Source organism: Sphingomonas sp. CFBP 8760 (genome assembly GCF_014841615.1).
Lineage (GTDB): Bacteria > Pseudomonadota > Alphaproteobacteria > Sphingomonadales > Sphingomonadaceae > Sphingomonas.
The window spans coordinates 1-56,177 of the sequence record NZ_JACYUG010000012.1; the positions used below are offsets into that span (position 1 = coordinate 1).

Annotated in this window: 59 protein-coding genes (1 of these 59 running past the window's edge); 39 read left to right on the forward strand and 20 right to left on the reverse strand. The window is 66.6% G+C overall.

What is annotated here, in order from left to right:
• Positions 1-231 precede the first annotated feature (231 nt).
• From IFT82_RS20565 to IFT82_RS14320, 20 genes are all read left to right on the forward strand, one after another.
• Positions 232-522, forward strand: a complete 291-nt coding sequence (locus tag IFT82_RS20565; RefSeq protein WP_207105790.1) for a hypothetical protein — start codon at positions 232-234, stop codon at positions 520-522.
• Complete coding sequence (locus tag IFT82_RS14230) at positions 522-1,214, forward strand: hypothetical protein (protein WP_192127929.1); 693 nt, start codon at positions 522-524, stop codon at positions 1,212-1,214. The genes IFT82_RS20565 and IFT82_RS14230 overlap by 1 nt, the downstream gene beginning before the upstream one ends.
• On the forward strand, positions 1,211-1,852 hold the full coding sequence (locus tag IFT82_RS14235) for a hypothetical protein (protein WP_192127931.1): 642 nt from the start codon (positions 1,211-1,213) through the stop codon (positions 1,850-1,852). The genes IFT82_RS14230 and IFT82_RS14235 overlap by 4 nt, the downstream gene beginning before the upstream one ends.
• A gap of 1 nt (position 1,853) precedes the next feature.
• On the forward strand, positions 1,854-2,264 hold the full coding sequence (locus tag IFT82_RS14240; protein ID WP_192127933.1) for a DUF6950 family protein: 411 nt from the start codon (positions 1,854-1,856) through the stop codon (positions 2,262-2,264).
• Entirely contained in the window at positions 2,264-5,911 is a 3,648-nt protein-coding gene (locus tag IFT82_RS14245; RefSeq protein WP_192127935.1) for a hypothetical protein, read from the forward strand. The genes IFT82_RS14240 and IFT82_RS14245 overlap by 1 nt, the downstream gene beginning before the upstream one ends.
• A 9-nt stretch (positions 5,912-5,920) precedes the next feature.
• Positions 5,921-6,259 carry a hypothetical protein gene (locus IFT82_RS14250; protein ID WP_192127937.1) on the forward strand — a complete coding sequence of 113 codons (339 nt, stop codon included), beginning with the start codon at positions 5,921-5,923 and terminating at the stop codon, positions 6,257-6,259.
• Entirely contained in the window at positions 6,259-6,975 is a 717-nt protein-coding gene (locus IFT82_RS14255; RefSeq protein WP_192127939.1) for a hypothetical protein, read from the forward strand. Before IFT82_RS14250 ends, IFT82_RS14255 begins: the two co-directional genes overlap by 1 nt.
• Before the next feature lie 60 nt (positions 6,976-7,035).
• Positions 7,036-7,326, forward strand: a complete 291-nt coding sequence (locus IFT82_RS14260) for a hypothetical protein (protein WP_192127941.1) — start codon at positions 7,036-7,038, stop codon at positions 7,324-7,326.
• Positions 7,323-7,574 (forward strand): hypothetical protein, encoded by a 252-nt coding sequence (locus IFT82_RS14265; protein ID WP_192127943.1) that lies wholly within the window; start codon positions 7,323-7,325, stop codon positions 7,572-7,574. The genes IFT82_RS14260 and IFT82_RS14265 overlap by 4 nt, the downstream gene beginning before the upstream one ends.
• Positions 7,575-7,598: 24 nt before the next feature.
• Positions 7,599-8,450 (forward strand): glycoside hydrolase family 108 protein, encoded by an 852-nt coding sequence (locus IFT82_RS14270; RefSeq protein ID WP_244646772.1) that lies wholly within the window; start codon positions 7,599-7,601, stop codon positions 8,448-8,450.
• Positions 8,447-8,935 (forward strand): hypothetical protein, encoded by a 489-nt coding sequence (locus tag IFT82_RS14275; protein ID WP_192127945.1) that lies wholly within the window; start codon positions 8,447-8,449, stop codon positions 8,933-8,935. The genes IFT82_RS14270 and IFT82_RS14275 overlap by 4 nt, the downstream gene beginning before the upstream one ends.
• 25 nt (positions 8,936-8,960) lie before the next feature.
• A complete protein-coding gene (locus IFT82_RS14280; protein WP_192127947.1) occupies positions 8,961-9,263 on the forward strand; it encodes a hypothetical protein in 303 nt (100 codons plus the stop codon).
• Complete coding sequence (locus IFT82_RS14285; RefSeq protein WP_192127948.1) at positions 9,263-9,634, forward strand: hypothetical protein; 372 nt, start codon at positions 9,263-9,265, stop codon at positions 9,632-9,634. Before IFT82_RS14280 ends, IFT82_RS14285 begins: the two co-directional genes overlap by 1 nt.
• Positions 9,631-9,918 (forward strand): hypothetical protein, encoded by a 288-nt coding sequence (locus IFT82_RS14290; RefSeq protein ID WP_192127950.1) that lies wholly within the window; start codon positions 9,631-9,633, stop codon positions 9,916-9,918. Before IFT82_RS14285 ends, IFT82_RS14290 begins: the two co-directional genes overlap by 4 nt.
• Before the next feature lie 10 nt (positions 9,919-9,928).
• Entirely contained in the window at positions 9,929-10,144 is a 216-nt protein-coding gene (locus IFT82_RS14295; RefSeq protein ID WP_192127952.1) for a hypothetical protein, read from the forward strand.
• A complete protein-coding gene (locus tag IFT82_RS14300) occupies positions 10,144-10,725 on the forward strand; it encodes a hypothetical protein (protein WP_192127955.1) in 582 nt (193 codons plus the stop codon). The genes IFT82_RS14295 and IFT82_RS14300 overlap by 1 nt, the downstream gene beginning before the upstream one ends.
• A gap of 3 nt (positions 10,726-10,728) precedes the next feature.
• Positions 10,729-11,376 carry a hypothetical protein gene (locus tag IFT82_RS14305; RefSeq protein WP_192127957.1) on the forward strand — a complete coding sequence of 216 codons (648 nt, stop codon included), beginning with the start codon at positions 10,729-10,731 and terminating at the stop codon, positions 11,374-11,376.
• A 10-nt stretch (positions 11,377-11,386) separates the two neighbouring features.
• A complete protein-coding gene (locus IFT82_RS14310) occupies positions 11,387-12,946 on the forward strand; it encodes a hypothetical protein (protein WP_192127959.1) in 1,560 nt (519 codons plus the stop codon).
• 65 nt (positions 12,947-13,011) lie between these two features.
• Entirely contained in the window at positions 13,012-15,489 is a 2,478-nt protein-coding gene (locus IFT82_RS14315; protein WP_207105791.1) for a hypothetical protein, read from the forward strand.
• A 67-nt stretch (positions 15,490-15,556) separates the two neighbouring features.
• The gene (locus tag IFT82_RS14320) at positions 15,557-16,192 is read left to right on the forward strand and encodes a PEPxxWA-CTERM sorting domain-containing protein (protein ID WP_192127963.1); all 636 of its coding nucleotides are present in this window, start codon (positions 15,557-15,559) and stop codon (positions 16,190-16,192) included.
• Positions 16,193-16,433: 241 nt separating this feature from the next.
• Here the strand turns inward: IFT82_RS14320 and IFT82_RS14325 are convergent, their stop codons facing one another.
• Genes IFT82_RS14325 through IFT82_RS14335 form a run of 3 tightly spaced genes read right to left on the reverse strand, consistent with a single transcriptional unit; the run spans position 16,434 to position 17,914 of the window.
• The gene (locus tag IFT82_RS14325) at positions 16,434-17,411 is read right to left on the reverse strand and encodes a reverse transcriptase family protein (RefSeq protein WP_192127965.1); all 978 of its coding nucleotides are present in this window, start codon (positions 17,409-17,411) and stop codon (positions 16,434-16,436) included.
• Positions 17,368-17,697 carry a helix-turn-helix domain-containing protein gene (locus IFT82_RS14330; protein WP_192127967.1) on the reverse strand — a complete coding sequence of 110 codons (330 nt, stop codon included), beginning with the start codon at positions 17,695-17,697 and terminating at the stop codon, positions 17,368-17,370. Before IFT82_RS14330 ends, IFT82_RS14325 begins: the two co-directional genes overlap by 44 nt.
• 40 nt (positions 17,698-17,737) lie before the next feature.
• The gene (locus IFT82_RS14335; RefSeq protein WP_192127969.1) at positions 17,738-17,914 is read right to left on the reverse strand and encodes a hypothetical protein; all 177 of its coding nucleotides are present in this window, start codon (positions 17,912-17,914) and stop codon (positions 17,738-17,740) included.
• 705 nt (positions 17,915-18,619) lie between these two features.
• Here IFT82_RS14335 and IFT82_RS14340 point away from each other — a divergent pair.
• Positions 18,620-20,314, forward strand: coding sequence for a hypothetical protein (locus IFT82_RS14340; RefSeq protein WP_192127971.1), 1,695 nt, complete (start codon positions 18,620-18,622; stop codon positions 20,312-20,314).
• 602 nt (positions 20,315-20,916) lie between these two features.
• Positions 20,917-22,134, forward strand: a complete 1,218-nt coding sequence (locus IFT82_RS14345) for a tyrosine-type recombinase/integrase (protein ID WP_192127973.1) — start codon at positions 20,917-20,919, stop codon at positions 22,132-22,134.
• Positions 22,135-22,152: 18 nt separating this feature from the next.
• Here IFT82_RS14345 and IFT82_RS14350 read toward each other — a convergent pair whose 3' ends face one another.
• The 4 genes from IFT82_RS14350 to IFT82_RS14365 form a co-directional block, all read right to left on the reverse strand.
• Positions 22,153-22,392: a DUF6894 family protein gene (locus IFT82_RS14350; protein ID WP_192127975.1), complete on the reverse strand. Its 240-nt coding sequence runs from the start codon at positions 22,390-22,392 to the stop codon at positions 22,153-22,155.
• 307 nt (positions 22,393-22,699) lie between these two features.
• On the reverse strand, positions 22,700-23,581 hold the full coding sequence (locus IFT82_RS14355; protein ID WP_192127977.1) for a helix-turn-helix domain-containing protein: 882 nt from the start codon (positions 23,579-23,581) through the stop codon (positions 22,700-22,702).
• Positions 23,582-23,996: 415 nt separating this feature from the next.
• Complete coding sequence (locus IFT82_RS14360; RefSeq protein WP_192127979.1) at positions 23,997-24,653, reverse strand: TetR/AcrR family transcriptional regulator; 657 nt, start codon at positions 24,651-24,653, stop codon at positions 23,997-23,999.
• 7 nt (positions 24,654-24,660) lie between these two features.
• On the reverse strand, positions 24,661-25,467 hold the full coding sequence (locus tag IFT82_RS14365; RefSeq protein ID WP_192127981.1) for an inositol monophosphatase family protein: 807 nt from the start codon (positions 25,465-25,467) through the stop codon (positions 24,661-24,663).
• A 69-nt stretch (positions 25,468-25,536) separates the two neighbouring features.
• Between IFT82_RS14365 and IFT82_RS14370 the strand changes: the two genes are divergently transcribed.
• The 3 genes from IFT82_RS14370 to IFT82_RS21215 all read left to right on the forward strand — a co-directional run bounded on the left by IFT82_RS14370 (position 25,537) and on the right by IFT82_RS21215 (position 27,665).
• The gene (locus IFT82_RS14370) at positions 25,537-26,079 is read left to right on the forward strand and encodes a peroxiredoxin (RefSeq protein ID WP_192127983.1); all 543 of its coding nucleotides are present in this window, start codon (positions 25,537-25,539) and stop codon (positions 26,077-26,079) included.
• A gap of 144 nt (positions 26,080-26,223) precedes the next feature.
• Complete coding sequence (locus tag IFT82_RS14375; RefSeq protein WP_244646773.1) at positions 26,224-27,258, forward strand: GGDEF domain-containing protein; 1,035 nt, start codon at positions 26,224-26,226, stop codon at positions 27,256-27,258.
• 284 nt (positions 27,259-27,542) lie between these two features.
• Positions 27,543-27,665: a hypothetical protein gene (locus IFT82_RS21215; protein WP_274602245.1), complete on the forward strand. Its 123-nt coding sequence runs from the start codon at positions 27,543-27,545 to the stop codon at positions 27,663-27,665.
• A 41-nt stretch (positions 27,666-27,706) separates the two neighbouring features.
• On the opposite strand, the gene IFT82_RS14380 is transcribed toward IFT82_RS21215, so the two are convergent.
• Entirely contained in the window at positions 27,707-28,327 is a 621-nt protein-coding gene (locus IFT82_RS14380) for a YbhB/YbcL family Raf kinase inhibitor-like protein (RefSeq protein WP_192127984.1), read from the reverse strand.
• 66 nt (positions 28,328-28,393) lie between these two features.
• Positions 28,394-28,906, reverse strand: coding sequence for a hypothetical protein (locus tag IFT82_RS14385; RefSeq protein WP_244646774.1), 513 nt, complete (start codon positions 28,904-28,906; stop codon positions 28,394-28,396).
• An 80-nt stretch (positions 28,907-28,986) separates the two neighbouring features.
• On the opposite strand from IFT82_RS14385, the gene IFT82_RS14390 reads away from it, so the two are divergent.
• Positions 28,987-29,418 carry a DUF1810 domain-containing protein gene (locus IFT82_RS14390; protein WP_199860511.1) on the forward strand — a complete coding sequence of 144 codons (432 nt, stop codon included), beginning with the start codon at positions 28,987-28,989 and terminating at the stop codon, positions 29,416-29,418.
• A gap of 21 nt (positions 29,419-29,439) precedes the next feature.
• Here IFT82_RS14390 and IFT82_RS14395 read toward each other — a convergent pair whose 3' ends face one another.
• The gene (locus IFT82_RS14395; RefSeq protein ID WP_192127988.1) at positions 29,440-29,955 is read right to left on the reverse strand and encodes a YciE/YciF ferroxidase family protein; all 516 of its coding nucleotides are present in this window, start codon (positions 29,953-29,955) and stop codon (positions 29,440-29,442) included.
• Between the two features lie 333 nt (positions 29,956-30,288).
• On the opposite strand from IFT82_RS14395, the gene IFT82_RS21345 reads away from it, so the two are divergent.
• The 5 genes from IFT82_RS21345 (at position 30,289) to IFT82_RS14420 (ending at position 38,474) form a co-directional block, all read left to right on the forward strand.
• Entirely contained in the window at positions 30,289-31,293 is a 1,005-nt protein-coding gene (locus IFT82_RS21345) for a DUF11 domain-containing protein (protein ID WP_207105792.1), read from the forward strand.
• 26 nt (positions 31,294-31,319) lie between these two features.
• Positions 31,320-31,772: a hypothetical protein gene (locus tag IFT82_RS14405; protein ID WP_192127992.1), complete on the forward strand. Its 453-nt coding sequence runs from the start codon at positions 31,320-31,322 to the stop codon at positions 31,770-31,772.
• Between the two features lie 35 nt (positions 31,773-31,807).
• Positions 31,808-32,932, forward strand: coding sequence for a DUF11 domain-containing protein (locus IFT82_RS14410; protein WP_192127994.1), 1,125 nt, complete (start codon positions 31,808-31,810; stop codon positions 32,930-32,932).
• A gap of 71 nt (positions 32,933-33,003) precedes the next feature.
• Positions 33,004-37,959, forward strand: a complete 4,956-nt coding sequence (locus IFT82_RS14415) for a DUF11 domain-containing protein (RefSeq protein WP_192127996.1) — start codon at positions 33,004-33,006, stop codon at positions 37,957-37,959.
• Positions 37,956-38,474, forward strand: coding sequence for a hypothetical protein (locus tag IFT82_RS14420; protein WP_192127998.1), 519 nt, complete (start codon positions 37,956-37,958; stop codon positions 38,472-38,474). Before IFT82_RS14415 ends, IFT82_RS14420 begins: the two co-directional genes overlap by 4 nt.
• Positions 38,475-38,595: 121 nt before the next feature.
• Here the strand turns inward: IFT82_RS14420 and ppc are convergent, their stop codons facing one another.
• The 3 genes from ppc to IFT82_RS14435 form a co-directional block, all read right to left on the reverse strand.
• Positions 38,596-41,274, reverse strand: a complete 2,679-nt coding sequence (gene ppc, locus IFT82_RS14425; RefSeq protein ID WP_192128000.1) for a phosphoenolpyruvate carboxylase — start codon at positions 41,272-41,274, stop codon at positions 38,596-38,598.
• Positions 41,275-41,385: 111 nt separating this feature from the next.
• Positions 41,386-41,829 (reverse strand): hypothetical protein, encoded by a 444-nt coding sequence (locus IFT82_RS14430; protein ID WP_244646775.1) that lies wholly within the window; start codon positions 41,827-41,829, stop codon positions 41,386-41,388.
• 54 nt (positions 41,830-41,883) lie between these two features.
• Positions 41,884-42,450 (reverse strand): HNH endonuclease, encoded by a 567-nt coding sequence (locus tag IFT82_RS14435; RefSeq protein ID WP_192128002.1) that lies wholly within the window; start codon positions 42,448-42,450, stop codon positions 41,884-41,886.
• A 63-nt stretch (positions 42,451-42,513) separates the two neighbouring features.
• Here IFT82_RS14435 and gluQRS point away from each other — a divergent pair, with 63 nt between their 5' ends.
• Genes gluQRS through egtD form a run of 5 tightly spaced genes read left to right on the forward strand, consistent with a single transcriptional unit; the run spans position 42,514 to position 46,512 of the window.
• The gene (gene gluQRS / locus IFT82_RS14440) at positions 42,514-43,446 is read left to right on the forward strand and encodes a tRNA glutamyl-Q(34) synthetase GluQRS (protein WP_192128004.1); all 933 of its coding nucleotides are present in this window, start codon (positions 42,514-42,516) and stop codon (positions 43,444-43,446) included.
• Between the two features lie 9 nt (positions 43,447-43,455).
• Positions 43,456-43,683: a twin transmembrane helix small protein gene (locus IFT82_RS14445; RefSeq protein ID WP_192128006.1), complete on the forward strand. Its 228-nt coding sequence runs from the start codon at positions 43,456-43,458 to the stop codon at positions 43,681-43,683.
• Positions 43,684-43,690: 7 nt separating this feature from the next.
• Positions 43,691-44,239, forward strand: coding sequence for a cob(I)yrinic acid a,c-diamide adenosyltransferase (locus tag IFT82_RS14450; protein WP_192128008.1), 549 nt, complete (start codon positions 43,691-43,693; stop codon positions 44,237-44,239).
• 33 nt (positions 44,240-44,272) lie between these two features.
• Positions 44,273-45,541, forward strand: a complete 1,269-nt coding sequence (gene egtB / locus IFT82_RS14455) for an ergothioneine biosynthesis protein EgtB (protein WP_192128010.1) — start codon at positions 44,273-44,275, stop codon at positions 45,539-45,541.
• Positions 45,535-46,512 (forward strand): L-histidine N(alpha)-methyltransferase, encoded by a 978-nt coding sequence (gene egtD / locus IFT82_RS14460; protein ID WP_192128012.1) that lies wholly within the window; start codon positions 45,535-45,537, stop codon positions 46,510-46,512. The genes egtB and egtD overlap by 7 nt, the downstream gene beginning before the upstream one ends.
• Positions 46,513-46,518: 6 nt before the next feature.
• On the opposite strand, the gene IFT82_RS14465 is transcribed toward egtD, so the two are convergent.
• From IFT82_RS14465 to IFT82_RS14475, 3 genes are all read right to left on the reverse strand, one after another.
• Positions 46,519-48,153, reverse strand: coding sequence for an ATP-binding protein (locus IFT82_RS14465; RefSeq protein WP_192128021.1), 1,635 nt, complete (start codon positions 48,151-48,153; stop codon positions 46,519-46,521).
• Positions 48,154-48,236: 83 nt separating this feature from the next.
• Positions 48,237-48,974, reverse strand: a complete 738-nt coding sequence (locus IFT82_RS14470; RefSeq protein ID WP_192128160.1) for a TIGR02186 family protein — start codon at positions 48,972-48,974, stop codon at positions 48,237-48,239.
• A gap of 32 nt (positions 48,975-49,006) precedes the next feature.
• Positions 49,007-49,921 (reverse strand): TSUP family transporter, encoded by a 915-nt coding sequence (locus IFT82_RS14475; protein WP_192128023.1) that lies wholly within the window; start codon positions 49,919-49,921, stop codon positions 49,007-49,009.
• A gap of 113 nt (positions 49,922-50,034) precedes the next feature.
• Between IFT82_RS14475 and IFT82_RS21220 the strand changes: the two genes are divergently transcribed.
• Positions 50,035-50,943, forward strand: a complete 909-nt coding sequence (locus tag IFT82_RS21220; protein WP_192128025.1) for a LysM peptidoglycan-binding domain-containing protein — start codon at positions 50,035-50,037, stop codon at positions 50,941-50,943.
• A 53-nt stretch (positions 50,944-50,996) separates the two neighbouring features.
• Positions 50,997-51,407 carry a hypothetical protein gene (locus IFT82_RS14485; RefSeq protein WP_192128027.1) on the forward strand — a complete coding sequence of 137 codons (411 nt, stop codon included), beginning with the start codon at positions 50,997-50,999 and terminating at the stop codon, positions 51,405-51,407.
• Positions 51,408-51,983: 576 nt separating this feature from the next.
• Here the strand turns inward: IFT82_RS14485 and IFT82_RS14495 are convergent.
• Positions 51,984-53,723, reverse strand: a complete 1,740-nt coding sequence (locus IFT82_RS14495; RefSeq protein WP_192128031.1) for a hypothetical protein — start codon at positions 53,721-53,723, stop codon at positions 51,984-51,986.
• Positions 53,724-53,910: 187 nt separating this feature from the next.
• Entirely contained in the window at positions 53,911-54,087 is a 177-nt protein-coding gene (locus IFT82_RS14500; RefSeq protein WP_192128033.1) for a hypothetical protein, read from the reverse strand.
• A gap of 10 nt (positions 54,088-54,097) precedes the next feature.
• Here IFT82_RS14500 and IFT82_RS14505 point away from each other — a divergent pair, with 10 nt between their 5' ends.
• A complete protein-coding gene (locus tag IFT82_RS14505) occupies positions 54,098-54,400 on the forward strand; it encodes a hypothetical protein (RefSeq protein WP_192128035.1) in 303 nt (100 codons plus the stop codon).
• On the opposite strand, the gene IFT82_RS14510 is transcribed toward IFT82_RS14505, so the two are convergent.
• Together IFT82_RS14510 and IFT82_RS14515 are read right to left on the reverse strand one after the other, a co-directional pair.
• On the reverse strand, positions 54,397-55,368 hold the full coding sequence (locus IFT82_RS14510) for a hypothetical protein (protein WP_192128037.1): 972 nt from the start codon (positions 55,366-55,368) through the stop codon (positions 54,397-54,399). The two genes, IFT82_RS14505 and IFT82_RS14510, sit on opposite strands and share 4 nt — an antisense overlap.
• Positions 55,365-56,177 carry the 3' portion of a glycosyl transferase family protein gene (locus IFT82_RS14515; RefSeq protein ID WP_192128039.1) on the reverse strand. It continues 561 nt past the right edge of the window, so only the last 813 of its 1,374 coding nucleotides appear in the window; the start codon falls outside the window, past its right edge; its stop codon occupies positions 55,365-55,367. The genes IFT82_RS14510 and IFT82_RS14515 overlap by 4 nt, the downstream gene beginning before the upstream one ends.

Below are 56,177 nucleotides of genomic sequence, written 5' to 3' on the forward strand. Positions count from 1 at the left end.
CAACTACTTCAGCTCCTGCGGCTATGATCCGGACTGAATGGAATCCGCTCTAATCCGCTGAAGAACCTGATCAACGGCAACAGCGCGGCGCCGACGATCGGGGGGCTGTTCGGCACCATCGGCAAGATATTCGCCGGCACCCGTGGCGGCTGGTCGGGGGGCATAGACGCGTCGTCGTCGCTACCCGACTTCGACCCGATCAAGACCTTCGACCAGATCGCGCTGCCCCGCTTGGCCTCCGGTACCGAGCGCGCCAGCGGCGGTGCGGTGTGGGTGGGCGAACACGGACCAGAGATCGTCGACATGCCGGTCGGTGCGCGGGTGACGCCGGCGAGTGAATCGCGCCGGATGGCTGCCAATGATTCGATGCCCTCGATCAACATCCCGATCTCTATCGACGCCACCGGCGCCGACCCGGCCTCCGCAATGCGCGCCGAACAGGCGGTCGACCAGCTGCGTGGCGAATTGCCCGGCATCATCCTTTCGGTCCTGACCGAAGCCAAGGCGCGGAGAATCATCTGATGATCATCTATCCCCGCCCGATGCCGCTCACCGGCATGGCCCAGCAGCTGTTCGACATCCTGCGCGTCGATCAATCGGCACCGGAAGCCGGCGGCTATATGGGCGGCGTCCAGTCCGGGTTTCCGCTGTGGGTGGCGACCTGGACGACCGGCCGCAACAAGCGCGACGTGTCCGACGAGTGGATCGCCTGGCTGTCGACCATGCGGGGGCAGCAGCGGCGCTTCCTCGGCCGCGACTTTGCCCGCTCGTTTCCCCGCCGGTACCCGAATGGCTTCGGCGGCCTCCGGGTCGGCGAAGCCGCCTTCACGGGCACTGCGGCGACCTGGTCGGAGACGATGGACGCGGAGGCCAATGCGCAGCTCACCCTGACCGGCCTGCCGGTCGGCCTCGTGCTATCGTTAACGGACCTGATCGGGTTCCGCTGGGATGCCGGCGGCGCTGCGGCGGGCACCTTCGGCCGTCGCACCATCGCGCGCGTCACCGAGGCGGGCGTTGCAGATGCACAGGGCCGGGTCACCGTCGGGATCGAGCCGCCCCTGCCATATTTCATCCCGGCGACCGCTCAGGCGCACCTCGAATATCCCGCGTGCGTGATGTCGATCGTCACGTCGGACACGAAGGTCGCGCCGATCGACCGCCGCCTCGTCGCCACCGGCACCGTGATCGCCGGCGTCCAGGACCTGCGCCCATGAAGATATTCAGCCCGGCCGCGATGGCGGAAATCCGCAAGGGCTCGGCGATCGTCGCCGGCGCCGTCGAAATCCTGTGTCGCGATCCAATCCGCCTGTGGGGCGGCCATGGCGAGCTGCCGATCGAGGGCGAAGCGTACCAGCCGCTCGGCGATCGCGCGCTCGGGCAGGTGTCCGGCCAGTCAATCGGCGGGGCCGCGCAGAACATCGGGCTGACGCTGTCGGGCATCGAGCCCGAAGCGATCGAGCTGCTCGATGCCGAGGAGGTCCGCCGCGCGCCGGCGACGTTGCGCCGCCTGATCTTCAGCGGCGACGGCAAGCGCATGCTCGATCAGCACGTCTTCACCCGCGGCCGGCTCGATCCGCTGACGGTGCGTGACGTGATCGGCGGTACCGCGACGATCAACACTTCGATCGAGAGCGCCGCGCGCGGGCTCGGCCGACGTGGCGGCCGGATGCGAACAGATGCCGACCAGCGGCTGATCAAGGCCGACGACGGCTTCTTCAAGAACGTCAGCTTCGCGGCCGAGAAGAACCTGTACTGGGGCGGCCAGAAGCCCGCCACCGCTGCGCAGGCCACCGGCGCGATCCCCGCCTCTGGCTATGCCGGCGGCTACAACGCGCAGCTGCAGGCGGAATAGCATGGCCCAGCACCGGGATATCGACGCGCTGATTGCGTGGCTGGAGAGTGTTGCCCGCCGCCCGTTCTCGTGGCGATCGCTCCACTGCGCCGCCTATGCCGCGCAGGCGGTGAAGGCGCAGGGCGGGGGAAATCCCATGGCGGGCATCGTTTGCCGCTCCAAGGGCGCTGCCCATGCCACACTGGCGGCCGAGGGCGGCATGGAGGCGGCCGTCGATCGTCGCCTCGTCCGCATCCCGCCGGCGCTGGCGTCGCGCGGCGATATCGCCGGCGTGCCCGACGACGAGTTCGGTGTCCGCCTGCTGGTGGTGGAGGGCGCGACGCTCGTCGGGCCCGGCGTGACCGGCGCGCAGCGGCTGCCCCGCTCGATGATGACGATGGCCTGGTCAGCTATGCCCGGGGGGGATGCCTGATGTCCAAGACGGTTGGCAAAATCCTCGCCGTCGCCGCGGTCGTCGTCGGCGTCGTCGCCGCGATCCCGACGCTCGGCGGCAGTCTCGTCCTGACCGCGGGCGCGGCGTCGCTGATCAGCGCCGGCATCGCGGCCGCCACCTTCGTCAATTCGGCGATCCTGGCGTCGAAGGCGAAGAACCAGCTGCAGGCGCGTCAGGCGTCGGTGGTGGCGCTGCAATTCGGCGAGGTCGCGCGCGAGGGCCTGCTCGGTCAGATGCTGACCGGCGGGTCGTTGGTCGACGCCTTCAACTGGGGCGGTAAGGACGGCACCGATTGGGAATGCCGCGTGATCGCGCTCGTCGACCATTTCTGCGACGGCCTGGTCGGCTTCTTCGTCAACGACGTGTTCGTGACCTACACCGGCGATGGACCGGTGACCGGCTACAACGGCCAGCTCGAGGTCTACTGGCGCCCGGGTTCGATGAACCAAACGGTGCCGGCGGTGGTGCTGGCGAACGGCCCCGGCTGGCGGGCGTCCGACATCGGCGCCGGCGTCGCGTGGGTCGCGGTCTGCTACAAGGCGGACAAGGCCGATGCGAAAAAGCCGGTCTGGCCTGGCGGCCGTCCCGGGTTCACTTGGCTGGTGCGCGGTAAGCGCTGCTACCAGGCGCGCAAGGATTCGAGCGTCGGCGGATCGGGCTCGCACCGGTGGGACGATCCCTCCACCTGGGAGTGGACCGACAACCTGATCGACTGCCGGTACAACTGGGTGCGCGGCATCTATGCTGGCGACCGGGTCGACGATCCCGACATGCTGCTGGTCGGCCGCGGCCTGTCCGCGATTGAGGCGCCGCCCGCCAATGTCTTCGCGCCGGCCAACGTCTGCGACGAGTTGGTCGCGATCGACGCCGGCGGCAGCGAGAAGCGATACCGAATGAACGGCGTCGTGAAGGCCGACGAGGCGTACGTCGAGATCGAGGAGCATTTCGCGGCCGCGTGCGGTGGCGTGATCGTCCAGCCCGAGGGCGCCGTCGAGATCGAGCCCGGCCAGGCGAAGTCGCCCGTCTTCTTCTTCTCCGACGAGGACCTCCTCGTCGGCTCCACCGTCGAGTTTTCCGACACGCTGCCGGAATCGGACGAGGCATGGGTCAACACCGTCAGCCCGCGCTACGTCGAGCCCCAGCTGAAGTTCGCCGACCATGCCGCACCCGTGCGGCGCCTGGTGTCCGACATCATCATCGATGGCGGCCCGCGCGAGCAGTCGCTGTCGCTGGCGTTCATCACCTCCGGCACGCAGGCCGGCCGGGTCGGCGAGATCGCCCGACGCCTCGGCCGCCTGCCGGCGCGCGGCAAGGTCACGCTGCCCCCGCCCTTTGCCGAGGTCGAGGAGGGCGACTGGGGCGTCTGGACGTCGAAGCGGTACCTGAAGGGCAAGAGCGTGCTGTTCCGGGTCGAAGCCTATGCCCTCGATGGCAAGTGGCACAACACGCTGACGCTGCGCGAGGTCAGCCCGCTGGTCTACGCGCGCGACGCGGACAAGGAATCGACCTCGATCGCGCTGCAGGCCGGCGATATCGCGCCGATCGGGCAGCCCGGCGCCGGCGCGTGGATCGCCAAGCCGGTGTCGCTGACGCAGGGCGACACCGCCATCCCGGGGATCGAGATCTCGGGCGCGACCGACAACGACTATGCGGATTTGGTTCGCTTTGAATTCCTGCCGGCGGAAGGCGTCGTCGACGTCAACATCGCCGGCGGCTGGCGCGAGAGCGGCGTTGCCGGGCCGGACGTCCGCAGCCACCTGATCACCAGCGTGGCGCCGCGCACCTTCTACTATCTGGCGGTGTCCTACATGGTCGGCCGGCGCCCAGGGCCGCGCCGCATCCTGGGCCCGATATCGACCGATCCGACTGCAGCCGACTGGGAGACGGTGAAGGGGCCGAACAAGCCGGCCGACAACGCGACCAACAGCGGCGACGAAACCTCGCCCTTCGGCCCCGGCACCGTTGGCGGCACGATCAAGCGGATCACCGACAATGAGAAGGCGATCAAGGCGGTCGAGGGCGTCAACAAATACGCCGAGACCGTCACCATCCCGGGGATCAACAAGCGGATCGACGACGCCAATCGCGATATTGCCGCAGCCGATAAGAGGATCGACGACACCCGCGCCGAGGTGAACGCCCGTTTCGAAAGCACGGACGACAAGATCGCGACCGAATTCGAGCGCACCGATCGCGCGCTCGATGCCGCCGACGTCGCGCTGAAGAACGAGGTTGATCGCGCCAAGGGCGAAGAGGGTGCGATCCGGATCATCACCGGGCAACAGCAGACCGCTATCGAGGGCAACAAGACCGCGATCGAGAGCGAGACAACCATCCGCGCCCGTGAGGATGCGGCGATCGTCGAGAAGGTCGACACCGCCGTTACCGAATACAAGCGACTGGACGGTGCCACGAACACCCGGATTACCGAATCTGTCACCGGGCTGAGCAATGCCGACGTCGCGATCGGGCAGCGCATCGACGAGGTGCAGACCGATTACCAGGGGAAGGACACCGCCACCAACAACCGCATCACGACCTCGGTTACCGCCCTGAGCGACGCTGACCGGGCGCTGGGCGGGCGCATCGATAGCGTCATCACCGACTATCAGGGCCGGGACGGTGCCACCAACACCCGGATCACCCAGTCGGTCACCGCGCTCAGCGACGCGGACCAGGCGCTCGGTCAGCGCATCGACAGCGTCATCACCGACTATCGCGATAAGGACAGCGCGACCAACACTAGGATCACCAACTCGATCAAGGCGCTCAGCGATGCCGACGTTGCGATCGGGCAGCGCGTCGACGGGATCGTCACCGACTATCAGGGCCGCGACGGCGCAACCAACACCCGCATCACCGAGACGGTCACCGCCCAGGCGGGGGTGAACCGCGCGTTCGGCGAACGGGTGGACGCGATCGTCACCGACTATCAAGGCCGGGACGGCGCCACGAACACCAGGATCACCCAGTCGGTATCCGCCCTCAACGATGCCGACGCGGCGATCGGGCGGCGGATCGACTCGATCGTGACGGACTACCGGGACAAGGACACCGCGACCAACACGCGGATCACCACCTCGATCAATGCGCTCAGCGATGCGAACGCAGCAATCGGCCGGCGCGTGGACGAGGTCGTGACGGACTATCGGGGCCGGGACACCACTACGAACGCGCGGATCACGCGGGAGATCGCGGCTGTTTCGGACGCCACCGGGTCTGTCGCACGGGACGTCACGACGCTGTCTGGCAATGTCGGGGGCCTGCGAACCGAGGTGGCCGAGGCGAAAGGTCTGGTCGCCGGCATCGACGGCCGGACCGAAATCTATTGGGAAGTGATTGGCAGCACTCCCGACGGTCAGGCAGTCGTCCGCCTGTCGAAAAAAGATGGCACGCGCGGCGTCTTTTACATCGGCGCCGACCTGCTGGTCGACGGCAACGCGATCATCAACGGCACGATCTTCGGCAAGGCGATCGCCGGCTCGGCCGTCCAGAAGCTGCTGTTCCGCACCCTGCCTTACGACGTGCAAATCCCGAGGGGCGGCACGACCGTTCCCGGCGGCGGGGGCAGTGGCGGCGGTGGTGGTGGCGGTGGCTGGACCCCCGACATGCCGAACCAGAACTGAGGCGCAGACATGGCGACCACCATCTTCGACGAAAGCTTCGACAAGGACGATAATGACAGCGCATTGCGCGTGCTGGTCTATGCGACCCTGTATAGCCCCGACGATATCCAGTTCACCGGCTACATCCTGCTCGATGACGCCATCAAACAGGTCTGCCCGGCCAATATCATCCTGGTGGATCGTCAGGCGCAGATACCGCTGACCCCTTTCGCCTACCTGGAGGGTGTCAGCGCGGGGCGGCACAACATTAAGTTCGTGGTCGAAAATCAGGAAGCGGACAACGTCCTCCTGACGATCAAGGCGGGCGCTACGCTTGAAGTCGCCGAGATCAAGCGGGGAGCGCGCTGATGATCTATCTGATCTATGAGCGCGCCACCGGCATCGTGATCGGCAGCCGGGTCGGTGACAAGCCGCCTACCGTCCTGCGTCACCATGCCACGGTCCAGGTCGCCGAGCTGGTCGAATACGACACGGTCAGGGTGGTTGACGGTATTGTTCGGCCGCGCCCGCTGCTCGACTTCGACGCGCCGGCGGCTGACGCGATGATCTCGGTCAATGGCGGAGATCCAATACCAGCGGCGGGATGGAAGCTGCCGACGACGCCCGGCACCTATCGGGCGATGGCGGTCGGCGCCTACCGCGGCGAGCGGGTCTCGATCGTCCGGACGCTGGCCGACGAGCAGGACTATCTGATTGGGCAGGTGAAGACGCTGGCGGCGTCGAAGAAGATGACCGCGATATCCCCGGGCACAGCCAAGCCGGAAGAATACCGGCTGAAAGCGCCGGAGATCGCCGCCAGCGCCAATGTCGTCGCCGGCGTCCTCAACGCCCTGACCGTAGCGCAGGCCGCTGCACAATATCCGACGGCCGCCAGTGAGGCGCGGTGCAGCGGTGCGCCGCTGGCCACCATACTGGCTGAATATCGAGCCGGTTCCGCAGGCTCCGACGCCGAGGTCCGCCGGCTGTCCTCGATCGAGCATACGGCCGTGAAGCGGATCAAGGCGGCGAAGACGATCGCCGATAAGCGCGCGGCTTATGCCGCGATCAACTGGAATTGGGCGTAGCCGCCCACCCTGCCCAGGTACCTGAAACACGGTGCTGCGGCCTCCATTGAGGTACCTGACATGATCGAAAGCCCCACAGGCGCGACGCAGATCGTCGCCGTCGCCCCACCCGCACGTCCGGGCATCAAGGAATGGGTGCCCGCCGTTTCGACGTTGGCAGTGCTGGCCGGGATGCTGCTCACTGGCGGCAGCTTGATCCAGACGGTCAAGGATACTGCGCTGAAGGTCGAGAAGCTCGAAAAGCGGGCCGACCTCCGCGACGACCAGCTGCGCGACGTGCAGGTCAAGATCGGCGGAATGGATGCGAAGCTCGACATCCTGGTCGGCCGCCAGCGCGAGCAGCGGCCGTGATCGACGGCGGCCTGCTCCTGATCATGCTCGGCGCGATCGCGCTGCTGGTGACGCCCGTGCAGGACGCCATTGCCTATCGCCGCTGGGCCCGCACCGCGACGATCGGCCAGACCCTGCGCGCCGCGGTGCCGATGGCCCAGTCGGCACCCGCGCTCGACCGCCTGGTCATCGAGGCGGACGTCGCGATCGCGCGTGACGAGCTGCTGGGCGGTGTCGCCGGCGTCGCCGAGATTTACCGGCGCGGCTGAACGCGCCCCCTTCAGGAGACCATCATGAAATCCATCGACTGGCGCGAGGCTTCGCGCTGGTGGTCGCTGCGCGTGTCCGCGTTCGGCTCCATCTTCTTCGCTGCAATGGCGCTGATCCCCGACCAGCTGCTCGCCCTGTGGAATGTGATGCCGGCCGAGGTCCGCGCGCATGTTCCCGCCCGCGCCGGCAACCTGATCGGCGTGGCCCTCTTCGTCCTGGTCATCGTCGCCCGGCTGATCCCGCAGGACGGATCGCTACGCGCGCTGTTCGCCTCGAAAGCGGGGGCCGTGAAGGCGAAAGCCGCCGGCGGCATGGCGGCGATCGCCATGATGATCGCCGGCGTGATCGCCATCGAGGGCGGGTATGTGAATCATCCTGCCGACCCTGGCGGCGAGACGAACATGGGCATCACCAAGCAGGTGGCGATCGCCAACGGCTACCGGGGCCCCATGCGGACGCTGCCGCGCGAGGTGGCGCACAGCATCTACTACGGCCGCTACATCGTCGCGCCCGGCTACGAGCCGCTGGTGTCGATCGACGCTCCGGTCGCGGAGGAGCTGTTCGACACCACGGTCAACATGGGCGCAGCCCGGCCGGGCCGCTGGTTCCAGCTGGCGATCAACATGCAGTGCGGCACGAAGCTGACGATCGACGGCCGCGTCGGACCCGGGACGATCGCCGCCTATCGCGCCTGCCAGCCGAAGATCGGCGCGGCCGCGCTGTGCCGCGGGACGCTCGACATGCTCGATACCGCACAAAAGGCGGAATATGCCCGCCTCATCCGCGTGAACCCGAAGCTGGCGGTCTTCCACCGCGGCTGGGTCGCGCACCGGGTCGGCAACGTCGACCGGGCCAAGTGTCAGGTGGCGGCATGATCGGCGCGATCGGCGCCATCACCGGCGTACAATGCACCGTCGGGCTCGGCCTGGTCGCGGCGCTGGCGATCGCCAGCGGCTGGGGCGCTCGCGTGGATCATCTTCGCGGCCGCTATACCGACCAGCTCGGCCTCGTCACTGCCTCGATCGAGAAGGTCACCGGCCGCGCCACCACCGCGGCCGGTGCGCCGATCGCGATCGAGGCGGTCGGCATCCTGCGCGATCGGTACCGGCAGGAGCGCGAGGCGGCGCGATCAATGGTCGAGCTGCAGGCGATGTCGATCCGAGCGCTGGCCGCCGAGAGCGCGCGCCAAGCGGCGATCGGCGCGCAGAACCGCCGGCTGGCCGAGGCGACAATGCGCGAGCGCGATGCCTGGATCGAACGGGCCGAGGCGGCCGAGACGCGCACCGCCCGCGCCAGCGCCGAAACCGAGGTCGCCGAATGCGAGCGGGTGCTCGACGCCCTCTACGCAGACGGCTTCTGACCACAACCCCACCGGGAGCATTGCCATGAAAACCATCCTCCGGCTCGCCCTGGTGGCGGGCCTGACGGGCTGCGCCGGCCGCGCGCCGCCCCCCGAGCCCGCGATCGTCTACCGTGACGCGCCCACCGCGGTCGCGGTCGGCTGTGTCGTCGATCGGCCGGTTGCGCCGGACGCGCTGCGCGTCCGGGTGCCGGCGGCCGCCTGGGCGCAGCGCGCCCCGGGCGCGAAGGCGCAGGCGGTACGCGCACAGGCCGGACGCCGCCTGAATTACGAGACCGCGGCCGCTGCGGCGACCGCCGGCTGCGCAGACGCGAAGGGGGATCACTGATGCCCCTCCCGCTTCTCGCGCCGATCGTCCGCCGTCGCATGGACCCGCGCGACACACTCGATGTCTATATCTTCCTCCTGCAGGGCGAGACCCTCGCCGACATTCTGCAGACCGGGGAGATCGTTACCCGGTTCTCTGTCGCCCTCGACCCGACCGCGATCGCTGCCGGCATGATCATCAGCGGGGAAGAAGACGCCCCGCGATACGCCGATCGCGTCTTCTTCGTGCAGCTGAAAGTCGATCCCGCGATGCGATCGAGCGCCATCTTCAATCTTGAAGGCTTGGTCAGTGGCATCGAGATCGACTTCGACACGAACTTCGAAGGGCGCGAGAAGCAGTACACCATCGGCGTCAAGGTCGTGAACAAGTGAGCGCCGCGGAGACCATCACCGGCGGCGTCAATAATGGCCAGCGCGGCACTGCCGTCTTCACCTTCTATCAGGGACCGGTCGGTATTCGTAACCGTAGTGGTTGGTTTGAGGTCGCATTTTTCTCGTCGGTGGTTCGCCCGGAGTTGCCGGCGGCCGGCCTGCTCGACGGCAAGGACGTGATGGTGACGGGCGTCACCACCCGCCACCTCGACCCGGCGAACCCCGCGAAGGGCCGGAGCGAAGAGCCGCGCGCCATCACCGCGACCGTCGTCCCCATCACCTGAAGGAGTTGGCATGGCCCTCGCCCCGCTGTCGCAGACCGTCATTCTCACGGAAGACGGCATCCCTGTCCTGGCAAAGACCCAGGTCCCTATCCCGCCCTTTGTGCTGTCGCTTCAGACCCTTTTCGAAGGGGGCCGGCGGTTCAACAGCGTCCGCCCCAGTGATGTCCCGGGCCTCGTCGAGAAGTTCCGGGAGCTTGAGGCGATCTGCAAATCGAAAGGCCGCTGATGTCCCGTAATCTGGCCAAGGTGCTGGACGACCTATTTGCTCTAGCAAAAGCGGCGCCGTCGTTCCTCGTCGAGCTGCAACCGCTGTCCCTCTCGCTCGATGAAGCCGTCGAGGGTTCTCCCGTCATCACCAATATTCTCGGTGCCACGTCAGGCGGCCGGATCAGCTGCACTCCCCCTGATGGGATGACGTTCGATCGCACGGCGCTGAGGATCGCCGGCACGCCGATGACGGTAGGCGAATACGATATCAGCCTGCGTGAGACCCATCCGCAGGGATCGAACAGCCCCAAGGTATCGGTCGTGCGATTCATCGTCATGGCCAAGCCGATCATCCCGATCGATCAGGAGCCGTACATCTGGGGCGACCCTCGCCTCGCGTGGGGGCAGTCTGGCATCGCTTGGGGGCAAGCCCTGCCCGATGGCGCCGCCCCAGTCGATCCGCCGACGGCCGTCGCCTTCTGGTCCGACCCTTTCTGGACCCGCGTGCCCTTCTGGGCCGGCTCGGACGCGACGCCTTCAACACCCGCTGCCCCCTTCTGGTCGGACCCATTCTGGACCCGCACCCCCTTCTGGAGATAATCGATGGCTATTCTTGCGAAACTGCTCGGCACTGCCAGTGAGAATTATATCGACGTTGTCGACACGCTGAACAACGCGCTCGATACCATCAAGACCCTGACGGCCGATGTCGCCGCCCTCAAGAAAGGAACGGCAACCCCGTCGCCGTCTCCCAGCCCGACGCCGTCGCCAACGCCCACGCCGTCCGGGACCGTGGTCTATCCGGGCACCGGCCAGAGCGGCACCACTGGCGATACTGGCTTCGTCGAGGTCGGCTCGCAGAACCAGCGGATGCAGTTCCCGTATAAGAACGGCGTTTCTGCGGGCATATTCATGCTCGGCATGAGTCCCGAGGGTGAGGGTGTCGCGCTCGTTCAGCAGAACGACAATAACTATCATGTCCGGCCGGTCGTCGGTTTCAGCGTCGGTGATCCGCTCGATGGAAACCGGCTGCAGAACTCGTCGATCAATCTCAACATACCTGACGGCGCGTCGTTTGCGATCGATCTCAACGAGGGCGTCCTGACCTTCCTCGTGGACGGCGCTCAAGTCAATTTCGTTGGCAACACGACGGGCAGGTTCCCGGCGGGCCAGTACATCAAGGGTACGGGCGCTCGGTATAAGAAGCACGCCGGCGGCAGCATCGCCAACCTTCAGATCATCGCCAAGTAAGGGGGCACGAATGACGATCCTAGATTTCGAGCTTCCGTCACCTAACGGCGATGTGAAGAACTTCCCGGAGGTCGCTGCTGATATTGCTGGCTTTGTGAAAGCCATCCAGCGGTTCGTTCGGCTGTGGCATTATCAAAGCGGGTCGCTCGGCGCGATGCCGATCGCGTTCGCCGGCAACAGCTTCGCGGGGTACGGATTTCTCGCGAATTCCGGTGCCTATATCGCACAGGCGATGATGCTCCACTACGACGCAGATATCATCATCGACGACCGACCCTATTACTGGAATCTCGTTGCTGGCGAAACGGACGGTGCAACAGGATACAAGGCAACCGAGAACTATCCTCGGATCGCCGATCCCAATCTGCGCGGGCTGAATTTCGGGGCCGGTGGCCGCAACACCGACCAGATGTACGACTACCAGCTCAAATACATCCTGGAGTGCGACGACGCCGGCAAGATGGCCCCCGTCATCTTTTTCGATCCGTGGGTTAACGACAACACCGAACAGGTGGGATCGGGTAAGCGCACCGTCGATCGGATGATCTCGATCTGCAAGCCGATCCTTGCTCGCGGCATCCATATGGTCGTGATCGGCAACGGCCCCCGCCAGGGCATCGGTACGGCCACCGAGAACGCCTACACCAAGAACTACGTCGAGCAACGCTTCCAGCAATGGGCGGAGAAGACGCCCGGCATGCACTTCATTCCGGTCCTCGATCTGCTCAAGGATACCGACCCAGCAGGCGAGCCGGCAGGCAATCTGAACTGGCGGACCCAGACCGACGGCGTGGTGACGAACAGCGCCACGAACGACGGCATCCACTATTCGGTCTATGGCGCGCGTCAGGTCGCCAAGCGGATTGCGGACGTTCTCGCGAAGATCGTTCGTGAGTTCGTTCCTCCCGTGTTCGACCTGACCGAATACGATGAGGATCGGAACCCGTTCGGAAACTACTACGGTCCTGCTGGTCGTCTGGTTGGTAGCGGCGGCAAGATCAACGGTGTCGCCGCACCTGTCGTCTCGAAGGAGCGGCTGGCACAAGGCAACGTCAGGGACAATATGCCGACCAACGTCGAGCTGATCTATACGCCGACCGGTACGTTCAAGGTGACGCCGATCCTGACCGGCAACCCTGACGAGCCACTGTGGCTCGAATTCTCGGGAACGCCGACCAACGACACGCACATCGTCGTTCGACTGATGAGCAATCGCAACCGGAAGACCACCAAATGGTGGTACGTCTATGGCGACGCGACGTGGGAAAACGGCAATCATGTCGCTGGTATCGCCTTGGGCGACGCTAGTCTTAACCCACCCCCCAACATTCCCCAGGTTTCGATCCGTGGTATCGGAGGCAGCGGCGGCCGTCACAACGTCATGCCGTATGTCTTGAACGAGGACGTGAAATTGCGCGGCCGCGGCAACTTCATCGGCGCTGGTGGCAACTGGGTGCCGATGGATTTGCAGACCGGGGCGTGCGCCAACATCGAGACGACCGGCCGGCTGCGCGTCAGGCGGCTGGGCATGTTCACGCGCGAGAACAACCCATATCAGGTCGCGGCGTAACGCCGCGACCCCCAGACCCGCAAGCAACGATGAAGAACAGCGGCGCCGTACAGGAAGGGATCGCGATGGACTACGACTACGACAAGCCGGGGAATATTCCGGTCATCGCCGCATCGCTTCGTGAGCGCCTGCTGCGTACCAGCCCGGCCCCGGTTGATCCGGAGCCGGACGAGCCGGAGCCGGGACCCGTCGATCCCGCCCCGGCTCCGGCTCCCTTGCCCGCCGGCGTCCCGTTCCCGGCGCTCAGAATGACGAGGGCAGACGCCTCGCCGCCAGTGGTGGTCATCGCGGGCGACAACATGCTGCAGGACGCCGGCCGTGCGTCGTTCGACCTGCTGGGTACGATGAAGGTCGCTGATCCTGCTGGGGAGTACACGCTGGGTGGTGCCGATCCCCGGAACCGCTTCAAGTTCTATCTGATCGGAACGCCGACCGGTGCCAACCTGCAGGTATCCACGGTCACCGATGGTGCGGAGAAGCTGGTGGGATCACCGAAGGTGCGTCGCATCGCGATCGGCGAGCAGCTCCGGTTCCGCATCCGCACGATCGACGGCAAAGCATATCTGGCCGTCTTCTTCGGCGGCGAGGAGGTATGGAGCGGCGGGCCTTATGCTGCTTACGCCGGCGGGACCAAGTTCGCCTGGCGCAATGATGCCCGGCCCGTCGCGAACGACGTACAGATCGCGGATGCCGTTGATCCCCTCCGATGCGATCACGCCGATATCGTCAGCACGAACGACCTGCGCGCGATCATTCCCATCAGCTATTCGACGCTCGCATCAGACCCGGAACCGGCCGGCATCGAGGTCCAGCAATATTACCTCGACGGCACGATCGCGGTACCGTGGGAAGACGCCGCGATCATTTCCTATGACGGTCCAGGCAAGTGCCGGATCGGGGCGCCAACGCCCTACCCGGGCAAGCGCGGCAAGCTAGTCGCTATCGAGGTCCGCCAGAAGGCGGTCCCTACCGTCACGACCCGCGTGAAGCTCTACTATCCCAAGCCGATGAAGATCGGCCAGAACCTGTCGAACCTGTTCTCGGCAAGCCGTCCGCTGCGCGTCTGGACGAACATGCTGAAGCAGGCGCAATGGGTACTCATCACCGACAATTATCGCGTGCTGGCGCCGAATGAGCCCGGTCATACCGACGCGCTGGGCAATCCGATCAGCGCGAACGGTGGCGACAAATGGTGCTGGTACCCGCTTCCCGATGAGCGGAACGTCGACGTGCTGCATACCCTCCGGTGGAAGGGCGGCCCGATCAAGATCGAGCATTATCTGCGGGACAACGCGCTCGGTTGGCTGGGCGCCTCGCAGATCGTCCAGGTCGACGCCAATACGCTGCAGTGGCGCAACCGTGGCGATCGTCGCGTCGCGCGCGGAAACGCACAGGCGGCGCGGTTCCGGCTCATGTCGATCGACCCGGCAAACCCGCCGACCGAAATGCAGTTGTTCACCGAGTTCGACGATCCGACGCAGACGTTCACTGCGCCCTTCGTCAGGAGCCTGAAGCAGCTGCCCGGCTGGCTGCGGTTCATGGACAACATCGGCGTCAACGGTGCGGTGTCACAGGAGGGCAGGCTTGCCTGGTCGAAGCGCGCACGCATCGACCTGATCTGCGCTGGCGGCCTCGCCTACGAACACATCGTCGAAATGGCGAACATCAGCGGCCGTCAGGTGAAGCTGAACCTGCTGCCGAACTTCGCCTACTCGGCCGAGGCCACCGATCACTTCGACCGGATGGTGGACCTGTTCCTGTTCGGGATCGGGTCTGCCGTGCCGTCGACCGGGCTGGCGCGGGCGCTTGCGATCGAGGCATTGAACGAGGCGTGGAACGACGGCCTCAACCGCGGCGGCGACTGTTTCGCCTATCTCCGGATCAAGGGCCAGCAGAGCGGCCGCAGCCCGGCCGAGGAGCGCGTCTGGTGCGTGAACTGGCTCTACCGGCGCCTGCAAACCCGATATGCCAACGACAACGACAAGCTCGATCTGAAGTTCGGTTACCAGATGGGCGCATCGGATCCCGGCTTTATGGCCGCAATGCCTGATTGGGCGGAGCTTCGGCCGCGGATCACCGGCGGCCTGATCGCGCCTTATGTCCCGGGCGATCCGAACGCGGGCCTTGCCCCCGGCCAGCAGCCCCCAGCGCTGGACCCGGCGTCCGTTTCAGCCTGGTTCATTGAGCGGCTGCACAACGCCCTGATCCCGGGCCTCCGTGCCACCGTTCACGCGATCGCGGAGCAGGGGTTGGAGGTCGAGGTGTACGAGGTCAACATGGCGATGAAGGCCATCCTCGACATGTCGATGGAGCAAATCTGGGCGTTCTATGGATCAGCCGGGTGCTACGACTTCTGGTACAACCACTTCATCCCATGGCTATCGCGGCTCGTGGGCGGCAATCAGTGCCTCTACAGCGACACCGGGGTGGTCAGCGGCCCGAATGCCGAAATGTGGACGACGATGCCGCTCCCGAACAGCGAGTTCAATCAACCTTGGGATGCATGCGTCAACTGGACGGAGGCAAACCGCATCGCGGCCTGATTATTGACTCTCTCTGCCGATCGCGACCACGCTCCCTGTAGGCGAAAAATCGTCAGGGAGAACAATCATGTCCAAGCTATGGGCGGCCTCACTGGCCGCGATCGTCGCGTGCACGACAACCGAAGCGCACGCGGCGAAGTATCTGACCGTCGACATTGCGGCAAAGGGTAGCGGCACCCGTCTAATTGGAAGCCGAACCGGCGCTTTTCCGACCCGGGTCACCCCCTTTGAAACGTTCTATGCATCGCTGTCGTATAATTTGGAGGGTGGTTTCGCCCCGTTTGAGAGCGGCACAGGCTTAACCGTAGTCGGAACGATTACGAGCCCAGTGGTCACCGGCTTTTTCAACCCGGCCGGATTCAATTTCAGGGCCAATTACCCCTTTAGCCAGTTCCTATCCTACAACCTGACTGGCAATGCCTGCTACGCGAACGCATCGCCAAAGGCCATTGCGACCGGGTCCCCCAGCGTCGATGCATCGTGCAGCGCGGTTTCATTCACCTATAGCGATGGTTTCAGCCTCACCGGCTTTGACTTCACTGGCACTTTGACCGGCATCAATTTCCGTATTGTCGAGGCAGCCTTCGTGCCCGACGTTACCTTTGCCATCCCGGAGCCTGCCACCTGGGCGCTAATGCTCGCCGGTTTCGGCATGGTCGGCTACTCGCTGCGTCGACGTCGCGCGCGGCTGGCGTTCGCCTAGGCCTTGCCCCTGAACTGCCGCAGGCGCTCGTCATTGGCGAGCGTCTGTAGATACCGCACCATGCGGGGGATCCGCGCATATTCGGTGCTAGCATATCTTGATCGCGCGCCGTCGTTCCGGCCCATATAAACCCCGGCGACGGGGGAACACCTGCCCGAATTAGGGAAACACTTCCGCAAAAAATGGTGGAAATACGTGCTCGCGGCGGACGATCCGTCCGCCGCAGCTATGCCTACAGATGTTAGGCGGCAATCACCGGCTGACCTCCACCGGCATTCAGGGGAGCTGCCTGGAGGCTGCGCTTCAAAGCACGCCATCGTTCATGGTGATAGCGCGCACGCGTCATGCATCGGCTGTTGATTTGTGCCGCTTCGTATAGGCGCGAAACAAGCTTCGGGTATTTCTCCAGCCGCTGCACAGGATCAACGCATCTTTCGACCTCGCGCACCGCCTCGCTGATTTTCCGCCATCGTGAGAAGGGCAAATCGATGCCCATGTCACCTACAATGACTCCCGTAACGAGCCGAGGCGCTCCTGGTTGGAAGGCACAATCCTTGTGCGCGCGTAACCCGGCACGGTGGATTAGAATCCGCGCTTCGTGCAGCACCGCCCGCCCCGCCCCTGGTCCCGACATGGTAATATCATCGACGTAGCAGGTCATGGTGAGGCCTCGACAATCAGCCAATGCCTTCAATTCATCAAACAGGCTCTTGTATGTATAGTAGGAAATGATCGGGCTCGCGGCGCTGCCAGTTGCAAGCTTGCCGTGAAAGCATATTAGGTTTGCGAGCAACCCCGCCACATCCGGGGCACAATGCATCACGTCGCGGAAGAAGTGCATCACCTTATGCTGTGGCACCGACTGATAGAACTTGGCAATATCTAGCTTGACCAGCCCACCAGCACCGACGTGCGCTTGCGCGTTCGAGACGTAGGATCGACCCTTGACTGCTGAGTGGAGATAAGCCGGTGCCTCAACGCGCGCGAGGTAGTGGTGGATTTGCCGGTGAAGGCTCTGCAAAGCCTCACCTGGCTCCTGGATCATGCGACCAGTCTGCTTGTGCGGATAAACCTTATAGCCGCCGTATGCAGCAAGTTGGTCGAGCTTGTTTAAGTCCCACCCTAACCGGTTCGCCAGCGCGTGCGGAGAGCGAATGCCGTACAAGTGACACCGCTCAATGGGTATGGGCTGGCTGCTTTTCCGTTTCGCTTTCGGCATCTTGATCGTCTTCCGCTATCCATTCCAGCATTTTGAGCACCTTGTCAGCGACATATAGACGTGCTCGATCAAGCTTAGGATTCTGAGTCTGTTCGGCAAAAAGCATGAGCGATGACAAAGGGATATCAAAGCGCTCCGCGTATTTCGTCAGTATTTCCAGACTGGGCTCTTTCCGCTTTCGCTCAATCTCATTGAGATATGATCGAGACATGCCAAGCTGCTCAGCCAAATTCGACTGTGTAAGCCGATGATACAACCTTAATGTTTTTAACGCTCGTTCATACATAATCATCTCCAACTAGGCGTTGGAAGGAATTAAGGGGGACTTACGTAAACATTTCCCCGATCTTCGCGACCACGCGAATGATTCCGTAGATTGCTCTCAGAATCGCCAGCATTGTCGTCCAGGTCTTCGGTTTTAGAAGCGCATCCTTAATGGGATGCACCTTTCGACTGTCTTCCGCACGCTTCTTCTCGGCATCCGGTACGGGTAAAGAACCCATCGGTACTCACTCCTGCATGCTCGCCTCCGAATTGAGGCCAGCTCCACCGCAGCAGTGACAACTAGAGAAGAAGCACCCCCCTAACCCTTCGCGCCCGCTCCACACGGGCGCGCCTTATCGGTGGCGACGGCGGTCCCCGGGCGGGGTGCCTCCACACGAGCCGACAAGTAGGAGGACCGGCCGGAGCAGGTCCCGCAGGTGATTGCTCACCCAGAGGTTAAGTGGAATGTTGCCTTTTTCCCGAATGCCTATGCCCATTTGAACGAGATCATTACGCGAGTCAACACTTTGTTCGCTGACAGCGACATTTAATTGGCCAATAGCGTCTGCTTGCGGGCGGCAATGCCCATACCTCACGGGGGAAACCGGACGCCATTTAGGGGAACGCTTAGCGCAAGAATGGCGGAAATAGGTGCTCGCGGCGGACGATTTGCCCGCCGCGAGCATGTCCGATTTTGGTGGTTAGCGGCCCGACCGCTTTCGGGAGCGCAGGTAGCGATACCCGACGCTGCCGCGTTTCCCCAGAGCGGTCGACAAATGGGAAAGCAGACGGCTTGCTGTGGCTCCGGACATGCCAGCGCTGGAGGCAACGCCGTAACTAGCTTTAACGCGTCCGCCTTGGGTGGCGGTGACGCACTGCAATTTACCCGCCGTTTGGTCGAGCAACTCGACAACTCGTTTACCCTGAGGTTGTAAGTTTTACCAATGCGCCTCCTGCCAACCTCCTTCGTCTTCTTCTTGATCACCGCTGTCGCGATGCTCTTGCAGGTGATCCCCTTCACCGGCATCTTTCTTATGTTCCTTCTGGCCCCTGTCTGGTCAGTCGTTCTCATCAACCTAGGCATGCTGGGAACGGCATTCGAAGCCGCGAGTGGCCGTGTTTCTCGCTGGTGGCTTATTGTGCCGCTGGCTTGGTTCGGCCTGTATGCCGTCGCAGTCGTTCGCGACAACGCAGCGTTGAATTCGCTGCGTGCTCAGGTCGCCACCGACAACTCGCACGTTCGAGTACCCTTTAATCCCGGCCAGCAATCGCTAGTTTTGGTCGAAGACAATCCGACTTCGAGCAATATTGGAGCGGAGTGGATCGTTGATAATTATGCCCTGCCAGTGGTCTACACCTACATGCCCGCTTCACGATTCAGTCCAGCGCGCTATCTTGCGACGCAATTAGTTAGGCAAAACGATTGCAAGAAGGTCCGTGAAATCCCTGGGGCGCTTGGTGCCGATATATTTGCGTTCGGCTTCCACGACGATCAGCCAGGCCGATTTGCCGGGCGACTTAACAGGGACTTCTGCACTCTACGGCAGCCAGAATCACCAACGCTTCCTCAAATCCGCGTCTTATTGACCGAGCATAAAGAGCAAGTGAACCGTCTACCAACAGTTCAGACCACCACGGTTATCGAAACGCCAGGAAAGGCTTACCGGCTCAGGGGCGGAAGCGCGGCGCCCTTACGCTGGTTCCCCATGCTCGCAATGGGCTGTGCGCTCAACTCAGCCGCATCAAGTTGGGATTGCGATTGGGGCTTTCTACGCGCGAGGTCTGAGCCACTCGCCGACACTGGTGAACGTTACCGAAATGCCTCATTCGCCCTCGCCAAGGCGCTCGGGCTGCATCGCGTGTCCCCCAGCGAGCGGCGGGGAGCGCCGTCTGAACTTGTGACGGCGTCGATACAGAGGATTACCGCTAGGGCACTCGCTACCGATATCGCTGATCTCGAGCAGATTAGCGGCGATCCATATGCGAAGATCGACAGTATACCGTTCCGTGTTCTTTCAATGCGCCCCGACGTCTTGTCGGCACGGGCGGAACAGATAATGCTCGCGCTTGAAAATGCGGTCAGCGCGTCCCACACCGATCAATCTCGAATGCGTGACAATGGTCGAAATCTAGCGAGCCTCATCGCGAGGTTGCCGGGACCACAATTCACGGCCTATGGCGCGCGTGTTTTGGCCTTGTATGCCGCGGTCGAAGACGATCACTGGCTCTGGGACACGGAACTGCTGCTCCGGCGTATCGGTGATCTCGGCGCGATAGCTATACCTATTGCAATTCAACCTCGCGGGATGCGATCAAACGTCAATGGCGCTGGGATTGAGGCGCTATGCCGTATCGGCCTGCCGGCACGCGGTCAGGCCACACAGTTGCTTACTCAAGCATGGGCTGACACGCGCGATTTTGATCGCGAGGAGCGGCTCGGCCTATTTGTAGCGATGCGGCGTATCGGCATCACCGTTCCACCGCTTGTCAGCGATAAGCGAGAACAAATGGGCAATTTCTTAAAAGACTGGGACGACGTTTCACCCCGGTCACCCCGGCGGGTCTGCGGGACCAGGCGAGAGGAACAGGCACGACGTGAAGAGAAATACGGAGGGCATCGCCGGACCAACTTGGACTAACGGTTGAGGCGGCAAGGGGTGGTTTTCGCTGACGGCCTATCCGGCATGTCGCCGACAATGTCTTTGAAAACCGACGATGAGCGTTAGCCGACGTTTAGCCTTTCCCAAGGGGGACCGTAGCGGGAGAGTCGCCCTGCCGATCCTGCTAAAACCGCTTGGGGCATCCGCTTTCCCGGAATCTGTTCCCAATTGCTCTCCCAAAATCACTACTCAGAGGCGGAGAACAGGAAAGGTCGCGATGTACGAATGGCTGCTTCCGGGAATCCGGATTGCCTATCTGAATGTCCGGATGTGGGCGTTAGCGGTCATAGCCCTACGGGGGAACGCTGACCCCATTTAGGGAAACACTACCACGAAAAGTGGCAGAAATGCGTGCTCGCGGCGGACGATCTGTCCGCCGCGAGCATCGCTCGTGGGCTATTCTCAGGGCGGCCCTACGAGGCGCCAAGCCGTCAGCGCTACCGCCCGGCCACTAATTTCTGATTACCGCCCTACGCCGGTACCGCGCTGGTCTTGGTATCGGATCCAGCCCTCGGAATATCTCAACCTCGGTCACCTATGCTCCTCGGTGGAGCCGCGACCGATCGCCTCCGGAGGATTTTATGCTGACCAACGCCGCGGTGCGTACCGCGCGATCGCGCGATCGCGCCTACAAGATCAGTGACGGGGGCGGCATGTATCTGCACGTTCTGCCGTCAGGCTCGAAACATTACCGGCTGAAGTTCTACCTCGCCGGCCGCGAGTGCGTGATGACGATCGGCGGAAGCCATGAGATATCGCTCGTCGATGCGCGGGCGCGACGCGATGCTGCCCGCGCCCTGGTCAACGCCGGCCAAGACCCGCGCGAGGCGGCAGTTTGCGGAATGGCGCAAGTTCGCAATTTCGAGGATGCGGCCCGAGCATGGCACGCCCATGCCCGATCAGGCTGGACGGAGGTCCATGCCGGCGAGGTCATGTCCAGCCTGCAGCGCGACGTCTTCCCGGTGATCGGGGCAATGCCACTGGCGGCGATCACGGCACCCGTCGTGCTGGCGGCGCTCCGGTCGATCGAGGGTCGCGGATCGATCAAAACGGCGCGTCGTGTCCGCCAGCGCGTCGGCTTCATCTTCGATTTTGCGGAGGCTGAAGGCTGGACCGAGGGCAATCCCGCAGAGAAGACGCTGCGCGCTCTGGCGCCAGCGCCGGCGGCCGGACGGCAACCCGCGATCGTCGACGCGGCCGAGCTGCGCGAGTTGCTCGCCGCGGCCGAGCGCGCCGTGTCGCCGGCGACGGTGAAACTGGCCTCGCAGTTTCTGGCGTTGACCGCGGTGCGCCTCGCGGCCGTGCGTGGCGCTCGCTGGATCGAGATCGAGGGCCTCGACGGTGATGCGCCCGTATGGCGGGTGCCGGCGGCCCGGATGAAGCTCGCGGTCGCGAAGAAGAATGATTCGACGCACGACCACCTCGTGCCGCTCAGCGCCGCGGCGATCGCCGTGCTGCACCAGGCCCGCGCGATCGCCGGCGACGCCGGTCTGATCTTTTCTGGCGAGACCAGCGATGCGCCGATCGGCGAGGGCGCGATCGGCCGGCTATACATGCGCGCCGGTTTCGCCGGCCGTCATGTGCCGCACGGCTGGCGGGCCAGTTTCTCGACGATCTTGAACGAGGCGATGCCGGGAGAGCGGGGCGCGATCGATCGCGCACTGGGACATGTCGGTGCCGGCGAGGAGGAGAAAGAGGAAGGGATCAACCGGGGCGTTGAGGGCGCGTACAACCGGGCTCAGCATTTGCCGCGGCGCAGGCGTTTGTTTGATGAATGGGCCTCAATCTTGATGCCGTGAAACCACTGGCGGATAGGTTCAAGGTCTGAAATCAACGACGCTTTCGAAGCTGACGACCTTCAGGACCTCGCCGGATTGATCGGCTATCTCTATGCGGTTCGACCGATAGACCGGGAGGCCCTGCTGGATTTTTGACCCGACCATTTCCCGCACGCCAGTTACTGCGGCCGCTTCAGCAGCGCTAAGGCTCGGCAGATCGAACGCTTCATGGTCACAAGCGTCGACATCAGCAAAAATATGTAGATAAAACTGGGGCATACGTCTGCACCTCCTATTGAGGTACGGTACGGCGTCGTCTTGGGGATGCCATAACACAGGTCAGCACTCCTGACTAAAATGTCGGAGCCACGGGCGCACCGGTGAGGTCTATCGAGCCATTTCCGCCTGCTGCCCCTAGGTAGCATCGTGGCGGCGCAAGCCGTCACGTCCGACAACCGGGTCTTGGCTGTCGGGTCTCTTGTGGCCTGCCTTCGCGGCATTGTGTGGAGCTTCAAATGTGTCCGAGGCCGCCTTGGCGGGCTCGCTTCCTTTTCCCCTTAAGACCTATGGGATGATAGAGACGGTTCTACGTGGTCACGTTGACTACAGAGGCACCGAGGCTGGCGAGGGCGGCCTGCAGGGGCGTCATGGGGGCCTTCATGGGCACGGGGGTCACCGGGGCCGCCTCGACGGACTTTGCCGCCCCACCGCGCCGCAGCTTGATGGTGAGGCGCTGCCAGTAGTGCCGCCATGCCTCCTTCGACATCGCACGCCGCACGACGAGGCGGTAGGCGTTGCTGGTCTGCTCCAGCTGCGGCCCGAATTCGCCCTGCCGGCCTGTCCTGGTCGTGCGCCGCACCCAGTCGATCAGACCGTGATGCTTCAGTCGCTTCAGCCCGTCAGCTACGGAATTGACGTGTACACCGGCGGCCTTGGCTATCGCCTCATGCGACGGGAACAGCGCCCCCGTCATGAAATTGGTCAGGAAGCTCAGGAGCCCCTTCAGCACGTCGACATCGATTCGACGTAGCCGGGTCTCGGCGTGCTTCAGCCATGCGTGATGTCCGGCGATCGCGATGCGTATCGCGGCCGGCCGGCCGATGGGTATCTCGGTGCGTGGCAGCGTCAACAGCTCGGCCAGTTCCGCTTCAAGCTGGCTGACTTCGTGTTTTCGACGACGCTCCTCGGCGCGAGGATATTTCGCCCACAGATCGCGCCGCAGGGCGTCGCCGGTATCTAGCAGCGTCTCCTTGTAGATCAGACCCTGCCTTACCGTGCCGTCACCGAGGCGCCCGTATGGCTTCGCCCGCAGGTCATTCTCCTCATAGCTGTTTCGCCGTGGCACGCGGCGATCGGCCGCGTGATCAGGACCGCGCGTTTTACCGCCCAGCTGAGCCGCAGCGCCTTTGAGAAGTGCGCGAACGTCGCTGACAGACGGGCCGGCGGTGAGGGGTAAGGTATGCGACATCGTGTCGGCTCCCGGATGGGAAGTCGAAGGGCGCACGAAAGCGCCGGCTGAATTGCGTTTCAGCCGTGCGCTCGCGTGATTGCGGTGCCGCTTTTCAGCGACTCGATGTCCTGGGAGGCGTTCGGCGCAGGTTCGGCGCGAGCTGTCTCAGCGCACGCAAATCTGCGGTTTAATGCGATATCAACGGAGCTGCGTTAGACCGGAAATCGGCAGAAATCGGGGCTAGACGGTTCGTTGACATCGCAGGGGTCGCAAGTTCAATCCTTGCCACGCCCACCATGAAAAGCCCCGTCGCCCCTTTGGGTCGGCGGGGTTTTTTTTGACTGTGCCGCATGCCCGGCCAGAAAGCGTCGTGCATGACTCGTCATCACGGGCCGGTGCCTGATCGCCCACCCGCCGCCCGGCGGCATCCGCGTCACCAGCCCGACCGGCCCCCGACGAACACCGCGACCAGACGCGCAACATAGGCTTCGCAGGCGGCATCGGTCACCGGGCCGTGCAGCGTCTGGATGCCGATCCAGCCGAGCAGCGCCGCGATGAAGGCGTGGACGACGCCGCGCGGATCGCCGATCGGCCAGCGGGCGCCTTCCGCCGCCGCCTTCAGCTCGTCCGCGAACAGGTCGATGGCACGGCCATAACCCTCGTCGTGGAACTGCCGCGCCAGATCGGGAAAGCGATAGGCCTCCGCCACGATCAGGTGATGGAAGGCGGCGATCTCCGGCATCCGCATCCGCGCGAGGAAGGCGATGCCGTAACGATAGAGCCGCTCCGATTCGGTGATCCCCGCCTCCGCCCGGATCGGTGCGGGGGCATGGTGCCGCCATGCCGCGATCTGTTCGAGCGCGATCGCGTGGAACAGCTCGGCCTTGCCGGCATAGCGGGCATAGAGCGTACCCTTCGACACCCCCGCCGCCGCCGCGATCGCATCCATCGAACTGTGCGCGAAGCCGTGTTCCAGGAACGTCGCGCACGCCACCGACAGGATGCGCCGCTCGATCGCGGCGACCTGATCGGCGCTCGGGCGTCCCCGCCGGGCGACGAACGGCGCGGCGCCCTTCGGCTGGGCCGTCATGCCGGCCTCAATGCCCGTGCGGGACCGACCGGATCGCCTCCAGCACGTCGTCGGTGCGGGCGGGGTCGCCGATCGCCAGCACATGGCCCTGGCTCGCGGCGGTCAGCGGATCGCCGTCCCAGTCGCACATCCGCCCGCCCGCGCCCTCGACGATCGGGACCAGCGCGGCGAAATCGTAGAGTTGCAGCCCCGATTCGGCGACGATATCCAGATGCCCCGCCGCCAGCAGCCCGTAATTGTAGCAGTCGCCGCCATAGACCGGCCCCTGCCGCGGCGATCCGCCGCTGGCCGCCGCGACCAGCGCCAGGAAATGCGGGACGTCCCCTTCCGCGAACAGATGCGGGCTGGTCGTCGCCACCGTCGCGCCCTCCAGCGCGGCACAGGCACGGGTGCGCACCGGCACGCCGTTCAGCACCGTCGGCCGCCCCGCCACGCCGACCCAGCGTTCGCGCTGCACCGGCTGGTCGATGATGCCCAGCACCGGCCAGCCATCCTCGACCAGCGCGATCAGCGTGCCGAAGATCGCGCGGCCGGCGGCGAAGCTGCGCGTACCGTCGATCGGGTCGAGCACCCATTGCCGGCCGGTGACGCCCTCCTTGATGCCGTATTCCTCGCCGTGGATGCCGTCGCCGGAGCGTTCCGCCTCGATCAGCCGGCGCATCGCCGCCTCCGCCTCCCGGTCGGCCAGCGTCACCGGCGAGCGGTCGGCCTTCAGTTCCAGCCCATGGGCCTTGCGGAAATACGGGCGGATCACCGCGCCCGCGGCGTCGGCAAGGGCGTGGGCGAGTTCGATGTCGGAAGCGGTTACGGGCATGGGGACGGCCTATCGCGCCCGTCCGCGCCGCGCTACATCCTTCGCAACCAGTCGAGAGGATTACCCGTCATGCGTCGTTTCCCCCGTTCCGCCTTCCTGATCGCCGCCGCCGCGATCGCCGCGACCCCGGCGGGTGCAGCCCTGAAACTGGGTGCCAAGGCCCCCGACTTCGCGACCCGTGGCGCGATCGCGGGCAAGGTGATGCCGGTGTCGCTGCGCGAATCGCTCCGCAAGGGGCCGGTCGTGCTGTATTTCTTCCCGGCCGCGTTCACCGGTGGATGCAATGCCGAAGCCCATGCCTTCGCCGAGGCGATCCCCCAGTTCAAGGCGGCGGGCGCGACCGTGATCGGCATGTCGGCGGACGACGTCGATACGCTCGCCCGTTTCTCGGCGGAAAAGTGCGCGGGCCAGTTCGCGGTGGCGAGCGCGGGACCGGCGGTGGTCAAGGGCTACGACGTCGCCCTGCCCCGCGCCGTGCAGGGACGCAGCGTCACCACCCGGACCAGCTACGTCATCGGGCGCGATGGCCGCATAGCCTATGTCCATGACGACATGAACCCCGCCGACCATGTCGCGCAGACGCTGGCGGCGGTGCGCAAGCTGGCGCGCTGATGCATCGGCCGGCCGGCCTGTTGATATCCCAACAGGCCGGCCGATACATCCATAATGGGGCGATAGTCGCGCCGGAACGGGAACAGTCACTGGTCGCTAACGATTTGCCGCTACCCATGACGATCGAACACGGGGAGCATGGTAATGGGAGATGCCAGTATGGTCTGGCGAACGCGCAACGAGGGGCTGTTCCTTCGAATCGGCGCGTTCCTGACGGAACATCGGCTGAGTCCCGATCCGGAACATTACCGGCTGGCCTACGCCATCCTGCACGATCTGTCGGGTGAGCCGGCACGGGAGGCCGTTCGCCTGACCAAGGACGGTGCGCGTCTTGGCCGGGAGGAGCTGGAGGCGCTGGTCGCCAAGGCGACGACCGCGGCCGATGCCGCCGTGCCGCATTGGCAGGATGGTCAGGCCGATGCGATGCCGGATCAGCAGGTGCAGGATCTGGTTGCCGCCACCCAGGCCCAGGTCGACGGTGTCGCCGACATCGTGCGCACGATGCGGCGCGACAATAACGGCTTCGGTCGCGATCTGGCCCGAAGCGCCGCCGAGATCGGCTCGGTCCCGCCGAGCGCGTTCGATCGCCTGTCCAACATCACCGGCGGGATGATCGCCCGCGTCCAGGAAGCCGAACGACGCCTCGCCCGCGCGACCGACGAAACCGAGGAGTTGCGCCTGAAACTGTCGGAGGCGCATGCCATCGCGCGGCGTGATCCGCTGACTGGCCTGCCTAACCGCCTCGCCCTGTCCGAAGCCCTCGCCGCCCGGGACGACGCCGTCTATTGCCTGGCGCTGTGCGACGTCGACCGGTTCAAGCGGATCAACGACCAGCATGGCCACGGCGTCGGTGATCGCGTGCTCAGCATGATCGGCCACGCGCTTGCCGATCATTGCGCCGGCCATCTGGTCACGCGGTATGGCGGCGAAGAGTTCGCGGTGCTGCTGAAGGGGCTGAACGTCGCGGAAGCGGCACGGCTGCTCGACCGCGCGCGCGCCGCGATCGCCGCCCGACGCCTGCGCAACCGGGAAACCGACGAACCGATCGGTGCCGTCACCTTCTCGGTCGGGGTCACCACGATCCGCCCCGACGAGACTACCGACACGGCGACCGAGCGTGCCGACAAGCTGCTCTATACCGCCAAGGCACAGGGCAGGGACCGGGTCTGCGCGCGCTGAGGCGATCCGGAACGATGTCTGGCGGATTTCACCATACCGACCGGTGAAATCCGCCACCGGACAGAATGGACTTCATCGAAAACGCCGTAATATCAATGGCCTGATAAACTGGCACGGCAGGTGCAAAGCATGGGATATCGGTGCCGATCGGCGGCACCGATACCTCGGAGAATCACCATGTCGACCACCTTCCAGTCCGCCCGCCAGTTCCTCTGCACCTCGGTCGCGGCGCTGGTCTTCGCGACGATCGCGATCTGCACCGCCGTTCCCGTCCTGCCCATCGCGTGATCGCGGCACCCTGCACGACGGAACGCCCCGCCATGAAACAGACCATCCTTGTCGGCCTGATCGGTCTTATCTCCACCGTGATCGTCATCGCCGGTAGCGGCCCGGTGATGATGGCATGACCCGCCCCTGATTTCGATCAGGTGATCCGGTCAGGCGTGCCTCACGCCACCGCGCCGACAGCCCCTACCGGCCCCACCGGCGCTTCCTCCATCCGCGAATAGGTGCCGACCAGCAGGCCGGCGGCCAGCACATGCCCGGTCATCGCCGCGACCAGCGCGCTGCGGCCGGGACTGGCACCGGGATCGGGCGCAGCACCGTCCAGCGCGAACAACTGGAACGCATAACGATGCTCGCCATGCCCGCTCGGCGGATCGGGCGGCAGCCAGCCCTCGCGAGCATAGCTGTTGCGACCGACATCGCGGGCGCCGTCGCCATCGCCATCCGCCATGATCGCCCCTTCCGCGAGCGACCCCGCCTCCGCCGCCAGTCCCCATATGACGGCATGGACCAACGGTTGCGGCGTCGGCGAATCGGCATCCTCGACGATCAGCGCCAGCCATCCGGTGTCCGCCGGCAGATCGCGCCACAGCAGCGGTGGCGACACGCCTTCCCCGTCCGCGGTGAAGCGTTCCGGCAATCGCGCCCCGTCCGCGAAGGCGGGACTGGTCAATGCGATCTCGCCGAACGGGCCGAGCGACTGCTGCGCGATCGTCAGCTTGTCGGTGCCGGCCCGCACCCCGCGCAGCGCCTTGCCCAGCCATTGCGGTACATGTTCGAGCATCGGCTTCTCCTTATGCCTGGACAAAACGCGTCGGCGCGGGGTTGTTCCGCGATCAGGGTTCCGCGATCAGGCCGTGGGGCAGGGGCCGGGACGACGGTCGGTACCGGCCCGCGTGGTCCAGCGGCTGGTGTCGCCCATCGTCTGCTTGTCGTGATAGCAGAAGGCGGCACCGTTGGCATCGCCATCGGCCGTGACCAGGATCGTCCAGTTGCGCGCGTCGCACCGCTGCTTCTCGCAACCGTGCATGCCGATCCGTGGCCCGTCGGCGAAGATTCGCCGCTGGTCGGTATCGCGACCGATGATGCGGCGGCGCAGGTCCGCCTCGGGCACCGCCTCGATCAGGGCGTTGGCGACCTCGGTGCGGTCGAAGAAGGAAACGCCATCGACGGCATCGCGGGGATGATGCCCGACATAGGCGGTCAGCGGCACCGTGTTCGCCTGCCCCGCGACCGGCGCGGGCGCCTGCGTCACCGGCGGCACGAATTCGGGTGGTGCCAGCGTGGCCGGATCGTCGTCGCGCTTGCCGCAACCGGCGATGGTCAGGGTGATGAACAACAATGCCATGGGCCGACCGCGCATCGACATTTTCCCTTTCCTCTCCCCATCTTGCGGGGGAACGTCCGAGCGCCGCAATGGGTTGCCGGTATCGGAGATTGCCGATGATCCATGACCTGTCCCGCTTCGTCAACGCGCAAGCCACCAGTTATGAGGCCGCGCTGGCGGAACTGCGCGCCGGCCGGAAACGGAGCCACTGGATGTGGTGGATCTTCCCCCAGATCGCCGGGCTCGGCCGCAGCGACACCGCCCGCCACTATGCGATCGTCTCGGCGGACGAGGCATCCGCCTATCTGGCGCATCCGTTGCTGGGGCCGCGCCTGCTGGCCTGTACGCAGGCGGTGGCGGCGGCACCGGGCAGTGTCGAGCAGATCATGGGCGGCATCGATGCGCTGAAACTGCGATCGTCGATGACGCTGTTCGCCGCGGTGGCCGACGATCCGGCCCCGTATCGCATGGTGCTGCAACGATTCTTCGGGGGCGCGCCGGATGAGGCGACGTTACGCCTGATCGAAGGATCGCCCGCCACCCCATAAGGGCGGCGGGCGACATCCGGCTTACGCCTCGGTGAGTTCGGCGCGGGCGTTCAGCTTCGACTCGGCCAGCTTGGTCAGCTTGTCGTCGGTGGCCTTTTCCTCGGCCAGCGTCTCGCTCAGCAGGCGGACGCTCTGTGCCTGACCGACCTGTCCGGCCCAAGCGATCAGCGTGCCGTAACGCGCGATCTCGTAATGCTCGACCGCCTGTGCGGAGGCGGTCAGCGCGGCATCCAGCACCGCCTTGTCGGCGATCTCGCCCGCGACCTCGTTGGCCTCCTTGATGATGCCGTCGATCGCCGGGCACGTGACGCCCTTGGGCTTCAGCCCTTCGAGCTCGAACACCTGCTCCAGCCGGGCGATCTGGCCTTCGGTTTCGCGCAGATGCGTCTCGAAGCCCATGCGCAGTTCGGCATCGGTGGCCTTCTCGATCATCTTCGGCAATGCCTTGGTGATCTGTTGCTCGGCATAATAGACGTCCTGAAGCTGGTGGACGTACAGGTCACGCAGCGTCTCGATATCCTTGGTGAACAATCCCATGATAGTGTCCCGTCGCTGATGATGAAGATGGTCACCACGCGCGTTCGACCGTCGCGTGGTGTGTGGTATCAACGACTTGCGGGTCGCTAGGTTGCGCCGGGCCGCACGGTTCGGCCGATCGGCGCGACGATTCGCCGCCATCCGGCACCGATCGGCGCCAGATCGATTTCATTCGATCCCCCAGCACGCCGCCGACATCAAAAAATTGCGCGAAAAAGGATCGGATTGCTTCGGATAGCCCAGATATCTGCAAAAAAGAGACAGTATTGGGTTCGTAAATTTTACTTAAGCACAACACTGCATTTTCCCCGGGAACCAATCGGGGACTAAAACGTGCAGGCACAGGCGGACAGCAGAAAGAACGTCGCGATGCGACGCCTGCTGTCGGCGTTCGTCCTGCTGGCGGCTACCGGTGGCGGACTGCCGCTGGCCGCGCAGACCCGTCCGGGCACCGTCATCACCAACACCGCCGCGGTCGCCTTCACGCTTGACGGGGAGGATCGCCGCGTCCCGTCGAACAGCGTCACGCTGACCGTCGCCGAACGGCTGGACATCGCCCTGGCGTCGGGCGGCGCGGCGCCGACGCTGGTCGCGCCATCCACCCCGCTCGCCGTGCAGCTGACCAATACGGGCACCGGCCGCGAAGCCTTCGCGATCGAGGCGAAGGCGACCGTGGCGGGCGTGACCGTGGCGGGCATCGCGATCGATGTCGACGGCGACGGACGCTTCGATCCCGCGATCGATACCATGCTCGCCGGCACCACGCCGCCGCTGGCGCCGGGCGAGACGCTGCGCCTGCTGGTCCTGATCGCACCGGTGTCGGGTGTCGGCGCGGCGGATGGCGTGGTGACGGTCACCGCCCGCGCCGCCACCGGTTCGGGAACGCCGGCCGATGCGTTCGCCGGCACCGGCGATGCCGGCGGCGATGCGGTGATCGGCGCGACCGGCGCGAGCGCCACCATCGACCTGCCCTTCGTCGCGATGTCGCCGGATATGCCGACCGATGACCCCGGCGAGGCGCCGGTCGATGCGCCGACCCTGGTCAAGACGCAGTCGGTGCGCGCCACGGACGGATCGGCGCAGGCGACCAGCGGCGCGATCGTCACCTATACGCTGGTCGCCCGCTTCCCCGGCGCGACGCGCGATGCGCGGATCGACGATCCGATCCCCGCCGGCACCCGCTACGTCCCCGGCAGCCTGACGCTGGACGATACGGTGCTGACCGATGCAGCCGACGACGATGCCGGCGGCATGGAGGGGGACATGGTCGCCGTGACGCTGGGCGACGTTCCCCCCGCCGCGATCCGCACCGTCCGGTTCCAGGTCCGCCTGCCATGATCCCCCTCACCCCAAGGACTGTCTGCATGATCCCGTTCGCCAGCCTGGCGGCCATCGCCGTGGCCGCCGCGGCCGCCGCGCCGCTTCACCTCGAAACCCGTGTCCTCGCCGAACAGCCGGTGGCGACGGCGGGCGCCGTACCGGCGCTGGCGCCCGCACGCCGGACCCTGCCCGGCGATCCGCTGGTCGTGGAGCTGGCCTATCGCAACACCGGCACGGCGGCGATCACCGGGCTGGTGCTGGCCAATCCGATGCCGCGCGGGCTGGCCTATCGTGGGGCGCAGCCATCCTCCCCCGCCCCCGAGTTGTCGGTCGACGGCAACCGCTTCGGCCCGCTCGGCACGCTGACCGTCGCGCTGCCCGGCGGCGGCACCCGGCCCGCGACCGCCGACGATGTCACCCATGTCCGCTGGCGGCTGTCCGCCCCGCTGCCCGCCGGCGGTGCCGGCCGCCTCGCTTTCCGGGCCGTCGTCCGGTGACCCGTTCCATCAAAACCCATCAGGAGAACTCGATCATGCCTCCCCCCGCCCTGCGGTCCCTGCTGTCGGGGGGCGCCGCGATCGCCACCCTCGCCGCCGCGACGCCGGCCCTTGCCCAGACCGCCCCCGTCACGCCCGCCGGCACCGTCGTCAGCAACACGGCACAGGCCACCTATACCGTCAACGGCAACGCGCAGAGCACGCCGTCGAACACCGCGACCTTCGTGGTCGATCGCAAGGTGAACCTGGCGGTGGTCGCCGCGCAGAGCGCCACCACCTCGGTCAATTTCGGCGACACCAGCGTCGTCACCACCTTCCGCGTCACCAACAACACCAACGCGACGCAGGATTTCCTGCTGACCCTGGCGCAACTGATGCCGGTCGGCCTGCTGACGGGCGCGGACAATTTCGATCTCGACAATGTCCGCATCGTCGTCGACGCCGATGGCGACGGATTGTACGATCCGGCGGTCGATACCGCGACCTTCATCGACGAACTGGAAGCCGACAAGACCCGCGCCGTCTTCGTGATCGGCGACATTCCGTCGAACAATCCCGCCGCCACCGGCGCGCAGATCGGGTTGCAGGCGATCGCCGCCATCGGCGGCGCGCGCGGAACGCAGGGGACGCCGCTGATCCCCACCCCGCTCAACACCGTGAACCAGGATGCGGAGATCGACGTGGTCTTCGCCGACAACGACAATGACGGGCTGCTCGGCTTCGATGCGGCGCGCAACGGCCGCGCCTGGGCCTATGCCAGCTTCGCGGTGACGACCACCAATGTCAGCCTGACGGTGACGAAGTCGGCGTCGGTCGTGTCCGACGGCATCAGCACGCTCAATCCCAAGGCGCTGCCGGGCGCCATCGTGCAATATTGCCTGACCGTGCAGAACGCGACGCCGTCCACCCCCGCCGCCAACGTCAACCTGACCGATATCGTCCCCGCCAACACCACCTACATCCCCGGATCGCTGTCGGTCGGCGGGATCGGCGCGAACGGGGTGTGCCTGTTGAACGGCGTCAGCATCGCCGACAACGGATCGGGCACCGGCGCCTATCGCGGCTCCTATGATGCGGGCACCCGCACCGTGACCGCGACGATCGCAACCGTACCGGGTGGAACATCGGTCGCCGCCAGCTTCCGCGTCACGATCGACTGATTTTTTACTCATACTATTGGAGAATGCCCAGTCCGGTGCGCGGCCCCCCGCGCGCCGGAACGGCCCCCTGCATGTCCGTGATCCACCGCCTCGTGCGCCTCGTCGCGCTGTATCTCGCCTGCCTCGCCATCGCGGCGGCGGGGCAGACGACGCGCGTGGAGAACACCGCGACGCTGCGTTTCACGGCAACCGACGGCACGACCCGCGCGATCGCGTCGAACACCGTCACGCTCGATACGATCCGCGCGAAGCAGCCCACGACGCTGCGCTTCTACCGCCCGCCGCCCACCTACGAGATGACCGGCATGGAATGCCGGACGACGCCGAGCCTGTCCTTCACCCCCGCCCCGATCGACCAGACGACGCTCGCCGCCTCGCAGGAGGTGAAGACGCTCGACGTGTACAGCGACATGCTGCTGGTGATCGAGAACCGCGCCGGCAACCACGATGCCGGGCTGCGCGAGACGACGGTCATCACCGCCGGTGTCGGCAATACCATGATCAAGGTGCCGCTGCGCGAGACCGGCGGCGATACCGGCGTCTTCGCCGGCGGCGTGCCCGCGACGGCGACCGGCAAGCACCCCGAACTGCGCGCCTGCGACGGCCGTGCCCAGCGCGGCGTGCGCATCACCCTGTCGTTCGATGAGGATGCGGAAAGCCTTTCCTCCGCCCAGTCGCTGCTGATCGATCCCGCCGGCTTCGTCTTCGATTCGCGCACCGGCGTGCTGATCGACGGGGCCACCGTGTCGCTGGTCGATGCCAATGGCCAGCCGGCGACGGTGTTCGGCGACGACGGGGTCAGCCGCTATCCCTCGACCATGGTCAGCGGCAGCGCGATCACCGATGCCGGCGGCACCTTCTATCCCGCCCAGCCAGGGCGTTACCGGTTTCCGCTGACCCTGCCGGGTGTCTATTACCTGCGCATCCAGCCCCCGGGGGATTACACCGCTCCCTCCATCGTGCCGCTCGCCACGTTGCAACGCCTGACCGATCCCCGCGGTCAGCCGTTCATCCTGAACGACGCCAGTTTCGGGCGGTCGCTGACGCTGTCGACCCCCGATCCCTTCTATGCCGATATTCCGCTCGACCGGCCCGACGAGGCGAAACTGCTGCTGACCAAGACCGCCTCGGTCCGCGATGCGGTGCCCGGCGATGTCGTGCAATATCGCCTGCGGCTGGCCAATCGCGGCGACCGCGTGGCGCAGGCGGTGCGGATCACCGATCACCTGCCGCCCGGCCTGCGCTATCGTCGCGGTTCGACCCGCGGCACTGCTGAGCCAGAGATGGCGGCGGACGGCCGCTCGCTCGTCTTCCCGCTCGCGCCGCTGCGCGCCGGGGCGACCACCGAGATCAGCTATATCGTCTCGATCGCCCCCGGTGCGCCGATGGGCGAGGCGGTGAACCGCGCGCAGGCGGATGGTGACGGGCTGACCAGCAACGATGCCGCCGCCTCCGTCCGGTTGCAGCCGCTGCCCTTCACCGACGCGATGACCGTGATCGGCCGCGTGACCGAGGGCGATTGCGGCGATCCGGTCGACAAGCGGCGGGGCATCGCGGGTGTGCGGCTGATGCTGGAGGACGGCAGCTTCGCGGTCACCGATCGCGACGGCCTCTACCATCTCGAAGGCGTGCCGGCGGGACGCCATGTCCTGCAACTGGATACCGCCAGCATCCCCGCCAGCCATGCGGCGGTCGCCTGCGACGCCGATACCCGGCAGGCGGGCAGCGCGATCTCCCGCTTCGTCGAGGGGCAGGGCGGCCTGCTCAAGCGCGTCGATTTCCAGTTGAAGCCGACCGGGCGGACCGCCGCCGCCGCCGATGCGCTGCCGATCGTGGCCGAGGGCGATGCCCTCGCCGCCGGCAACCGCGACTGGCTGGCCGGCGCGCAGCCGGGCACCGACTGGCTGTTCCCCGCGATCGGCCACAATCCCCGCTCGCCCGCGCAACGGGTGGTGGTGAAGCACGCCCCCGGCCAGCGCATCACGCTGACGATCGACGGTGTCGCGGTCGATCCCCTCGCCTTCGACGGCACCGAACAGGGCACCGGCGTCGCCGTGTCGCGCTGGACCGGCATTCCCCTGCACGAAGGCGACAACCGGCTCGTCGCGACGGTGCGGGGGGTGGACGGCGGCATCGCCACCGTGCTGACGCGCGATGTCCATTATGCCGGCGCCGGCGTGGTCGCCACCTTCGATCCCGCCCACAGCCGGCTGGTCGCGGACGGCCTGTCGCGGCCGCTGCTCGCGGTCCGTGTCGTCGACCGCGACGGTCACCCGGTCCGCGCCGGTACCCCCGTGCCCTTCCGCGTCGACCAGCCCTATCGCGCCGCGCCGACCGTGACGGGCGAGGGCGCCCGCGCCCGCACCGGCACCGACCGCGCGGAGATGACCGCGCAGGTCGTCGGCGACGACGGCATCGCCTTCCTCACGCTCGCGCCGACGACGCAGGCGGGCGCGGTCCATGCCGTCGTCACGCTGACCGACGACCGCCGGGTCCAGCGCAGCGAAATCCGCACCTGGCTCGCCGCGCCCGCGCGCGACTGGATGGTGGTCGGGTTCGGCGCCGGCTCGCTCGGCTACGACACGTTGCGGACCAGGGCGAGCGCGCTGCCCCGCGGCGCGCGCGGCGCGCTGGTCACCGACGGGCAGCTCGCCCTCTATGCCAGCGGCCGCATCCGGGGATCGTGGCTGCTCACCATGGCCTATGACAGCGACCGTCGCGACGATCCGCGGCGCGGCATCGCCGACACGATCGATCCCGACCGCTACTACACCGTCTATGGCGACAGCGCGGTGCAGGGGTATGACGCGGCGAGCCGGCGCAAGCTGTACCTGCGGCTGGAACGGCGTGAGGCCTATGCCCTGTTCGGCGACATCCGCACCGGCTTCACCGACACGCAGCTGACCCGGTACAGCCGCACGCTGACCGGGGCCAAGGCGGCATATGAAGGCCGCACCCTGCGCGCCACCGGCTTCGCCGCGCGGGTCGACACGCGCTATGCCCGCGACGAGATCCAGGGCAACGGCCTGACCGGTCCGTACCGGCTGGCGCAGCGCGGCATCGTGCCCAACACCGATCGCCTGCATCTGGAGGTGCGCGACCGCTTCCGTTCCGAACGTATCCTGTCCACCGTGCCGCTGACCCGGCACATCGATTACGAGATCGACATCCGCCTCGGCACCGTCCGCTTCCGCGATCCCGTGCTCAGCCGCGATGCCGGGCTGAACCCGCAGTTCATCGTCGCCGAATATGAAGTGGAGGCGACCCGCGCCAACCGCCGCGCCGCCGGCGGGCGGATCGCCGGCCGCACCGGCGATGGCCGGGTCGAGATCGGCGCCACCCTGATCCGCGACGAGACGCTGGGCAACGCGACGGTCGGCGGCGCCGATCTGCGTGCGCGCCTGGGCAATGCCACCGAACTGCGTGGCGAATTCGCCGGCGGCGGCCGGCGCGGGCTGGCCGACGGCCTCGCTTGGCTGGCGGAGGCGGAGCATCACGGCGCGGGGGTCGACCTGCTCCTCTATGGCCGGCAGCAGGACGTGGCCTTCGGCGTCGGCCAGCAGAATCTGGTCGAGGCGGGCACGCGCAAGCTGGGGATCGACACGCGCCTGCGCCTTGCCCCCCGGCTCGATCTGACCGCGACCGGCTGGTACCAGACGCAGTTGATCGGCACCGGCGAACGGATCGCGGGCGATGCGCGGCTGGAATATCGCCGCGCCGCCGGCACCCTGTTCGCGGGCGCGCAGATCGCGCGCGACCGGGGGCTGGACGGCCGCGACCGCGACAGCCTGCTCCTGACGCTGGGCGGCACGCACGCGATCACCGACCGGCTCACCCTGTCGGGCCAGACCCAGGTCGCCCCCGGCGGCCGCAAGGAAAGCGTCGATTTCCCCGCCCGCCAGCAGGTGACCGCATCGTGGCGCGCCACCGACGCGGTGCGCCTGATCGCCGGATACGAGCGGGCGGACGGCGCCGATTTCGCCACCAACACCGTGCAGGCGGGGTTCGACCTGACGCCGTGGCGCGGCGGCAAGCTGACCAGCACGCTGAACGATCAGGCGACCGGGGTGGCGGGCCGCCGCACCTATGCGCAGTACGGCCTCGCCCAGTCGGTGCCGCTCGGCGGCGGCTGGAGCGTGGAGGCGACCGTCGATGCCGCCGACACCGTGCGTGGCCGGATACCCGTGGCGGGCGGGATCAACGCCTTCCAGCCGGCGGCGTCGGGTGGCTATCTGTCGGCCACGCAGGTGAACGGCGACTATCGCGCGATGACGCTGGGCGTGGCGTGGCGCGCGGCGCGCTGGGCATGGAACGCCCGCATCGAACAGCGCGATGCGACGGCGGAGGACCGGTTCGGCTTCACCGCCAACCTGCTGCGCACGCTGGGCGGCGGCGGCACGGTCGCGGGCGGGGTGCGGACGTGGCGGGTCACCGACCGGGCCGGCGCGCGCGCGATGCAGTCCGACGCCGACCTCGCGCTCGCGCTGCGCCCGTTCGACAGCCGCTGGTCGATCCTCGAACGGCTGGAGTTGCACCGCGAACGCGCCGACGCCGCCTTCACCGGCACGCAGATGACCGACCGGATCGTCAACAACCTCGCGCTCAACTATCGCACCGGGCCGGAAGGCGCGGGGCACGGCATGGAGGCGACGCTGCACCACGGCATCCGCTACATTCGCGGAAAATTCACCGGCGATGCGTATGACGGGCTGATCGACGTGACCGGGTTCGAACTGCGCCACGATATCGGCCACCGGTTCGATGTCGGCGTGCAGGCGTCCGTCCAGCACGCATGGAGCGGACGCGACGCCTGGGCATGGAGCGGCGGACCATCGGTCGGCGTGTCGCCGGCGGGTAATCTGTGGCTGACCGCCGGCTACAACGTCGCCGGCTACCGCGACCGTGATGCCGGCGCCGACCGCTACACGCGCAAGGGACCCTATGTGACACTGCGGATCAAGGTGGATCAGGACAGTGCGCGCACCGCGATCGACGCGGCGCGGGCATTGCTGGGGATCGGGCGATGAGGGCGGCATGGTGGATCGCCGCCACGTTGCTGGCGGCCACGGCGGCAGGGGCGGCGGACCTGACGATCACCAAGTCATCGACGCTGGTGTCCGACGATCTCAGCCTGCTCAATCCGCGCGCGCTGCCCGGCGCGGTGGTGGATTATGCGATCACCGTGCGCAATCCCAACCCGATCACCACCGTCGTGGGCACGGAGGTGATCGCCGACACCATCCCCCCCAACGTCTCGCTGCGGGTCACCGACTATGGCCTCCCCGGCAGCGGCCCGGTGGAATTCGCGGACGGCAACCTGTTGGGACTGGGGCTGCTCGGCACCGGCCTGTCGATGCGCTGGACGGCGCTGAACAGCACGACCGACGGCATCGAATTCTCGAACGGCACCGGCTGGACCTATGTCCCCGTCCCCGATGCTGCCGGTTACGACCCCCGCGTCCGCGCGATCCGCGTCACGCTGACCGGCGCGCATACCACCGGCACCAGTTACCGGCTCCGTTTCCGCACCCGGATCAACTGAGAAGATTGCCGTTTTTTGTCATGGCGAGCGCAGCGAAGCAATCCAGCGCCCGGTGCGCGACGCCCTGAATTGCTTCGCTGCGCTCGCCATGACGGAGTGAGGGGGGCGAATGTTGCCCCCTTCACCCCGAATTGCGCAGCGCGGTGGCGATGGCGTTGATCGACAGCAGGATGCCCTCGTTGATCCGCGCATCCTCCTCGCCCGCGCGGTGGCGTTTCATCAGTTCGATCTGGAGCAGGTTGAGCGGTTCGATATAGGGCAATCGCAACCGGATCGACTTTTCCAGCGCCGGGCTTTTGTCCAACAATCGGGATTGGCCGGTCACCCGCAACAATCCGTCGTGGGTCTGATCCCAACCGGAACGGATGGTGTCGAAGAACGGGCGAAGCGGTTCGTCGACCAGCGCGGCATAGCGCGCGGCGATCGCCATGTCCGATTTCGCCAGCACCATCTCCATGTTCGCCAGCGTCGCGGCGAACAGCGGCCACCCCTCCGCCATCTCGGCGAGCAGGCCCTGATCGGGATGCGCGGCGATCGCCTGCCCCACCCCGTACCAGCCGGGCAGCATCACCCGTGCCTGTGCCCAGCTGAACACCCACGGGATCGCGCGCAGATCCTCGATCCGGTCGGATTTGGTGCGGCTGGCCGGGCGGCTGCCGATCTTCAAATTCGCGATCTCCGCGATCGGCGTCATCTGCCGGAAAAAGGTGCGGAACGTATCGTCGCCGTAGACGAGGTCGCGATACGCGCGGAATGCGGTGGCTGACAGCGCGTCCATCGCCGCGCCGAACGCCGCGCTTTCCGTCGCCGACACGCGCGGCGGCTCCAAGCTGGCGAGCACCGTCGCCGCGGCCATCGCCTCCAGATTGGTCGCGGCGCTTTCGCGGGTGCCGTATTTGGCGGCGATCATCTCGCCCTGTTCGGTGATGCGGATGCGCCCCTGCACCGTGCCCGCCGGCTGCGCGCGGATCGCCGCGAAGGCGGAACCGCCACCGCGCCCCACCGCGCCGCCGCGCCCGTGGAACAACTGCATCCCCACGCCCGCCGTCTCGAACACCGGGGTCAGCGCGGTCGATCCCTTCGACAGTCCCCAGGTCGAGGTCAGGTAGCCGCCGTCCTTGTTGCTGTCGGAATAACCGATCATCACTTCCTGATGGCCGCGCGCCTGTGCGATCACCGCATTCTCGGGCATCGCCAGCCAGTCGCGCATGATCGCGGGCGCGGCATCCAGATCCTCGATCGTCTCGAACAGCGGCACCGCCATGATCGCCGCCTCGGGCGTATCGCCGGGGCGGTACAGGCCGGCTTCCTTCAGCAGCAGGTTCACCTCCAGCAGGTCGGAGACGGACTTGGCCATCGACACTATATAGACACGGATTGCCGCCGTCCCGAACCGCCGGTGCGCCGCCGCCGCCGCCTCGACGATCGCCAGTTCGGACGCGGTCTCGTCCGAATAGGGCTGGAACCGGCTGGTCAGCGGCCGCGCATTCGCCAGTTCGGTGCGAAGCAGCGCGACGCGCGCCGGCTCGTCCAGCGACAGGTAATCGTCCTCGACCCCGGCGACCTTCAGCAGTTCGGCGACGACGCGTTCATGGACGGCGGAGTTCTGCCGCAGGTCGAGCGTGGCGAGATGGAAGCCGAAGACGTCGACCGCCCGGATCAGCCGCGCCAGCGCCCCGCTCGACGCCAGCGCGCCGCCCCCGGCCCCGGCGGTCGCCGCCAGTCCGCGCGCGATCGTGACCAGATCGGCGCGGAACGCCGCCGGATCGGCATAGGGTTCGCCGTGCAGCCGTCCGGGGCGCGGCGCCGGCTTGCCGCTGAGCGCCAGATGCGTCGCGGCGAGCCGGGCGTAGATACCCGACAGCGCCCGGCGGAACGGCTCGTCGCGACGGCTGCCGGCTCCGTCTCCGCTCGCGTCGGCTAGCGCCTCCACCGTGTCGCTCACCGCCGCGCGGTGCGACGAGATCGACAGTTCGGCGCCCAGCGCATGGACGGTATCCAGATAATGGCCGATCACCGCCTCCGCCGCCCGGCCCAGCGCCAGCGACAGCGAGGCGGCGGTGACGTTGGGGTTGCCGTCGCGGTCGCCGCCGATCCAGCTGCCCGGACGCAGGAACCCCGGACAGCGCCGGCCCAGCACCCGGTCCCATCGCTGATACAGCGCGGGGATGGTCGGCAGGAACACGTCGCGCAGATACGACAGCGCCGTCTCCACCTCGTCCGCCACGCCCAGCCGGTCGCGACGCAGCGCCCGCGTCTGCCACAGCAGCGCGATCTGGCGGCGGATCGCCTCCTCCACCGCATCCCCGTCCGGCGTTTCCGCCAGACCGGCATCGCGCATCGCCATCAGTTCGGCGATGCGGTTGCGATGATCGATCATGCTTTTCCGGCGCACCTCGGTCGGATGCGCGGTCAGCACCGGCGCGACGAGGCCCTGTTCCAACAGCGCGACGACCCGGTCGCGGTCGATCCCCTCGCCCGCCAGCCGGTCGAGTACGGCGGCCATGTCCGCGCCCTCCTCGACCGCGATCCCCTGCCGGTCCTCCGCCAGATTGGCGAGCATCGAGAACAGCATGAAGCCGCGCACGAATTCCAGCGTATCGTCCAGATCGAGTCGTTCGAGTTGCAGGTCGATCGCGGTCTCGTCCGCCAGCCCGCGATGCCGCTCCACCGACGCGCGCCGGATCGTCTCGGTCGCGGCGAACAGCGTCTCCCCGCCATAATCGCGGATCACGTCGCCCAGCAGCGTGCCGAGGAAGCGGATGTCGGGATCGTTCGCGATCGGGGGAAGGCTGGTCATGCCGTATTGCTGCGCTGCGGCAGGGTGGAGGTCAAGCCGGGACGACCGCCAGGCCCATCGCGCACGGCCTTATTGTGCCCGCCCTGTCGCTCGCGCCTTATTGCTCGCGCCTTATTGCTCGCGCTTGTACGGCTCCGTCTTGTCGATCGCCGCCGACGCATCGGGATCGCTGCGCGCGGCCTCGCGCTCGTCGGAGGTGATGGTGCCGTCGTGATTGGCATCGACCCGGTCGAACCAGCCGAGCATCCCTTCCGAGAACTCTATCGCGGAGATGCGGCCGTCCTTGTCGCGGTCCAGCCGGTTCAGGCGGGAATTGCGGCTGGGCAGCTCGGTCTTGTCGATGAATTCGTCGGCATCGCGATCCAGCGCGCGGAACCGGCGCGTCATCGCGCTGCCGAAATCGAGGCGGGAGGTGACGGAGGGGGGCGTGAACGACGCCGCCTTCGCATCCGCCGCCGCCCGCTTCTCGTCGTCGCTCGGTCCGCAGCCGGCCACCGCCAGCCCGGCCGCGACGACCCCCGCCGCCATCCATCCCGCACCCGTCAATCGCATCATGATCCCCTGTCGGCCAGATACCGGCCACCCGTCGGTTCAGGGGGGTACCGGTCGTTACGCATCCAGCTCAACGTCCCAATACAGCCAGTCGTGCCATGTCTGGTGCAGGTAATTCGGCGGAAACGACCGGCCATGCTCCTGCAGGTGCCAGTTGGTCGGCCGGATCGGCTCGACGTGCAGCGGCATCGACGCCTGTCGCGGGGTGCGCCCGCCCTTCTTCAGGTTGCACGGCGCGCAGGCGGTGACGACATTCTCCCACGTCGTCCGCCCGCCCTGCGCGCGCGGCACGACATGGTCGAACGTCAGGTCGCGGCCATGGCCGCAATACTGGCAGGCGAACCGGTCGCGCAGGAACAGGTTGAACCGGGTGAAGGCGGGGAATTGCGACGGCCGCACGAACTGTTTCAGCGCGATCACCGAAGGCAGCTTCAGCGACAGGCTGGCGCTGTGTACCTCGCGCTCGTAATGAGCCACCACATCGACGCGGTCGAGGAACATCGCCTTGACCGCGGTCTGCCACGGCCACAGGCTGAGCGGATAGTAGGACAGCGGCGTATAGTCCGCATTCAGCACCAACGTCGGGCAACTGTCCGGATGTCGGATCAGGTCGGGATGAAACACGAGCCCTCCCAAGCAATACCAATCAGGTCCGGAGGCGCTGTCGCCGACGGGCGTGACAGGGGTATGACAGCACGCCGACCGATTCCGGGTCAAGGGGTTCGTGACGAACCGACCCCGACATCCGGCCCACCCCCCGCCCCCCGCCCCGGCTGCGTCACCCGTTTCGCGCCCAGCCCGACCGGGCGGCTCCACCTAGGCCATGCCGTCTCCGCGATCCGCGCGCACGATCTGGCGGTGGCGCGGGGCGGCCGTTTCCTGCTGCGGATCGAGGATATCGACGGCACCCGCAGCCGGCCCGAACATGTCGGGGCGATCCTCGCCGATCTCGCATGGCTGGGCCTCGCCTGGGAGGGACCGGTGTTCCAGTCGCAGCGGCTGACCCTGTACGACGATGCGCTGGCGACGCTGACGGCGCGGGGGCTGCTCTACCCCTGTTTCTGCACGCGCGCCGATATCGCCGCCGCCAGCCTGTCCGCCCCGCATGGCACCGCCCCGCCCTATCCCGGCACCTGCCGCCGCCTGGCCGCCGCCGAGGTCGCGGCGCGGCGCGACCGGCCGCATTGCTGGCGGCTCGACATGGCCGCCGCCGTCGCCGCCACCGGCCCGCTCGACTGGCACGACGCCACCGCGGGCCACGTCGCTGCCGATCCGCTGTCCCATGGCGACGTGATCCTCGCGCGCAAGGATGCGCCGGCCAGCTATCACCTCGCGGTCACGGTCGACGATGCCGCGCAGGGCGTGACCGACATCGTCCGGGGCGCGGACCTGTTCGCCGCGACCCACGTCCACCGCCTGCTCCAGGCATTGCTCGCGCTGCCCACCCCCGCCTATCACCACCACCCGCTGCTGATGGGCCCGGACGGCCGCCGCCTGGCCAAGCGCGATGGGGCGCCGACGCTGGCCGCTATGCGCGACGATGGAGAAGATGGCCGCGCGCTGGCCGATCGGCTGCGCCGGGACATCCTGTCCTATGGCTTTTCGGGTGCGACCACCTAAATTGAGGTCATGAATACGTTCCTCGTCATTCTGCTGATCGCCGCGATGATCGCGACGGTCGTGGCACTGGTCCGCGGGATCATCGCCTTCCTTCAGGAATCGAGCGCGGCGGTGAAGGGCGGTGGCCCCAGCCAGGCATCGCTCAAATCGAACCGGATGATGCAGCAGCGTATCTTCTTTCAGGCCGGCGCGATCCTGATCGTCGTGCTGATCCTGTTCGCCGCCGGCCGGACCTGACCCGGCCTTGGTCAAGCTCAACAGGATCTACACCCGCACCGGTGACGATGGCACCACCGGGCTGGTCGACGGGTCGCGCATCGCCAAATCCGATCCCCTGATCGCCGCGATCGGTGACGTGGACGAGGCGAACAGCGCGATTGGTGTCGCCCTCGTGGCGGTCCCGGCCGGTGCGGTGCGCGACGAGCTCGGCCGTATCCAGAACGACCTGTTCGATCTCGGTGCCGATCTCGCCACGCCGCTGTCGATCGAAGGGGCGTTGCGGATCGTCCCCGGACAGACCGCCCGGCTGGAGACGGCGATCGATGTGCTGACCCATGCGATCCCGCCGCTCACCAGCTTCATCCTGCCCGGCGGCAGTCCGGGTGCGGCGGGCGTGCATCTGGCACGGGCGATCGTGCGTCGGGCCGAACGCTCGGTGGCGGCGGTGCCGGCGGTCAGCCCGGTGGCGGCAACATATATCAACCGCCTGTCGGATTACCTGTTCGTCGCGGCGCGGGCGTTGAACCAAAATGGGGCCGACGACGTTCTGTGGGTTCCGGGGGGAACGCGCTGAGCCGATCGGCCGGTTCGTGAACGAGGCATAGACATGGCGACCGCGGCAAAAGCATTCGACGCATCGGCCTTGGTCGATCGATACCGCGCGGTCCGTGCGCTCAGCATGGCGTTGGTCGAACCGCTGTCCGATGCCGATGCGACCGTGCAGTCGATGCCCGATGCCTCACCCGCCAAATGGCATCTCGCGCATACGACGTGGTTCTTCGAAACCTTCGTATTGCGCGACCACGTATCCGGCTATGCCCTGCACGATCCGCGCTGGCCCTTCCTGTTTAACAGCTATTACGAAGCGGAGGGTCGCCGGCACGCCCGTGACCGGCGCGGCATGATCACCCGTCCGACGCTGGACGAAGTGAGGGCCTACCGCGCGCATGTCGATGCCGCGCTGGCGGCTGCCTTGCCCTCGCTGCCCATCGCCGCGCGGGAACTGGTGGCACTGGGATGCCATCATGAGGAACAGCATCAGGAACTGCTGGTCACCGACGTGCTGCACCTGCTGTCGGAAAATCCGCTCGAACCCGCGTTGTGGCCGGCGGCGCGCAAGGTACCAGTGGCGATGCCGAACCCGATCCGCTGGATCGAGGGGTCGAACGGAATCGTGCAGGTCGGCCACGACGGCGCCGGTTTCGCGTTCGATTGCGAGGGACCACGTCACCCCGCGCTGCTTACCCCCCATGCCTTGGCCGACCGCACCGTGACCAATGGCGAATGGGCATCGTTCATCGCCGACGGCGGCTATCGCGAGGCGCGCTGGTGGCTGGCGGATGGCTGGAACTGGGTGAAGACGAACGCCATCGCCGCCCCGCTCTACTGGGAGGACGCCGATGGCGGCTGGACCCGCTTCGGCCTCGACGGTCGTCGTCCGGTCGATCCCGCCGCGCCGGTCACGCATGTCAGCTTCTACGAGGCGGATGCCTATGCCACTTGGGCGGGAGCACGCCTGCCGACCGAAATGGAATGGGAAGCCGCCGCCGCGCTGCACGATGCCGCTGGCGGCAACCAGATGGATACCGCCGGTCCGGTAGAACCCCGCCCCGCGACCGACGACGCCGGCGGCCTGTTCGGCGATGTCTGGGAATGGACCGGCAGTGCCTATCGCCCGTATCCCGGCTTCCGGACCGCAGAGGGCGCGGTCGGCGAATATAATGGCAAGTTCATGAGCGGGCAGTTCGTGTTGCGTGGCGGCAGTTGCGCCACCCCGCGCGGCCATGCGCGCGCCAGTTACCGCAATTTCTTCTATCCGCATCAACGCTGGCAGTTCACCGGCGTCCGTCTCGCAAAGGACCTGCCCGCATGTTGAAGCCGGAGGCCGAGGACGGCCAGCACAGCCTTGCCGATCCCGCCTTTCGTGCCGATGTTCTGGCTGGCTTCGCTCGCCGTCCCCGCGCGATCCCCGCGCGCTGGTTCTATGACCGGCAAGGGTCGGAACTGTTCGAGCAGATCACCGACCTGCCGGAATATTATCCGACGCGGACCGAGATCGGCATCCTTGAGACGCTATGCCCAACCCTGTGCGAGCATATCGGGCAAGGGCGCGCGGTGGTCGAATTCGGCTCCGGCTCTTCGGCGAAGACCCCGATCCTGCTCCGCTCCGTCGCGCCGTCCGCCTATGTGCCGATCGATATCTCGGGCGATTTCCTGCGTGCGTCCTCGAAGACGTTGTCGGCGGCCTTTCCCGATCTGCTGGTGCTGCCGTTCGAGGCGGATTTCATGCGCCCGCTCGCCCTGCCGAGGACGATCGCCGATGCGCCCAAGCTGGGCTTTTTTCCCGGCTCCACGATCGGCAACATGACGCCGCTGATGGCGACGGACCTGTTGCGGGCGATGCGCGCGTCGCTGGGTGAAGGCGCGATGCTGCTGATCGGGATGGACCGGATCAAGAGCGCGGATATCCTCGTTCCCGCCTATGACGATGCCGCCGGCGTGACGGCGGCATTCAACATGAACCTGCTGGCGCGGATCAACCGCGAACTGGGCGCAGCGATCCCGCTCGACGCGTTCCGCCATGTCGCGCGCTGGAACGACGACCGCGCCCGGATCGAGATGCATCTGGAGGCGGTTCGCGACATCGACTTCACGATCGACGGCCACGCCTTCGCGATGGCTGCAGGCGAGACGATCCATACCGAAAACAGCCATAAATACGGCCCCCGCGACGCCCGTATCCTGCTGCGCACCGGTGGCTGGACGCCGGTGGCGGAATGGACCGATCCCGATGGCCTGTTCGCGGTGTATCTGGCGGAGGCGCAGGCGGAGCGACCGGCCCCGTAAAGGCCGTTATTTCCCCTGCGAGCGCCAGCGCTTGATCGTCCGCGCGATGATCGCGTCCTCGCCGCCGATATCGCGCCACAGGGCGGAGAAAACCGGATCGTCGGAGGCGGGCCGCTTGCCCTCCTCCAGCGCGTCGAACGCGACGCGGATCGGGATCGCCACGCCTTCGCCACATATGATCGCCTCACGGTTGCGCAGCGCCGGGATCGTATCGAGAAACCCGCGCGCGCCCTCCGGCATCGCCGCGCGCACGAAAGCCTGATCGCGATCGTTGTTGAGGCGCATCGCGATGATCGTGCCGCATTGCGACAGCACGCCCTCCGCCAGATCGGAGGGCCGCTGCGTGATAAGGCCCAGCGAGACGCCGTATTTGCGCCCTTCCTTCGCGATCCGCCCTAGGATACGGCCGACCGCGCTGTCCGTTTCGCGCCCCGCCGGGATGTACCGGTGCGCTTCCTCGCAGACCAGCAGGATCGGCCGTTGCGCCTCGCCCCGCGCCCAGATCGCATAGTCGAAGGTCATCCGGCTGAGCACCGCCACCACCACGGCGGTGATATCCGATGGTACGCCCGATACGTCGACGATCGAGATCGGCTTGCCCTCTCCCGGCATCCGGAACACCCGCCGCAGAAATTCCGCCATCGTATCGGCGACCAGCATTCCGGAGAACATGAAACCGTAGCGCGGATCGGCCCTGATCTCGTCGATCTTGGTCCGCAGCCGCAGATAGGGGGCGGTATCACCCGCCCGGTCCATCTTGCCCATTTCCAACCCGATCAGGTTGGTCAGATCGGACAACAGGTACGGCACCGGCGCATCCACCGTCAGTCGCGCGATCTCCTGCCCCAGCCGGCTCTTGGCCTTGGCGGCGAGCAGGCATTTGGCCAGGATGTCGGCATCGATCTGCCGCGCCGAGCCGGCTGTGGTCAGGAACACCTCGCAATGTTCCTCGAAATTCATCAGCCAGTACGGCATCTGCAGGTTCGACACGTCGAACACCGCGCCGGTGCCGGCAAAGGCGGCGCCATATTCGCCGTGGGGATCGATCATCACGATATGGCCCTGCGGCGCGAGAGCGCAGATGCGGTGCAGGATCAGCGCGGTCGCGGTCGACTTGCCGGTGCCGGTCGATCCCACCAGCGCGAAATGCTTGCCCAGCATCGCATCGACATACAGCGCGGCGCGCACATCGGCGGTGGGATGGACGGTGCCGATGCCGATCGTGGCGCGATCGTCGGCAGCATAGATTTGGGTCAGGTCGGCGGTCGTGACCGGATAGGCCACGCACCCCGGCATCGGATAGCGGGTCACCCCCCGGCGAAAGCGCTGGAGCAGGCCGGTCGCCGGTTCCTCATCGCCCTCGCCCAGAAAATCGATCTCCGCCGCGATGGCATCATCGGCGGATGCCAGCGACCGGATGTTGGCGATCAGCCATTGGCCGCCGACCCGCAGCTTGATCTGGCTGCCCACCTGCCCGGCCGCCGCCGCGACCGGATCGGGGGACAGCGCCGCCGCAGCCACCGCCGCCCGGTCCAGCACCACCCGGCTGCCTGCCCCCGCCACCGCCGTGATATGGCCGATCGGTGCGGCATCGGTCGGCATCGCGTGAAGAAAACCGTCGAGCCGGGGCCGTTCTGACATGGAATGATCTCATCGATACGCTGCTGGCCACCGCCATAGCCGGCAAGGCGTAAACAACGGATGACGGTGGTTTATTCCGCTTCCTACACCCGGCGCGCGACCCAGCCGGCGAACCAGCCCAGCGACACCGACAGCAACACCGCCGTCAGTCCGTAGAGTACCGATGATCGCTCCGCCGCGCGCGCCACGAACCGCTCGAACCCCGATTTGCGGATATCGATGTCGCGTACCGCCGCCGCCAGCACGCGGCCGTCGCGGATCAGGAACGTCTCCGCGGTGAAACGTCCCACCGGCACGCGTGCGGGAATGGTGACGCGGGCACGGTAGAGGACGCCATCAGTGATCTCCACCGCGCGTGGCGTCTCGATGTACAGGCCGCTGCGGGCCTTCAGTTCCACCAGCCCGCGCCCGAACCGTGCCTGCTCCTCCGCCGGCGCGGTCGATACCGGCGACAATTGCAGGCTGTCGAGGCCCAGTTCGTAGATCGCGCGCGTCCGTTCATCGACCAGTTCGCCGATCGGGCGGGACGAGGCGATGGCATAGAAGGACGGCGCCGACCGGTATCGCGCCCGTGCGGCGTTGACCCAGATGCCGGCGACCTTTTCCTTCTCCCGCACCAGGATCGACTGGGTCGGCCCCTTCACCACCACGACGATGTCGGCGGGCCGCTCCCCCGCGGGCACCCGCCCGCCGGGATAGAGGATTGCGCCGAACAGCAGCAGATCGGCCCCGGTGAAGCTGTAGACGATCTCGATCGACCGTTGCGACACGTCCGGCACCAGCACCGGCTTGGCCTGCGCCAGCAGCAGCGGTGCCGCCATGGCGAGCGACAGTGCGGGTGCAGTGGCCACCCTCACGATATCGTCACCGTGAAGATTTCCTCGGGCCGCCACACCAGCCCCAGCAGGATGCGGACCCCCACCGCCAGCACCATCAGCGCCAGCGCGAGGCGGAGATATTCGGGTTTCACCTTGGTCGCCAGCCGCGCCCCCACCTGCGCGCCGACCACCGATCCGATCAGCAACAGCCCCGCCAGCACGATATCGACCGCACGGGTGGTGGTGGCATGGACCATCGTGGCGACGGCGGTGACGAACAGGGTCTGGAACAGGCTGGTCCCCACCACCACGCCGGTCGCCATCCCGATCAGATAGATCATCGCCGGCACCAGGATGAAGCCGCCACCGATGCCCAGCAGGATCGTCAGCATCCCGGTTGCGAACCCCAGCAGCAACGGAGCCAGCGGCGAGATGTACAGACCCGATCCGTAGAAGCGCGTCCGGAACGGCAGCGCCGCGACCAGCGGATGATGCCGGCGCTTGGCGGCACGCGGCGGCTGACCGCGTCGTGCCAGTCCGATCGCAACCAGCGATTCCTTTGCCATCAGGCCGCCGATCGACCCCAGCATCAGGACATAGATGATCGCGATCACGGTATCGATCTGCCCCAGTTGCTGAAGCCACCGGAATATCCACGCCCCCGCAAAGGTGCCGAGCACCCCGCCCGCGACGAGCACCCCGCCCATCTTGAAATCGACCCCGCCCCGCCGGACATGCGCGAAGACGCCGGAGACGCTGGCACCGGTCACCTGACTGGCGGAGGAAGCGGCGGCGACGGTGGGCGGAATGCCGTAGACGATCAGCAGCGGCGTCGTGAGAAAGCCCCCCCCGACCCCGAACATCCCCGACAGCAACCCGACCCCGCCGCCCAGCAGCACGATCACCAGCGCATTGACCGACAGGTTGGCAACGGGAAGATACAGATCCACAACAGCGGCTTCTAGGTCGGATCGGCGGGCAAGAGAAGGTGCGGCTTGCTCCTGGCGCGAGCCCGTAACATAATGGTGATAGCGAAAGCGCCGTCTTCCCCGGAGATGCCGTCATGAAGCACCATGTCGTTCGCAGGGGCGAAAGCCTGTCCGCCATCGCCCGCCGTCACGGGATGCGCTGGCAGGACCTTGCCCGCATCAATCATCTGCACGATCCCGACCGGCTGAGCGTCGGACAGAGCCTGATCGTCCAGCCCGGGGCGGCGACGCCCGCCCCGGCGCGGCCGACCGCATCACCCGCCCCGGCCGGCCGGACCGTGCCCGTTCCCACCCCCAGACCCGCTGCGCCCGCCCCCGCGCCGTCCGCCCCACCGGGTGGCCCCGGCGATGCCGTCGCCGGCGAGGTGACGGAGGCGCAGCTGCGGGCGATCATGCCGGAGGCGGGCGGGCAGATCGGGCGGTTCATCGGACCGTTGAACACCGCGATGCGCGTGCATGGCATCAACACCAACGAACGCCGTGCCGCCTTCCTGGCGCAGATCAGCGTGGAAAGCGGCCAGCTGCGCAACGTCGAGGAGAATCTGAACTATTCGGCGCCGCGCCTGCGCGTCGTGTGGCCACGGCGCTTCCCCACTGCCGAGGCGGCGGCACCCTATGCCCGCAATCCGGAAGCGCTGGGCAATCATGTCTATGCCGACCGGCTGGGCAATGGCGACGAACGTAGCGGCGACGGCTATCGTTATCGCGGTCGTGGCCTGATGCAGACGACGGGTCGCTACAATTACCGCGTCGCCGGGTTCGAGAACGATCCCGATGCGCTGGCCCGACCGGTGACCGCCGCCGACAGTGCCGGCCTGTTCTGGACGACCAACGATCTCAACCGGCGGACGGCAACCGTCCTCGATCGAGAGGATTTCAACACGGTGTCCCGCACGGTCAATGGCGGCAACCACGGAAGCGAGGAACGATGGCAGGCATATCGACGAGCGTTGCGGGCATTACAGCCGGAATCGGAGGACTGATCGCACTGGCCGCGGTCGGTGCGGCGATGCCATCCGCCCCACGGCCCCGCGCCATGACGCAGCCCGTCGCCTTGTGCCGGCCGGGCGAAGCGCCGCTGTTCTCGTGTGCGATCGGACCGAAGCAGGTGGCGGTCTGCGGACGGAACGGTGCCGCCGTCTATCGGTTCGGCCGACCGGGTCAGGTCGAACTTACCTCTACCGCGCTGACAATGGCGATGCGTGGCTTTGCCGGCGGTGGCGAAACGCAGATCACCGCCTCCAACAAGGACTATCGCTATACGGTGTTTGACCGGACGACCCGGGCGGGTTTCGGCGATGACGGACGCCACGATGCCGGGATGACAAGCGGACTGCTGATCCAGCGCGCCGGCCGCAATGTTGCCGCCCGACGCTGTACCGGCGCGGCGACGATCTCGGCCAAGGCACAAGCCATCATCAGGCCAGGACCATATATCCCCCACTGAGGCGAGGTGTGAGGAGGGATCGCTTAGAAATCGCTGCCGATCGACAGCGCCGGTCCCGATCCCGGGGCGGCTTGGCCGGCGATGCGTTGCCGCCAGTCCAGCGTCACGCGCATCGTCCGATCCGTCACCGGGATCACGACGGCGAGTGTCGGGCCGACATCCAGCNTAACCACGCCAGCCTGCGCATAGGCTTCGAGACGGAAGCCGCCGCCGATCGTGACCGGATCGATCCCGCCCACCGCCAACGCCGCCGGGCCACCCCGTCCGCCATCGAGCGCGATGCGATGCTCGACGATCAGGTGGATGGGGGCCGCGCCCGGTTGTGAATGCTCGAATAACTGGGAACTACACCGACGTGGGATTGGGCGGGATCAAGCGGGATGTCGAGAGACTGAAGTCGCAGAAAACGGCGGTTTTCGACCAGTGCAGCGACGTTGCACCGGGTTTGATAGTCCGTGGAGCGGCAGTTCCCACTTAATCGATGCGGCTGGTCAGCTTGTCTCGGCGAAAGGGGGCGACGTTCCGAGTTTGTGATGGCGGCATCGTTCCCAGTTATGCTGCCATCACCTTGGTCCATCAGTGGAGCACGCCTCGCAGCTTCGGTGTCTCCGAAAGCGGCTGACCCGCATATTCGCGAAGCCCCCATGCCCCGTGGCCGGAGATCGAGCCGGTGGCAGAATACAGGGTCAGGAGGTCCCCGCCGCTGACCTTCGACCAGCCCGCCAGATAATCGCTGTAGATGCGTTCCATGCGGGGATCGCGATTGGCGGCAACCATGGTGTCCAGGCGGGCCGGATCGATCAGATGCTGGCCCCCTTCATAGCCGATCAGTCGCTTGCCGGTCCGCTTCGCCAGGGCGGCATAGGCGGTCGCTTCCCTGGCGATCTGCGATCGCGACGCGTCTGCCAGCCGCGCCACCATATCACCGCCAGCCGCGAGGTCGACCGTGAAGTAGGGTGCGATGGCGATGGCATCCACGCTGCCGCGCAGCTTGCCGCCGTTCCAGTCCATCAGGATTTCGCCGACCCACGGATTGCCCGCCTGCGTCGCGACGACGCGGACCAGATCGCGCGGGCGATCCGCATAGACCTTCGACCAGACCGCCATCAGGTCGATCACGCGCTGGGCATAGCGATATTGCGCCGACTGGAACGCATTGTCGGAAAGCTTGGCCGCCACCCCTTCTTTCTGCAACTGATGCGCCTGTCCGAACTGGTAATTCCAGACTTCGTTCGACAGCTCGACATAGACCGGGCGACCAGCGGGCACCTGATCGTGGACCATCTGCGCCATGCGCTGCTGGTAATCGGCGTCGGCATTCAGCGGCACGGTGAACCACGGGCTCGCGCCGACCGCATTGGTCAGCCCGATCTGGTATTCCAGCGCCACTCCGTCGCTGCCGCCGATCGACAGGCCGGCGGGCTTGCCCCGTGTCGCCCAGGTTACGGCGGCGGGGTTGCCGTTGGCACTCGACCAGTCGAGGAAACGCAGGACCCCGAACGGCTTCAGATAGGCGAGCAACTGCGGGGCGTAGATCGCGTCGGGCGCATCCGTCGTCAGCCGGCAGTCGATTGATCGGATCGGATCGCTGACGACGCTTTCCTGCACCTCGAACTGCACCGTCTGCTTTTGCGGAATATTCCTTGGCCAGACGAACGACAGGCTGTTGCCCTTCCGGCTGGTGTCGCGACGCGGCCCGCTCACCGATACGCGGCCCTTGCCCTTCCAGGTGCAGCGAGTCTCGGCAGCATCCGACGTGGCGGCGGCGGCCGGCGGCGTCAGAAACGCGATCATCGGACTGCCGGGTTTCACCTCGACGGGCTCACCATCCTTGACCATGGCGCCCGATGCGTAGCCCCAGCCCTGTGCGGGCAGGCGCCATTCCGCGCCCAGCATCTGGTTCGCGAACGACTGCTCACCCGACCAGTAGATGGTCGGCGCGAGATTGATGCCCAGTCTTGCGCGAGGGTCGGTAATCGGCGCCGGAGCCAGTGAGGACGTGGCACTTAAAGCCCGGTGGGCCGGGACCGTACTGCCGGCAGGGATGGCGACGGCGCACGTCTTCGCGGTGCCCAAGATCGGATCGCCGAACGTGGCGTTATTGCAGGGGACGGGGCCGGGAGCGATCCGATAGACGAACTTCTTCCCCGCCCCGTAGCGGATCAGCCCATTGGCCGGGGCGTCGCAGATCGCGTCCTCCGCTGCGCAGGTCGTCCACTCGGGGGCGGGAGACAGGGTGACAGATTGGGCGGCAAGCGGGCTTGCCGAAAACCCGGTAAGAGGCAATATTGCTGCCGTAATCTGCTTGAGGCGCATGATGCTTTCCTTAATCGCGCAAGGCGCTTTTATTGCTAGATGTAAAGCTGTCATTGTCGCGGCGGTTCGCGATCTATCTTCACCAATCCAACTGTCGACCGTGCGCTGCGAAGACTGTGCGGCCTTCGCAGCCGAGCACGACACGCTTTGCCCGTCATGCCGCACCATGACAAACGCGTGGTAACCATCACGCTAACAGGGCTGCCACGGGCGAGCGGAAGCCGGAGGCGTCGTTGCCCTCTACATCGGTATCACCCTTGATCGACACCATCTGTGTCGCGATGTCGCTGCCGTCGACGAAGGAGAAGGTCGGCGCTCCCGGCAGTCCCGCCGGGAAATCCGCTGCGGCCGCGCTGCCGGGCACATAGTCGGCGATGACCGCGACCGCGCGGGCAAGAGTGCTGCGTGACTTTGCCGGCGGTGGCGAAACGCAGATCACCGCCTCCAACAAGGACTACCGCTATACGGTGTTCGACCGGACGATCCGGGCGGGTTTCGGCGATGACGGACGCGACGATGCCGGGATGACAAGCGGATTGCTGATCCAGCGCGCCGGCCGCAACGTTGCCGCCCGACGCTGTACCGGCGCGGCGACGATCTCGGCCAAGGCAAAAGCCATCATCAGGCCGGGACCATTATATACCGCACTGAGGAGACGTATGAGGCGGGATCGCTAGAAATCGCTGCCGATCGACAGCGCCGGTCCCGATCCCGGGGCGGCTTGGCCGGCGATGCGTTGCCGCCAGTCCAGCGTCACGCGCATCGTTCGATCCGCCACCGGGATCGCGACGGCGAGTGTAGGGCCGACATCCAGCCGGGTGGCCCCCCGCTGCACCCCGCCCCAGCCGCCGACACCGAGATCGATCCGCATCCGCCCGATCGTCGTGACCGGTCGGGCGATGCGCAGTGCACCATCCGCAAAGGGTTCGGTGCGGGCGCGTCGGATCACACCAGCCTGCGCATAGGCTTCGAGACGGAAGCCGCCGCCGATCGTGACCGGATCGATCCCGCCTATCACCAAGGCGGCCGGGCCACCCCGTCCGCCATCGAGCGCGATGCGATGCTCGACGATCAGGTGGATGGGGGCCGCGCCCGGTTGCCAGTCGATCCCGAGCGCCAGTTCGGCGCCACGCCCGGTCGACGGTGCAGATACCCGCGCCGCCAGCGCCACCCGCCGCGCCGCGCCCAACGCGTACGTAAGGCGCACGCCCGCCTGCGATCCGCCAAGCTGCCCGCCCGGCTGGACGCTGGTGCCACCGCCGCGCGCGATGCCCCAGACGCTGCCGGCCCAGCGTGACGGGCCGGTCGCCAGCGGCGCGGGCGCAAGTGGTGGCGGCTGGACGCGATCGACCTGCCGCGGCGAGGGCGGGACGGTCACTGCGACGACGGTCGGCCGTAGCGCGGTTGTCGCCCGATCCCCCGCCACCGGCAACGAAACCGGCGCTTGTGGGACCGGCCGATGGCTTCCGACCCTTGCCGCTCGGTGCGGTGCCTCCGCGAAGAAAGCCTGGGCCTGCGTACGCGGCACCACCGCATCGATCAACGTCGGCACCGAATCGATCGTCGGCCACAACAGCGCGATGCGCAGCGTCGTCCATCCGCCCAGCGTGACCGCCAGAAACCGTAGCGGCCGGCCACCCTTCACGATGTGGTGGCTTCCGCGTCCGGGAAATGGTGTGCGGTCTTGTCCCAGGCGGGCGCGGTTCCGCGCAACATTCCCGCATAGCGCCACATCGCCCGCGCGGCGGCGAGCAGCAGCACGACGTTGCCGACCACGATCCGCGGTACCGACCACCATGCCTGTCGCCAACCTGCGGCCTGCCCCGTGAAAGCCGCGCGCATCCCCATCCGCCACGCCAGCAGCGCGGCATTGACCGGCAGCAGCAGCCGCACCGGATCGGCCAGGGCCGTGGCGGTCGCCTCCCCCGTCCAGCCGTGCAGCGCCGCCGACGCCAGCCACGCGGCAATCGCGCCATAGGCACTCAACAGCACCAGCACGGCGATCGGGGCACGCCGGTCCCGTGCGCGCATCCAGTGGTCGATCAGCGCCAGTGGCCGTGCCCAGCCGGTGCGGTCCCAGCCGGCGAGCGCGATGCCGGTGATCCACCGCGCCTTTTGCCGTACTGCCGCGGCCAGCGTCGCGGGGAAATAGGCACGCACCGCGACCGGCTGGCCGTGGTCGTCCGTCACCCGTGCAAAGACGCCACGCCCGCCCAGTTCGGCGATGCGCAGGCCCAGCTCGTAATCCTCGACCAGACTGGCCGGATCGAAGGGATCGCCGCCCCGCATCGCCGCCAGCCGCGCGACGATCCACGGCGCCACCGCGCAGCCGGTGCCCGCCAGCGGCATCCCCGCACCGATAAATGTACGGACCGGCAGCTGCTTTTGATGCGCCTCCGCGAATTCGTCCAGATAATGGCCGGAGACGAACGGCGATCCGGGCTTGACCAGCGG

Bases quoted from the DNA above. Each gene is read 5' to 3' on its own strand.
- IFT82_RS14295 (WP_192127952.1), top strand. From the start codon at position 9,929: ATGGCCCTCGCCCCGCTGTCGCAGACCGTCATTCTCACGGAAGACGGC.
- IFT82_RS14390 (WP_199860511.1), top strand. From the start codon at position 28,987: ATGATCCATGACCTGTCCCGCTTCGTCAACGCGCAAGCCACCAGTTAT.
- IFT82_RS14350 (WP_192127975.1), bottom strand. From the start codon at position 22,392: ATGCCCCAGTTTTATCTACATATTTTTGCTGATGTCGACGCTTGTGAC.
- IFT82_RS14315 (WP_207105791.1), top strand. From the start codon at position 13,012: ATGGACTACGACTACGACAAGCCGGGGAATATTCCGGTCATCGCCGCA.
- IFT82_RS14485 (WP_192128027.1), top strand. From the start codon at position 50,997: ATGACGCAGCCCGTCGCCTTGTGCCGGCCGGGCGAAGCGCCGCTGTTC.
- IFT82_RS14495 (WP_192128031.1), bottom strand. From the start codon at position 53,723: ATGCGCCTCAAGCAGATTACGGCAGCAATATTGCCTCTTACCGGGTTT.
- IFT82_RS14260 (WP_192127941.1), top strand. From the start codon at position 7,036: ATGATCGAAAGCCCCACAGGCGCGACGCAGATCGTCGCCGTCGCCCCA.
- IFT82_RS14395 (WP_192127988.1), bottom strand. From the start codon at position 29,955: ATGGGATTGTTCACCAAGGATATCGAGACGCTGCGTGACCTGTACGTC.
- IFT82_RS14410 (WP_192127994.1), top strand. From the start codon at position 31,808: ATGCCTCCCCCCGCCCTGCGGTCCCTGCTGTCGGGGGGCGCCGCGATC.
- IFT82_RS14385 (WP_244646774.1), bottom strand. From the start codon at position 28,906: ATGCGCGGTCGGCCCATGGCATTGTTGTTCATCACCCTGACCATCGCC.
- IFT82_RS14320 (WP_192127963.1), top strand. From the start codon at position 15,557: ATGTCCAAGCTATGGGCGGCCTCACTGGCCGCGATCGTCGCGTGCACG.
- IFT82_RS14310 (WP_192127959.1), top strand. From the start codon at position 11,387: ATGACGATCCTAGATTTCGAGCTTCCGTCACCTAACGGCGATGTGAAG.
- ppc (WP_192128000.1), bottom strand. From the start codon at position 41,274: ATGACCAGCCTTCCCCCGATCGCGAACGATCCCGACATCCGCTTCCTC.
- IFT82_RS14375 (WP_244646773.1), top strand. From the start codon at position 26,224: ATGGGAGATGCCAGTATGGTCTGGCGAACGCGCAACGAGGGGCTGTTC.
- IFT82_RS14340 (WP_192127971.1), top strand. From the start codon at position 18,620: ATGCGCCTCCTGCCAACCTCCTTCGTCTTCTTCTTGATCACCGCTGTC.
- IFT82_RS21220 (WP_192128025.1), top strand. From the start codon at position 50,035: ATGAAGCACCATGTCGTTCGCAGGGGCGAAAGCCTGTCCGCCATCGCC.
- IFT82_RS14445 (WP_192128006.1), top strand. From the start codon at position 43,456: ATGAATACGTTCCTCGTCATTCTGCTGATCGCCGCGATGATCGCGACG.
- egtD (WP_192128012.1), top strand. From the start codon at position 45,535: ATGTTGAAGCCGGAGGCCGAGGACGGCCAGCACAGCCTTGCCGATCCC.
- IFT82_RS14325 (WP_192127965.1), bottom strand. From the start codon at position 17,411: ATGCCGAAAGCGAAACGGAAAAGCAGCCAGCCCATACCCATTGAGCGG.
- IFT82_RS14285 (WP_192127948.1), top strand. From the start codon at position 9,263: ATGCCCCTCCCGCTTCTCGCGCCGATCGTCCGCCGTCGCATGGACCCG.
- IFT82_RS14380 (WP_192127984.1), bottom strand. From the start codon at position 28,327: ATGCTCGAACATGTACCGCAATGGCTGGGCAAGGCGCTGCGCGGGGTG.
- IFT82_RS14505 (WP_192128035.1), top strand. From the start codon at position 54,098: ATGACCGCGACCGCGCGGGCAAGAGTGCTGCGTGACTTTGCCGGCGGT.
- IFT82_RS14465 (WP_192128021.1), bottom strand. From the start codon at position 48,153: ATGTCAGAACGGCCCCGGCTCGACGGTTTTCTTCACGCGATGCCGACC.
- IFT82_RS14365 (WP_192127981.1), bottom strand. From the start codon at position 25,467: ATGCCCGTAACCGCTTCCGACATCGAACTCGCCCACGCCCTTGCCGAC.
- IFT82_RS14240 (WP_192127933.1), top strand. From the start codon at position 1,854: ATGGCCCAGCACCGGGATATCGACGCGCTGATTGCGTGGCTGGAGAGT.
- IFT82_RS14355 (WP_192127977.1), bottom strand. From the start codon at position 23,581: ATGTCGCATACCTTACCCCTCACCGCCGGCCCGTCTGTCAGCGACGTT.
- IFT82_RS14270 (WP_244646772.1), top strand. From the start codon at position 7,599: ATGAAATCCATCGACTGGCGCGAGGCTTCGCGCTGGTGGTCGCTGCGC.
- IFT82_RS14430 (WP_244646775.1), bottom strand. From the start codon at position 41,829: ATGATGCGATTGACGGGTGCGGGATGGATGGCGGCGGGGGTCGTCGCG.
- IFT82_RS14305 (WP_192127957.1), top strand. From the start codon at position 10,729: ATGGCTATTCTTGCGAAACTGCTCGGCACTGCCAGTGAGAATTATATC.
- IFT82_RS14335 (WP_192127969.1), bottom strand. From the start codon at position 17,914: ATGGGTTCTTTACCCGTACCGGATGCCGAGAAGAAGCGTGCGGAAGAC.
- IFT82_RS14345 (WP_192127973.1), top strand. From the start codon at position 20,917: ATGCTGACCAACGCCGCGGTGCGTACCGCGCGATCGCGCGATCGCGCC.
- IFT82_RS14280 (WP_192127947.1), top strand. From the start codon at position 8,961: ATGAAAACCATCCTCCGGCTCGCCCTGGTGGCGGGCCTGACGGGCTGC.
- IFT82_RS14275 (WP_192127945.1), top strand. From the start codon at position 8,447: ATGATCGGCGCGATCGGCGCCATCACCGGCGTACAATGCACCGTCGGG.
- IFT82_RS14245 (WP_192127935.1), top strand. From the start codon at position 2,264: ATGTCCAAGACGGTTGGCAAAATCCTCGCCGTCGCCGCGGTCGTCGTC.
- IFT82_RS14370 (WP_192127983.1), top strand. From the start codon at position 25,537: ATGCGTCGTTTCCCCCGTTCCGCCTTCCTGATCGCCGCCGCCGCGATC.
- IFT82_RS14415 (WP_192127996.1), top strand. From the start codon at position 33,004: ATGTCCGTGATCCACCGCCTCGTGCGCCTCGTCGCGCTGTATCTCGCC.
- IFT82_RS14360 (WP_192127979.1), bottom strand. From the start codon at position 24,653: ATGACGGCCCAGCCGAAGGGCGCCGCGCCGTTCGTCGCCCGGCGGGGA.
- gluQRS (WP_192128004.1), top strand. From the start codon at position 42,514: ATGACAGCACGCCGACCGATTCCGGGTCAAGGGGTTCGTGACGAACCG.
- IFT82_RS14330 (WP_192127967.1), bottom strand. From the start codon at position 17,697: ATGTATGAACGAGCGTTAAAAACATTAAGGTTGTATCATCGGCTTACA.
- IFT82_RS14255 (WP_192127939.1), top strand. From the start codon at position 6,259: ATGATCTATCTGATCTATGAGCGCGCCACCGGCATCGTGATCGGCAGC.
- IFT82_RS14420 (WP_192127998.1), top strand. From the start codon at position 37,956: ATGAGGGCGGCATGGTGGATCGCCGCCACGTTGCTGGCGGCCACGGCG.
- IFT82_RS14405 (WP_192127992.1), top strand. From the start codon at position 31,320: ATGATCCCGTTCGCCAGCCTGGCGGCCATCGCCGTGGCCGCCGCGGCC.
- IFT82_RS14470 (WP_192128160.1), bottom strand. From the start codon at position 48,974: ATGGCGGCACCGCTGCTGCTGGCGCAGGCCAAGCCGGTGCTGGTGCCG.
- IFT82_RS14250 (WP_192127937.1), top strand. From the start codon at position 5,921: ATGGCGACCACCATCTTCGACGAAAGCTTCGACAAGGACGATAATGAC.
- egtB (WP_192128010.1), top strand. From the start codon at position 44,273: ATGGCGACCGCGGCAAAAGCATTCGACGCATCGGCCTTGGTCGATCGA.
- IFT82_RS14235 (WP_192127931.1), top strand. From the start codon at position 1,211: ATGAAGATATTCAGCCCGGCCGCGATGGCGGAAATCCGCAAGGGCTCG.
- IFT82_RS14300 (WP_192127955.1), top strand. From the start codon at position 10,144: ATGTCCCGTAATCTGGCCAAGGTGCTGGACGACCTATTTGCTCTAGCA.
- IFT82_RS14230 (WP_192127929.1), top strand. From the start codon at position 522: ATGATCATCTATCCCCGCCCGATGCCGCTCACCGGCATGGCCCAGCAG.